General features: G+C 71.2%; 49 protein-coding genes and 1 pseudogene (2 of these 50 only partly in view). 25 read left to right on the top strand and 25 right to left on the bottom strand.

The window, feature by feature from the left end; genetic code table 11:
* The 3 genes in view from OG741_RS06035 to OG741_RS06025 are tightly spaced (each overlapping or abutting the next) and all read left to right on the top strand, a layout consistent with a single transcriptional unit that may run on beyond the window.
* Positions 1-471 carry the 3' portion of a LamB/YcsF family protein gene (locus tag OG741_RS06035; protein ID WP_405605418.1) on the top strand. Its footprint begins 282 nt before the window's first position, so only the last 471 of its 753 coding nucleotides appear in the window; its start codon lies off the left edge, out of view; the stop codon is at positions 469-471.
* On the top strand, positions 468-1,142 hold the full coding sequence (locus tag OG741_RS06030; RefSeq protein ID WP_405595785.1) for an allophanate hydrolase subunit 1: 675 nt from the start codon (positions 468-470) through the stop codon (positions 1,140-1,142). The genes OG741_RS06035 and OG741_RS06030 overlap by 4 nt, the downstream gene beginning before the upstream one ends.
* Positions 1,139-2,017 carry a biotin-dependent carboxyltransferase family protein gene (locus OG741_RS06025; RefSeq protein ID WP_405595784.1) on the top strand — a complete coding sequence of 293 codons (879 nt, stop codon included), beginning with the start codon at positions 1,139-1,141 and terminating at the stop codon, positions 2,015-2,017. Before OG741_RS06030 ends, OG741_RS06025 begins: the two co-directional genes overlap by 4 nt.
* Positions 2,018-2,106: 89 nt before the next feature.
* Here the strand turns inward: OG741_RS06025 and OG741_RS06020 are convergent, their stop codons facing one another.
* Positions 2,107-2,277 (bottom strand): hypothetical protein, encoded by a 171-nt coding sequence (locus OG741_RS06020; protein WP_405595783.1) that lies wholly within the window; start codon positions 2,275-2,277, stop codon positions 2,107-2,109.
* Positions 2,278-2,519: 242 nt separating this feature from the next.
* On the opposite strand from OG741_RS06020, the gene OG741_RS06015 reads away from it, so the two are divergent.
* On the top strand, positions 2,520-3,551 hold the full coding sequence (locus OG741_RS06015) for an NUDIX domain-containing protein (RefSeq protein ID WP_405595782.1): 1,032 nt from the start codon (positions 2,520-2,522) through the stop codon (positions 3,549-3,551).
* A gap of 23 nt (positions 3,552-3,574) precedes the next feature.
* Here the strand turns inward: OG741_RS06015 and OG741_RS06010 are convergent, their stop codons facing one another.
* Both OG741_RS06010 and OG741_RS06005 read right to left on the bottom strand, forming a co-directional pair.
* Positions 3,575-4,291, bottom strand: coding sequence for an MBL fold metallo-hydrolase (locus OG741_RS06010; protein WP_405595781.1), 717 nt, complete (start codon positions 4,289-4,291; stop codon positions 3,575-3,577).
* Positions 4,292-4,461: 170 nt separating this feature from the next.
* Positions 4,462-5,817: a dipeptidase gene (locus OG741_RS06005; protein WP_405595780.1), complete on the bottom strand. Its 1,356-nt coding sequence runs from the start codon at positions 5,815-5,817 to the stop codon at positions 4,462-4,464.
* Between the two features lie 142 nt (positions 5,818-5,959).
* Between OG741_RS06005 and OG741_RS06000 the strand changes: the two genes are divergently transcribed.
* The gene (locus tag OG741_RS06000; protein WP_405595779.1) at positions 5,960-7,213 is read left to right on the top strand and encodes a geranylgeranyl reductase family protein; all 1,254 of its coding nucleotides are present in this window, start codon (positions 5,960-5,962) and stop codon (positions 7,211-7,213) included.
* A gap of 205 nt (positions 7,214-7,418) precedes the next feature.
* Here the strand turns inward: OG741_RS06000 and OG741_RS05995 are convergent, their stop codons facing one another.
* Positions 7,419-7,868 (bottom strand): nitroreductase family deazaflavin-dependent oxidoreductase, encoded by a 450-nt coding sequence (locus OG741_RS05995; protein WP_405595778.1) that lies wholly within the window; start codon positions 7,866-7,868, stop codon positions 7,419-7,421.
* A 127-nt stretch (positions 7,869-7,995) separates the two neighbouring features.
* Between OG741_RS05995 and OG741_RS05990 the strand changes: the two genes are divergently transcribed.
* The 3 genes from OG741_RS05990 to OG741_RS05980 all read left to right on the top strand — a co-directional run bounded on the left by OG741_RS05990 (position 7,996) and on the right by OG741_RS05980 (position 10,681).
* Positions 7,996-8,697 (top strand): TetR/AcrR family transcriptional regulator, encoded by a 702-nt coding sequence (locus OG741_RS05990; protein WP_405595777.1) that lies wholly within the window; start codon positions 7,996-7,998, stop codon positions 8,695-8,697.
* 86 nt (positions 8,698-8,783) lie between these two features.
* Positions 8,784-10,019, top strand: a complete 1,236-nt coding sequence (locus OG741_RS05985) for a sensor histidine kinase (protein ID WP_405595776.1) — start codon at positions 8,784-8,786, stop codon at positions 10,017-10,019.
* The gene (locus OG741_RS05980; RefSeq protein WP_324989232.1) at positions 10,016-10,681 is read left to right on the top strand and encodes a response regulator transcription factor; all 666 of its coding nucleotides are present in this window, start codon (positions 10,016-10,018) and stop codon (positions 10,679-10,681) included. The genes OG741_RS05985 and OG741_RS05980 overlap by 4 nt, the downstream gene beginning before the upstream one ends.
* On the opposite strand, the gene OG741_RS05975 is transcribed toward OG741_RS05980, so the two are convergent.
* Entirely contained in the window at positions 10,642-10,926 is a 285-nt protein-coding gene (locus OG741_RS05975; protein ID WP_405595775.1) for a DUF6332 family protein, read from the bottom strand. The genes OG741_RS05980 and OG741_RS05975 overlap by 40 nt on opposite strands.
* Before the next feature lie 75 nt (positions 10,927-11,001).
* Positions 11,002-12,480: an MFS transporter gene (locus OG741_RS05970; RefSeq protein WP_405595774.1), complete on the bottom strand. Its 1,479-nt coding sequence runs from the start codon at positions 12,478-12,480 to the stop codon at positions 11,002-11,004.
* A gap of 87 nt (positions 12,481-12,567) precedes the next feature.
* Here OG741_RS05970 and OG741_RS05965 point away from each other — a divergent pair, with 87 nt between their 5' ends.
* On the top strand, positions 12,568-12,966 hold the full coding sequence (locus tag OG741_RS05965) for a MarR family winged helix-turn-helix transcriptional regulator (RefSeq protein WP_405595773.1): 399 nt from the start codon (positions 12,568-12,570) through the stop codon (positions 12,964-12,966).
* A 15-nt stretch (positions 12,967-12,981) separates the two neighbouring features.
* On the opposite strand, the gene OG741_RS05960 is transcribed toward OG741_RS05965, so the two are convergent.
* Entirely contained in the window at positions 12,982-13,725 is a 744-nt protein-coding gene (locus OG741_RS05960; RefSeq protein ID WP_405595772.1) for a maleylpyruvate isomerase family mycothiol-dependent enzyme, read from the bottom strand.
* Between the two features lie 167 nt (positions 13,726-13,892).
* The gene (locus OG741_RS05955) at positions 13,893-15,137 is read right to left on the bottom strand and encodes an MFS transporter (protein ID WP_405595771.1); all 1,245 of its coding nucleotides are present in this window, start codon (positions 15,135-15,137) and stop codon (positions 13,893-13,895) included.
* A gap of 76 nt (positions 15,138-15,213) precedes the next feature.
* Between OG741_RS05955 and OG741_RS05950 the strand changes: the two genes are divergently transcribed.
* A complete protein-coding gene (locus tag OG741_RS05950; protein WP_405595770.1) occupies positions 15,214-16,428 on the top strand; it encodes an ROK family protein in 1,215 nt (404 codons plus the stop codon).
* Between the two features lie 161 nt (positions 16,429-16,589).
* A complete protein-coding gene (locus OG741_RS05945) occupies positions 16,590-17,441 on the top strand; it encodes a YhjD/YihY/BrkB family envelope integrity protein (RefSeq protein WP_405595769.1) in 852 nt (283 codons plus the stop codon).
* A gap of 43 nt (positions 17,442-17,484) precedes the next feature.
* Here OG741_RS05945 and OG741_RS05940 read toward each other — a convergent pair whose 3' ends face one another.
* Positions 17,485-18,066, bottom strand: coding sequence for a DUF4865 family protein (locus tag OG741_RS05940; RefSeq protein WP_405595768.1), 582 nt, complete (start codon positions 18,064-18,066; stop codon positions 17,485-17,487).
* The gene (locus OG741_RS05935; protein ID WP_405595767.1) at positions 18,066-18,632 is read right to left on the bottom strand and encodes a TetR/AcrR family transcriptional regulator; all 567 of its coding nucleotides are present in this window, start codon (positions 18,630-18,632) and stop codon (positions 18,066-18,068) included. Before OG741_RS05935 ends, OG741_RS05940 begins: the two co-directional genes overlap by 1 nt.
* 190 nt (positions 18,633-18,822) lie before the next feature.
* Between OG741_RS05935 and OG741_RS05930 the strand changes: the two genes are divergently transcribed.
* The 3 genes from OG741_RS05930 to OG741_RS05920 are packed head-to-tail and all read left to right on the top strand — an operon-like array spanning position 18,823 to position 22,435.
* Positions 18,823-19,110 carry an SHOCT domain-containing protein gene (locus OG741_RS05930; RefSeq protein ID WP_405595766.1) on the top strand — a complete coding sequence of 96 codons (288 nt, stop codon included), beginning with the start codon at positions 18,823-18,825 and terminating at the stop codon, positions 19,108-19,110.
* Positions 19,107-19,868: an ABC transporter ATP-binding protein gene (locus OG741_RS05925; RefSeq protein ID WP_405595765.1), complete on the top strand. Its 762-nt coding sequence runs from the start codon at positions 19,107-19,109 to the stop codon at positions 19,866-19,868. Before OG741_RS05930 ends, OG741_RS05925 begins: the two co-directional genes overlap by 4 nt.
* Positions 19,865-22,435, top strand: a complete 2,571-nt coding sequence (locus OG741_RS05920; protein WP_405595764.1) for an ABC transporter permease — start codon at positions 19,865-19,867, stop codon at positions 22,433-22,435. The genes OG741_RS05925 and OG741_RS05920 overlap by 4 nt, the downstream gene beginning before the upstream one ends.
* Before the next feature lie 65 nt (positions 22,436-22,500).
* Here the strand turns inward: OG741_RS05920 and OG741_RS05915 are convergent, their stop codons facing one another.
* Complete coding sequence (locus OG741_RS05915; RefSeq protein ID WP_405595763.1) at positions 22,501-23,016, bottom strand: ATP-binding protein; 516 nt, start codon at positions 23,014-23,016, stop codon at positions 22,501-22,503.
* A gap of 178 nt (positions 23,017-23,194) precedes the next feature.
* On the bottom strand, positions 23,195-23,518 hold the full coding sequence (locus tag OG741_RS05910; protein ID WP_266488005.1) for a hypothetical protein: 324 nt from the start codon (positions 23,516-23,518) through the stop codon (positions 23,195-23,197).
* Between the two features lie 199 nt (positions 23,519-23,717).
* On the opposite strand from OG741_RS05910, the gene OG741_RS05905 reads away from it, so the two are divergent.
* Positions 23,718-24,851, top strand: a complete 1,134-nt coding sequence (locus OG741_RS05905; protein WP_405595762.1) for a PLP-dependent cysteine synthase family protein — start codon at positions 23,718-23,720, stop codon at positions 24,849-24,851.
* Between the two features lie 4 nt (positions 24,852-24,855).
* Here OG741_RS05905 and OG741_RS05900 read toward each other — a convergent pair whose 3' ends face one another.
* From OG741_RS05900 to OG741_RS05890, 3 genes are all read right to left on the bottom strand, one after another.
* Positions 24,856-25,335: an SRPBCC family protein gene (locus OG741_RS05900; protein WP_405595761.1), complete on the bottom strand. Its 480-nt coding sequence runs from the start codon at positions 25,333-25,335 to the stop codon at positions 24,856-24,858.
* Between the two features lie 74 nt (positions 25,336-25,409).
* Positions 25,410-25,859 carry an SRPBCC family protein gene (locus OG741_RS05895; RefSeq protein ID WP_405595760.1) on the bottom strand — a complete coding sequence of 150 codons (450 nt, stop codon included), beginning with the start codon at positions 25,857-25,859 and terminating at the stop codon, positions 25,410-25,412.
* 6 nt (positions 25,860-25,865) lie between these two features.
* Positions 25,866-26,759 carry a DeoR/GlpR family DNA-binding transcription regulator gene (locus OG741_RS05890; protein WP_405605416.1) on the bottom strand — a complete coding sequence of 298 codons (894 nt, stop codon included), beginning with the start codon at positions 26,757-26,759 and terminating at the stop codon, positions 25,866-25,868.
* 226 nt (positions 26,760-26,985) lie between these two features.
* Here OG741_RS05890 and OG741_RS05885 point away from each other — a divergent pair, with 226 nt between their 5' ends.
* Positions 26,986-29,349 (top strand): hypothetical protein, encoded by a 2,364-nt coding sequence (locus OG741_RS05885; protein WP_405595759.1) that lies wholly within the window; start codon positions 26,986-26,988, stop codon positions 29,347-29,349.
* Here the strand turns inward: OG741_RS05885 and OG741_RS05880 are convergent.
* From OG741_RS05880 to OG741_RS05870, 3 genes and pseudogenes are all read right to left on the bottom strand, one after another.
* Complete coding sequence (locus OG741_RS05880) at positions 29,319-31,712, bottom strand: right-handed parallel beta-helix repeat-containing protein (RefSeq protein WP_405595758.1); 2,394 nt, start codon at positions 31,710-31,712, stop codon at positions 29,319-29,321. The two genes, OG741_RS05885 and OG741_RS05880, sit on opposite strands and share 31 nt — an antisense overlap.
* Before the next feature lie 125 nt (positions 31,713-31,837).
* Positions 31,838-32,445: pseudogene (locus OG741_RS05875) on the bottom strand (hypothetical protein).
* A gap of 428 nt (positions 32,446-32,873) precedes the next feature.
* The gene (locus OG741_RS05870) at positions 32,874-33,323 is read right to left on the bottom strand and encodes a DUF6643 family protein (protein WP_266487988.1); all 450 of its coding nucleotides are present in this window, start codon (positions 33,321-33,323) and stop codon (positions 32,874-32,876) included.
* A 253-nt stretch (positions 33,324-33,576) separates the two neighbouring features.
* Between OG741_RS05870 and OG741_RS05865 the strand changes: the two genes are divergently transcribed.
* Entirely contained in the window at positions 33,577-34,875 is a 1,299-nt protein-coding gene (locus tag OG741_RS05865; RefSeq protein ID WP_405595757.1) for a TerD family protein, read from the top strand.
* Positions 34,876-34,879: 4 nt separating this feature from the next.
* On the opposite strand, the gene OG741_RS05860 is transcribed toward OG741_RS05865, so the two are convergent.
* Complete coding sequence (locus OG741_RS05860; RefSeq protein WP_405595756.1) at positions 34,880-36,055, bottom strand: glycosyltransferase; 1,176 nt, start codon at positions 36,053-36,055, stop codon at positions 34,880-34,882.
* A 58-nt stretch (positions 36,056-36,113) separates the two neighbouring features.
* On the opposite strand from OG741_RS05860, the gene OG741_RS05855 reads away from it, so the two are divergent.
* Together OG741_RS05855 and OG741_RS05850 are read left to right on the top strand one after the other, a co-directional pair.
* Positions 36,114-36,887, top strand: a complete 774-nt coding sequence (locus OG741_RS05855; protein WP_405595755.1) for a glutamate racemase — start codon at positions 36,114-36,116, stop codon at positions 36,885-36,887.
* A 113-nt stretch (positions 36,888-37,000) separates the two neighbouring features.
* Positions 37,001-37,567 (top strand): hypothetical protein, encoded by a 567-nt coding sequence (locus OG741_RS05850; protein ID WP_405595754.1) that lies wholly within the window; start codon positions 37,001-37,003, stop codon positions 37,565-37,567.
* A 33-nt stretch (positions 37,568-37,600) separates the two neighbouring features.
* Here the strand turns inward: OG741_RS05850 and OG741_RS05845 are convergent, their stop codons facing one another.
* On the bottom strand, positions 37,601-38,680 hold the full coding sequence (locus OG741_RS05845; RefSeq protein ID WP_405595753.1) for an O-antigen ligase family protein: 1,080 nt from the start codon (positions 38,678-38,680) through the stop codon (positions 37,601-37,603).
* A gap of 420 nt (positions 38,681-39,100) precedes the next feature.
* On the opposite strand from OG741_RS05845, the gene lnt reads away from it, so the two are divergent.
* The 4 genes from lnt to OG741_RS05825 all read left to right on the top strand — a co-directional run bounded on the left by lnt (position 39,101) and on the right by OG741_RS05825 (position 44,175).
* Positions 39,101-40,720, top strand: a complete 1,620-nt coding sequence (lnt, locus tag OG741_RS05840) for an apolipoprotein N-acyltransferase (protein ID WP_405595752.1) — start codon at positions 39,101-39,103, stop codon at positions 40,718-40,720.
* A gap of 101 nt (positions 40,721-40,821) precedes the next feature.
* Positions 40,822-41,304, top strand: a complete 483-nt coding sequence (locus OG741_RS05835; protein ID WP_405595751.1) for an NUDIX hydrolase — start codon at positions 40,822-40,824, stop codon at positions 41,302-41,304.
* A 55-nt stretch (positions 41,305-41,359) separates the two neighbouring features.
* Positions 41,360-42,175, top strand: a complete 816-nt coding sequence (locus OG741_RS05830) for a 3-hydroxybutyrate dehydrogenase (RefSeq protein ID WP_405595750.1) — start codon at positions 41,360-41,362, stop codon at positions 42,173-42,175.
* A gap of 80 nt (positions 42,176-42,255) precedes the next feature.
* Positions 42,256-44,175 (top strand): helix-turn-helix domain-containing protein, encoded by a 1,920-nt coding sequence (locus OG741_RS05825; protein ID WP_405595749.1) that lies wholly within the window; start codon positions 42,256-42,258, stop codon positions 44,173-44,175.
* 70 nt (positions 44,176-44,245) lie between these two features.
* Here OG741_RS05825 and OG741_RS05820 read toward each other — a convergent pair whose 3' ends face one another.
* From OG741_RS05820 to OG741_RS05805, 4 genes are all read right to left on the bottom strand, one after another.
* Entirely contained in the window at positions 44,246-45,631 is a 1,386-nt protein-coding gene (locus OG741_RS05820; RefSeq protein WP_405595748.1) for an MFS transporter, read from the bottom strand.
* 135 nt (positions 45,632-45,766) lie between these two features.
* Entirely contained in the window at positions 45,767-46,801 is a 1,035-nt protein-coding gene (locus tag OG741_RS05815; protein ID WP_405595747.1) for an ABC transporter ATP-binding protein, read from the bottom strand.
* Positions 46,798-48,387, bottom strand: a complete 1,590-nt coding sequence (locus OG741_RS05810) for an ABC transporter permease (protein WP_405595746.1) — start codon at positions 48,385-48,387, stop codon at positions 46,798-46,800. Before OG741_RS05810 ends, OG741_RS05815 begins: the two co-directional genes overlap by 4 nt.
* A 6-nt stretch (positions 48,388-48,393) precedes the next feature.
* Positions 48,394-49,413 (bottom strand): iron ABC transporter substrate-binding protein, encoded by a 1,020-nt coding sequence (locus tag OG741_RS05805; RefSeq protein ID WP_405595745.1) that lies wholly within the window; start codon positions 49,411-49,413, stop codon positions 48,394-48,396.
* A gap of 272 nt (positions 49,414-49,685) precedes the next feature.
* Here OG741_RS05805 and OG741_RS05800 point away from each other — a divergent pair, with 272 nt between their 5' ends.
* Positions 49,686-52,262, top strand: a complete 2,577-nt coding sequence (locus OG741_RS05800; protein WP_405595744.1) for an AMP-binding protein — start codon at positions 49,686-49,688, stop codon at positions 52,260-52,262.
* A gap of 4 nt (positions 52,263-52,266) precedes the next feature.
* On the opposite strand, the gene OG741_RS05795 is transcribed toward OG741_RS05800, so the two are convergent.
* Positions 52,267-54,714 carry a SpoIIE family protein phosphatase gene (locus OG741_RS05795; protein WP_405595743.1) on the bottom strand — a complete coding sequence of 816 codons (2,448 nt, stop codon included), beginning with the start codon at positions 54,712-54,714 and terminating at the stop codon, positions 52,267-52,269.
* Between the two features lie 218 nt (positions 54,715-54,932).
* On the opposite strand from OG741_RS05795, the gene OG741_RS05790 reads away from it, so the two are divergent.
* Positions 54,933-56,260, top strand: partial view of a LuxR C-terminal-related transcriptional regulator gene (locus tag OG741_RS05790; RefSeq protein ID WP_405595742.1) — the 5' portion only. 370 nt of this gene lie beyond the right edge of the window; only the first 1,328 of its 1,698 coding nucleotides appear in the window; the start codon lies at positions 54,933-54,935; its stop codon lies off the right edge, out of view.

The following is a 56,260-nucleotide window of genomic DNA, read 5'->3' as shown; positions in this document are numbered from 1 at the left end:
GTGTTCGCCCGGGCGGCCGGAACCAACGTGACCTACGTCAAGCCTCATGGAGCGCTGTACAACCGTGTGGTGTTCGACCAGGCACAGGCGTCCGCCGTGGCAGCAGGTGTCCGACTCGCCGATCCGGCCCTGCAGGTGCTGTGCCTGCCCGACTCGGCCATGCACAAGGAAGCCCAGCGTGTGGGTCTCCACGCGGTCGACGAGGCGTTCGTCGACCGTGCCTACACGGCAGACGGGGCGCTCGTCCCGCGATCCACACCGGGTGCGGTGATCACCGATCCCCAGCAGGTCGCGGCCAGAGCCGTTGCCATGGCGCTGGACGGCCGCGTCACAACGCTGGACGGCGCCTCCGTGTCCCTGCGCGCGCGCTCTCTGTGCCTGCATGGGGATACCCCTGGGGCAGTCGAGCTGGCCAAGCAGGTGCGTACGGCCCTGGAGGCGGCCGGAGTCACGGTGGAGGCGTTCGCATGAGGCTGAGGCCGGTCGGAGCCGATTCCCTCCTTGTTGATCTGGACACACCGGAAGAGGCCCAGGCCTGGCATGCCGAGCTCCTGAGTCGCCGTGGCGCCGGGACCCTGTCGCCGGTGCGCGAGATCGTGCCCGGTGAGAAGACCGTTCTGCTCTACGGGGTCCACGACGCCGACGCCTTGCAGGCGGAGCTGCGCCGGTGGTCCGTGCCCACTCTGGCAGCCGACAGCGGGCCCCTGTTGGAGATCCCGGTGCACTACAACGGAGCCGATCTGCGTGCGGTGGCCGGGTTGTGGGGTGTCACCGAAGACGAGGTGGCACGGATCCACAGCAGTGTCGAACACCGTGTGGCCTTCTGCGGGTTCTCCCCGGGATTCGCGTACATGATCGGACTCGGCGAAAGGTACGCCGTGCCCCGCCACGCCGCACCACGCACCTCCGTACCCGTCGGCTCCGTTGCGCTCGCGGGTCCCTACACCGGCATTTATCCGCGCGCCTCCCCCGGAGGCTGGCAACTGATCGGTACCACCCATGTGCGCCTGTGGGACATGGAGCGCGAACCTGAGGCGTTGCTGACCCCCGGCGCTCGGGTGCGGTTCGTTCCTCAAGAACCCGTTTCCGGGAGCACTGCCACACCTGCACAACCCACGAAGGCCGAAAGGCGCATCGCATGAGCGGCGGCAAGCTGGAAGTCGTACGGGCCGGTGCGCTCACCACCCTCCAGGACCTGGGCCGGTTCGGTCACGCCTACCTTGGAGTACCGCGCTCCGGGGCACTGGACCAGCCGGCACACCGGCTCGCGAACCGGCTGGTGGGCAACCACGCCGATGCGGCAACGCTGGAGACCACCTTGACCGGAGCGGCGGTGCGCATCACACAGCCCGTGATCGTCGCCGTGACCGGGGCGCCCGCTCCGGTGCGGGTCGACGGCCGGCCCGCGGCCTGGGCCGAGGCCATATACCTACCTGCCGGCGCCGTGCTCGACGTCGGCGTACCCACCACCGGCGTGCGCAGCTATGTCGCCATCAGCGGAGGCGTCGCGGTTCACCCTGTCCTCGGCAGCCGCTCCACCGACCTGCTCTCCGGCCTCGGCCCGGCCCCTCTCAGGGACGGGGACATCCTGCCCCTGGGCGAGAGACTCGGCCGACCGCTCCACGCCGACACAGTGGTATGGCAGGCGCCTCCTCAGGAGCTGGTCCTGCCCGTACTGCTCGGCCCACGGGATGACTGGTTCACCGCCACCGCCGTGAAGACCCTCGCATCAGCCCGCTTCTCGGTCTCTCCCCAGAGCAACCGCATCGCGCTGCGGATGGACGGGCCCACTCTCGAGCGTGCCGTGCACCGTGAAATGCCCAGCGAAGGCATGGTTTTGGGAGCAATCCAGGTACCGCCCGACGGGAAACCCGTGGTGTTCCTTGCCGACAGCCCCACCACCGGCGGCTATCCCGTGATCGGCGTTGTACCCGAGAACCGGCTGTCGGCCGCCGCCCAGGCCGGCCCCGGCCTCGGCGTCAGATTCGCGCCGGTCCGTCGTCGGCAACAGTCCTGACGGACGCCGAGGAACTCACGGTCGGCCAGGACCGGTTCGAGCCGTGGCCGCGAACACCACCCGCAAAGGTTCCGGCCCCGGCATGGGCCTCAGACGTCCGCGGTCTGCTGGTGCACGATCACCAGAAACGCATCCGTCTCCAGATCCATCACGACTTCCGCCGCCAGGCCCTCGTCCCGGCGGGCGCGTGCGAACTCCTCGGCCGGCCAGCTCCCGCGCGGGCTCCCGGCGGGAAACCTCTCCAACACCGTACGGCGCATCCCGCACCCCCTTGTCTCTCCCGCTCCAACGACGCTCCACACGCCCGTGTCACGGTCCGGCGAAGCCGTCTGTTCGTAGGGTGAGACGCACCAGGTTCCCGCACGGTGGTGGTGAACCGGCAACAGCACGGCCACAGTTGGATCCGCGACGCCGACCACGATCAACCGGCGGGTTCCCGACACGGGTTTTCGTGGCAGGGTGTTGCGGGCAATCCACTGTGGGCTACGGAAGAGGGGGAACCGTGATTGTCTGGATCAACGGTGCGTTCGGAGCGGGCAAGACCAGTACCGCGCGCGAACTGATCGATCTGATCCCGAACAGCACGCTGTACGACCCCGAACTCATCGGCGGCCAGCTGCGCCATCTGCTGCCGCAGAAGCGCCTGGCCGAGGTGAGCGACTACCAGGATCTGCCGATCTGGCGGCGCCTCGTGGTGGACACGGCGGCGGCGCTGCTCAGCGAGCTCGGCGGGGTGCTGGTCGTGCCGATGACTCTGCTGCGCCAGGAGTACCGCGACGAGATCTTCGGCGGTCTCGCCTCCCGCCGGATTCCGGTGCGGCATGTGCTGCTTCGACCGGATGAAACGATCCTGCGCGAACGGATCGCCACCCGCGAGGAGCCGGACATCCCGGATGCCGACCAGCGCGTGAGGCAATGGGCGTACGACCACATCGAGCCGTATCTCGCCGCCCTCGACTGGATCGGGGGCGACGCGCACGTCATCGACACCAGCCGGCTCGACCCCCTTCAGACGGCGCGGCGCATAGCCGCGGCGGTACGCAGCGGGGACGCCGCGGTCTGCGAGATCGTGCAGACCCCCGAGCCGACCGCCGAAACACTGGCCGCCGGAGTACTGCTCTTCGACGAGGAGGACCGGGTGCTCCTCGTCGACCCCACTTACAAGCCCGGCTGGGAGTTCCCGGGCGGAGTGGTGGAGCGCGGCGAGCCACCCGCGCGCGGCGGGATGCGCGAGGTGACCGAGGAGCTGGGCATCGAACTCGCCCAGGTGCCCCGGCTGTTGGTGGTCGACTGGGAGGCGCCGCGGCCACCGGGCTTCGGCGGGCTGCGGCTGCTCTACGACGGCGGCCGGCTGGACAGCGGCGAGGCAGGGCGGGTGCTGCTGCCCGGATCGGAGCTGCGCGGCTGGCGGTTCGTCGCCGAGGAGGAGGCTGCCGAGCTGCTGCCGCCGACGCGCTACGAGCGGCTGCGCTGGGCGCTGAGGGCGCGGGAGCGGGGCTCCGCGCTCTACCTGGAGGCGGGCGTCCCGGTCTGACGGCCCGCCCCGGGCGGCCCGGGTTACCCGTGGTCGCGCTCGAACGCCGCCCGCAGGCTCGCCGAGGCGTCGCGGGTCACCGGATCGCCGTGGCCGAAACAGGCGACGTCCGCGTCGAGTGCGGCCAGCTTCCGGAACGACTCCACGGTGCGCGTACGGTCCTGGTTGAACACGCCCATCAGAACGCCGCCGTGCTCCGGTGCCGCGGCGACCGCGTCCCCGGTGAACAGGACACCGTGCGCCGGGAGATGGAGACCAATGCTGCCCTCCGTGTGCCCGGGCACGGAGACCACGCGCGCCCCGCCCCCGAAGTCGAGGAGTTCCCCGTCCTCCAACTCCCGTACGGCGGAGGGCAATACGGGCTCGTCCGACGGCGGCGGCAGCAGCTTCGCCACCTCCGCGAAGATCGGCCGCTCCCAGTCCTCGAACAGGGGCGGCGGACCCGGCTCGTCGCCCCGTACGAACGGCGCGTCCAGCCGGTGCGCCAGCACCGGCGCACCGCTCAGCGCCGCGAACTCGCCCGCCCCGCCCGCATGATCCTCGTGGAAGTGGGTCAGCACGATCCGCCGCACGTCCCGGGGGTGCAGTCCGAGCCCCCTCACGGCGTCCGCGATGAGCGGACCGGCGCCGATCGTGCCCGCGTCGATCAGCGTCAACTCGTCCCCGTCGCGCCACAGATAGGCCTGGCCGACAGGGAATCGCAGCAGGTGCAGCTCGGGAAGAAGCTTGATGACATCCATGCGCCCGACCGTAGAAAGGCCCCCGACACAAGGCGAGGGCCCTTCACTGTGGGCGTACGGCTTCAGCTTCGCGCGTACGTTCTCAGCTCTGCGCGTACCGCTTCGGCTCTGCGCGTACTGCTTCGGCTCGACGCGTACACTTCGGCTCTACCCGGACGCGCGCTCGACGGTCAGCTCGCGGCGTAGTTCTGGAGGAACAGCGCCTCCGCCACGGACAGCCGCTCCAGTTCCTCGGGGGAGACCGACTCGTTCACCGCGTGGATCTGCGCCTCCGGCTCGCTCAGACCGATGAGCAGGATCTCCGCCTCGGGGTAGAGCGCGCCGAGCGTGTTGCACAGCGGGATCGAGCCGCCCATGCCGGAGGCCTGCATCTCCTCGCCCGGGTAGGCGACACGCATCGCGTCGGCCATCGAGGTGTACGCGGGGCTCGTGACGTCGGCCTGGAAGGCCTGGCCCTGGCCGACCTGCTCCAGCGAGACCCGGGCGTTCCACGGCGTGTGCTTCTCGATGTGGGCGAACAGCAGCTTGGTCGCCTCGGCCGCGTCCTGGCCGGGCGGCACGCGCAGGCTGATCTGGGCCCGGGCGCTCGCCGGAATGGAGGGGGTCGCGCCCGCCACGGGGTGGCAGTCGATGCCGATGACCGTGACGGCGGGGCGCGCCCAGATACGGTCGGCGACCGTGCCGTTGCCGGTCAGACCGACACCGGCGAGGACCCTGGCGTCCTTGCGGAACTCGTCCTCCGGGTACTGCAGTCCGTCCCACTGAGCCTGCGCGGGCAGCCCCTCGATGACCGTCGAACCGTCCGCGGCACGCAGCGAGTCCAGTACGCGGATGAGTGCGGCCAGCGCGTCGGGCGCGGCGCCGCCGAACTGGCCCGAGTGCAGATTGCCCTCAAGGGTGTCGATCTGGACGCGGATCATCGTCATCCCGCGCAGCGTCGCCGTCACCGTCGGCAGGCCCACCCGGAAGTTCCCGGTGTCGCCGATCACGATCGCGTCGGCCGTCAGCAGTTCGGGGTGCGCCTCGGCGTACTGCTCCAGGCCGCCCGTGCCCTGCTCCTCCGAGCCCTCGACGATCACCTTCACATTGACGGGGACGCCGCCGTTCGCCTTGAGGGCGCGCAGCGCGAGCAGATGCATGATGAAGCCGCCCTTGCAGTCGGCGGCACCGCGCCCGTACCAGCGGCCACCGCGCTCGGTCAGCTCGAAGGGCGGGCTCACCCAGGCGGCCTCGTCCAGCTTCGGCTGGACGTCGTAGTGCGCGTAGAGCAGCACGGTCCGCGCACCCTCCGGGCCGGGCAGCAGCCCGTACACCGACTGCGAGCCGTCAGGGGTGTCGAGCAGCGCGACGTCCTGGAAACCCTCTGTGCGCAGCGCGTCGGCGACCCAGTTCGCGGCGGCCTCGCACTCGCTCCTCGGTGCCACGGCCTCGTCCGCCACCGACTGGAAGGCCACCAGTTCCGTCAGCTCCGCCTTGGCACGGGGCATCAGGGACGTGATGGTCTCGGCGATCGGATTGGCGGTCATGGGCACGCTCCTTGTGGGTGCGACGTTGTGAGATATGTGTACGGCGAATGTGTGGTTGATCCTCCCACGGGCAGGAAGTGACCGCGCCGTAGGATGCCGTCGAGAGCATGATCACGCCTCGGATGGGGAGCAGAAGCACATCGTGAGCAGCGAGAACGCAGACGCCGTGGGTGAGCACGACGAGCCGGGGCACGACCAGCCGGTGTGGGACGTCGTCGTGGTCGGCGCCGGGCCCGCCGGGGCCTCGGCCGCCTACGCCGCGGCGGTGGCCGGCCGTCAGGTGCTCCTGCTGGAGAAGTCCGAACTGCCCCGCTACAAAACCTGCGGCGGAGGGATCATCGGCCCCTCGCGCGACAGTCTGCCGCCGGGCTTCGAGCTGCCCCTGCTCGACCGGGTGCACGCCGTCACCTTCTCGCTGAACGGCAAGTTGACGCGTACGCGCCGCTCCAAGCGGATGCTCTTCGGGCTCATCAACCGGCCGGAGTTCGACGCCGGTCTTGTCGAGCAGGCGCAGAAGGCGGGAGCCGTGCTGCGTACGGGCGCGACCGTCTCCCGGGTCGAGCAGCACGGACCCGCCGTGCCGGACCGGCGCACGGTCGCCGTGGTGCTGGCCGACGGCGAGACGGTGCTGGCCCGCGCGGTCGTCGGCGCCGACGGCAGCGCCAGCCGGATAGGCGCGCATGTCGGGGTGAAGCTCGACCAGGTCGACCTGGGCCTGGAGGCCGAGATCCCGGTACCGGCGACGGTGGCCGAGGACTGGGCGGGGCGCGTGCTCATCGACTGGGGGCCGATGCCGGGCAGTTACGGCTGGGTTTTCCCCAAGGGGCGGACCCTGACGGTCGGTGTGATCTCCGCCCGGGGCGAGGGCGCGGCGACCAAGCGCTATCTGGAGGACTTCATCGCACGGCTGGGGCTCGCCGGATTCGAGCCCGCCATCTCCTCCGGACATCTCACCCGGTGCCGCAGCGACGACTCGCCGCTGTCGCGCGGGCGGGTGCTGGTGTGCGGGGACGCGGCCGGTCTCCTCGAGCCGTGGACCCGGGAGGGGATCTCGTTCGCGCTGCGGTCGGGGCGGCTCGCGGGGGAGTGGGCGGTACGGATCTCGGAGGCCCATGACGCTGTGGACGCGAGGCGTCAGGCGCTGAACTACGCGTTCGCGATCAAGGCCGGTCTTGGCGTGGAGATGGGCGTCGGGCGGCGGATGCTCGCGATCTTCGAGCGCCGTCCGGGGCTTTTCCATGCGGCGATCACCGGTCTGCGGCCCGCCTGGCGGGCGTTCGCGGACATCGCGCGTGGATCGACGACGCTGGCGGGGCTGGTGCGTACGCACGGGGTGGCGCGGCGGGCACTGGAAGCGCTCGACCGCCGCGCGGAGCCGAGCGAACCGTCGGCTTGAGCGGCCGGGGCGCGGACTCGCTCCGGGAGGGCGCCTCGCCGGTCGCAGTGACTGGCGCACCGGGTGTCTCGCCCCTCGCCGTGGCTTGCGCGGGGCCGCGTGGGCGGTCGCGATGGCTTCGCACCGGGTGTCTCGCCGCTCGCCGTGACCTGCGCGTCGGGCGCCTGGTCAGTCGCTGTGACCTGCGCTTCGGCCGCCTCGGCGGTCACTTCGTCACGGTGATCCGGAAGACAGGGTGCTTGTGCGCCGCGGCGAGGAGTTCCTCGTCCGTGGACTTGGCGTTGACATCGCCGAAGAAGCGCCCGACCTCCCAGCCCCAGCGCTCCAGGTAGGTGCGCAGCAGCGCGGGCTTCTCCTCGTCGGGCAGCTCGACCGCGGTGAACTGCTGGGTCTTGCGGCCGACTTGGAGCTGCCCGCCGCCGGCCGCCCGCAGATTGCGGACCCACTGGGAGTGGCCACGGGCGGAGATCAGATACGGGCCGCCCTCGTAGGGGAGCGGGTTGACCGGGATGCGCCGCCATTCGCCGCTGGTGCGGCCGCGTACGGAAAGCTCGGCGGTGCCCATGACGCTGATGCCGTGGCGGGTGAGCCAGGCGACAGCGCCATTGAGCATGTTGTCGAAGCGGCCGGGCTTGATGTAGTGCACCTGCGACATCGTGGACTCCTGTGGTTGAGAGAGCGCTGCTCTCGCTTAAGAGCAGTGTGCACTGGATTGGTGATCCAAAGCAAGAGCAGTGCTCTCATTGTTGGGCACTGCTCCGAAACGTGAAAGACTGCGCGCCATGACCACCATCCGAGGGGCCAGGGAACGAGCCCGAGTCGAAGTCACCGCAGCGATCAAGGACGAGGCCCGCAGACAGCTGGCCGCCGAGGGCGCCTCCAAGCTCTCCCTGCGCGCCGTCGCCCGCGAACTGGGCATGGTCTCCTCCGCCCTCTACCGCTACTTCCCCAGCCGCGACGACCTGCTGACCGCCCTCATCGTCGACGCCTACGACGCCGTCGGCGCAGCGGCCGAGACCGCACTGGCCGACGCCCCCGACCCCCAGGATCACCCGGCCCGCTGGGTCGCGCTCTGCTCGGCCGTCCGTGCCTGGGCCCTCGCCCACCCCCATGAGTACGCGCTGATCTACGGCTCCCCGGTCCCCGGCTACTCCGCCCCCATGGACACCGTCGGACCCGCCTCCCGCGTCGGACTCGCGATGATCTCTATCGCCCGTGACGCCCACCGCGCGAACGGCATCGCGCTGCCCCCGCTCGCCGAGGAGCTGCGCCCCGAGGCCCACCGCCTCACCGCCACCGTCGCGCCCGATCTGCCGCCGGCCGTCGTGGTGGCCCTGGTGAGCGCCTGGCCGCAGCTGTTCGGGCTGATCTCCTTCGAGCTCTTCGGCCAGTTCAACCGTGTCGTCGAGGACCGGGACGACTTCTTCGTCCATGCCGTGGCCCGCCTCGCGCACGAGGTCGGTCTGATGGGTGTGAGGCCCTGAGGCAGGTCGCGTACTGCACAGGGAGTACGTGTGATCGCCACGCCGGGCTGACGCCCGGTCCGCCCGGCCCGGTCTAGCGTGGCCGTATGGATGAGCAGCGCACCCGCTTCTGCGGTGGTCCCCCCTGGGCGCGGGGCGGCGGACCACCGCCGCCGTTGCGTCGCTGGGAAGCCCGGCGCAGCACCGGCAAGGTGCCGTGGCTCTCGACGATCGCCCTGGCCGTGTTCGCCATGGTGGGGTCGAGCTTCGCCGCGCACGGCCAGCCGGACCGTGAACCGATCGACGCCTTCGCGGACGTGCTGCTGCTGGCAGGTCCGGCGATTCTGCTGCTGCGCAACCGCCGGCCCGTCGCCTCCGTATTCGGCGTCTGCGCGATCGCGCTCATCTACATCGGCGCCGGCTACCCCTACGGCCCCGTCTTCCTCAGCGTCGCCGTCGGCGCTTTCGCGGCCGTCATCTCAGGGCACCGCCGTGCTGCCTGGTGGGCCGTCGGCGGGCTCGGGGCAGGACATCTGCTGATCGCGCACTGGCTGTACGAGTATCTGCCACCGGGCAATGACGACGCGGCGCCCTGGGGGCAGGAACTGGTCGTCCTCGCCTGGGTGGTGGCGGTCCTCGCGGCCTCGGAGCTCGTCCGCGTACGGCGTGAGGTGTGGGCCCGTGAGGGCGCCGAGCGCGCCGCCGCCGAGAAGCGCCGCGCCGACGAGGAGCGGCTGCGGATCGCCCGTGAACTCCACGACGTCCTCGCCCACTCCATCTCGGTCATCAACGTGCAGGCGGGCGTGGGCCTCGCGCTGCTCGACACCAACCCGGAGCAGGCCCGCACCGCGCTCACCACCATCAAGGCGGCGAGCAAGGAGGCACTGGGCGAGGTGCGCCAGGTCCTCGACACACTCCGTACGCCGGGCGACGCGCCTCGGGCGCCCGCCCCCGGACTCGACCGGCTCCCCGAACTCGTCGAACAGGCCGCCGGCACCGGACTGAGCGTGGAGATCGAGACGGAGGGGGAGCACACCGCGCTTTCGCCCGGCACCGATCTCGCCGCCTTCCGCATCGTCCAGGAGGCCCTGACCAACGTCGTACGCCACTCGGGATCACGCACCGCGCGCGTGCGGATCGCCTACGCGCCGGGCCGGCTCGGTCTGCGGATCGACGACGACGGCCCGGCCACCCGGTCGGACGCGGGCGGCAGTGGCAACGGCCTCGTCGGAATGCGGGAGCGGGCCGCCGCACTGGGTGGCACGATCGATGCGGGACCACGGCCGGACGGTGGCTTCCGGGTGCTGGCCGACCTCCCTGTGCAGCCGAAGGAGACGATGTGATCCGCGTACTGCTCGCCGACGACCAGCTGCTCGTGAGGGCAGGCTTCCGCGCGCTGCTCGATGCCCAGCAGGACATCGAGGTGGCGGGCGAGGCGGCCGACGGCGAGGAGGCGGTGCGGCTGGTGCGCGAACTGCGCCCCGACGTCGTGCTGATGGACATCCGGATGCCGGAGCTCGACGGTCTCGCCGCCACTCGGAAAATCACCGAGGACGAGCAGCTCGGGGAGGTGAAGGTGGTGATGCTGACCACCTTCGAGCTCGACGAGTACGTCTTCGACGCGATCCGCTCCGGAGCCTCGGGCTTCCTGGTGAAGGACACGGAGCCCGAGGAACTGCTGCGTGCGGTACGGGCGGTGGTGCAGGGTGACGCGCTGCTCTCCCCGGGCGTGACGCGCCGTCTGATCGCGGAGTTCGCGGCCCGCTCCAAGGCACCCACGGACGCCGAGGGCCTTGGCGAACTCACCGAACGGGAGCGGGAGGTGATGGCCCTCGTCGGCATCGGCCTGTCGAACGAGGAGATCGCCCGCAGGCTCGTGGTCAGCCCGCTCACCGCCAAGACGCATGTGAGCCGCACGATGGTCAAGCTCGGCGCCCGCGACCGGGCGCAACTGGTCGTGCTGGCCTACGAGTCGGGGTTGGTGCGCCCGGGCTGGCTCGGCTGACGGGTGTTGCCCGGCCCGCCGGGAAAGCGCCACAGGACGTGCACGACGCGTAAGACGAAGACGGCCAGACCGGCCACGGCGCCCGCGAGGACCAGTCGGCGCTCGGCGCCGGACGACAAGGGGAACACCATCATCGGTCCGGCGATCGCCAGGAACGTCAGTCCGCCCACCAGGAACCCGGTGACGACAGCGAAGCCGATCTCGACCGTGATCGCGTCCCGCTCCGCCTGTGTCCGTCGCCCCATGCACGGAGTGTCACAGGGCGGCGGCCGACGGGCAAGAACTCCCGTCGGCCGCCGCCCCCTTGAGCCCGGTGCCGGTCAGTCGCCGACCGTCACCCGCTCCGGCTCCGTCTCCGGTACGGACTTCGCCACCAGGACGCTCGGCCCGCTGCGGCGCGTACGAAGACCGGTCAGCGTGATCAGCAGCCCGGCCGCCGCGATCGCGGTCACCACCACCAGGCCCGGCCGGAAGCTGTCGAGCACCGCCTGCTCGGAGCGGCCCGTGTCACCGCCCGCCGTGATCACCGCGGTGACGACGGCGAGGAAGATCGCCCCGCCGACCTGGATCGAGGTGTTCAGCAGGCCGGAGACCATGCCCTGCTCGTGGTCCTCCACACCGCTGGTGGCCTGGATGTTGAGCGAGGGGAAGACCAGGGCGCAGGCCGCGCCGAGCAGGAGCATCGAGGGCAGGATCACGGCCGCGTAGGTCGGTGTGAGGTCGATCTGGAGGAAGAGCGCGTACGCGACGACCAGCAGGCTGAAGCCGGCGGTGATCACCCGCGGCGTTCCGAACCGGTCCACGACCGAGCCGATCTTCGTCGAGGAGAGTGCCACCAGGGCGCCTGCCGGAAGGAAGGCGAGTGCCGTCTGGAGCGCCGACCAGCCCAGCAGGGACTGCATGTACTGCGTGACGAGGAACTGGAAACCGACGTACGAGCCGAAGAAGAAAGCCGCGCCGAGGTTGGCCCGGATCTGGCTGCCCGAGCGCAGTACGCCCAGCCGGATCAGCGGGTGCGGGCTGCGCCGTTCGATGATGACGAAGGTGGTGAGCAGCAGCGCCACGGCCAGGAAGGACAGCAGGGTGCGTGCCGATGCCCAGCCCGCTTCGGGAGCCTGGACGACGGTGAAGACGAGCAGCAGCATCGAGGCCGTACCGGTGACGGAGCCCGGCAGGTCGTATCCCTTCCCGGAGTCCTCTCGGCTGCTCTTCGGGATCAGCTTGATGCCGGCCAGCAGCGCGATCAGGGCGATGGGCGCGGGCAGCAGCATCGTCAGGCGCCAGCTCACCTCGGTGAGCAGCCCGGACAGCACCAGGCCCATGGAGAAGCCGGTGGCCGCGCAGGTGGTGTAGATGGCGAGCGCGCGGTTGCGCTGAGGGCCTTCCTTGAAGGTCGTCGTGATGATGGAGAGTCCGGCGGGCGCGGTGAACGCGGCGCTCAGGCCCTTGATGAAGCGGCTGGCGATGAGCAGCGGCCCGGAATCGACGAGCCCGCCGAGGAGCGAGGCCAGCGCGAAGACGGCGAGCGCGATCAGGAACACCCGGCGCCGGCCGAGCAGGTCGGCGGCGCGGCCGCCGAGGAGCAGCAGGCCGCCGTATCCGAGGATGTAGCCGCTGACGATCCACTGCAGGGTCGAGGTGGAGAGATCGAGATCGGTCCCGATCGAGGGCAGGGCGACGCCGACCATCGATACGTCGAGGGCGTCGAGGAACATCGCCGCGCAGAGCACGAGCAGAGTGCCCCAGAGTCGCGGGCTCCAGCGCTCCTGCGCTACGGGGACGGTGAGCGGAGAGGTCATGAGCAGGACAGTACATGCGCATGCATTGAATGCAAATGCATTTAATTCCGATGCAACAAAGTCTGTCTTTTCTGCTACCGTGCCGTCATGGCGGCGAAGAAGTCCGAGCGAGCGCTCGTGGACGAGTGGCGGGAGGTCCTCGCGCTGCATGCCCGTACGATCTGCGAGCTCGACCGCGAGCTGCACCGGCACGGGCTCGGCGCCAGTGACTTCGAGGTCCTCGACGTGCTCGCCGAAAAGAGCGGGGACGGCGACTGCTCCTTCCGGGTGCAGGAGCTCGCGTCCCGGGTCCATCTGAGCCAGAGCGCCCTGTCACGGCTGGTCGCGCGGCTGGAGAAGGACGGCCTCGTCAACCGCGGGATGTGCAGCGAGGACCGGCGCGGTGTGCGGGTCGCGCTCACGGAGGCGGGCCGGGCCCGGCACACCGAGGTGCAGCCGCTGCAGCGTGCCGTGCTCTCCCGGATGCTCGCGAACCCGACAGCCTGATCCGATCGACAGGCCCTAGGACCAGGTGACCGCGGACATCTCACGCCAGAGCTGGGCGAGGTCCGCCTCGCCCGTGACGGACACGGCGGACAGCGGCAGCCGGTTCCACAGCGTCAGATAGAGCTGCTCGGCGGTACCACTCAACTCGCAGTCCGCGGGCCCCTCTTCGCTGGGCTCCGTACGGGGCGCGTCGGTGGACACCCATACGGTCCACACATCATCCGTGTCGACCGGCTGTACGCGAAGTGAGCGCGGGGCCTCGGAGCGCACCGGGCTGCGGGAGCGGCCGTGAAAGCCGGCCAGCAGCTCGGCGATGCCGTCGGCGGCGAACTCGGCGGCCACGGGGCTCGGTGTGGCGCCCAGCGCCGACTCGGCGTCCGTGCGGTGGATCGCCGTCTCGTGCGCCTGCCGCCGGGCCCAGAAGGCGAGCGGCGACGGCGCGGGCAGGAAGGTCCAGCACCGCAGGTCCGCGGGCGCCTCGCTCAGCGCCGCCACCAGCAGCCCGTGTCCCTCCCGGAACCACTCCACCAGCGCCTCGCCGTCGAGGTCGGACCGTTCCTCGGCAGGGTGGTATTCGGTATGGCCCTCGGTGATGAAGGCGGTCGCCCAGCGGTGGACCATCCCGACGTGCCGCAGCAGGTCCCGCACTTGCCAGCCGGGACAGGTGGGCACCATCGCGTCGGGGCCCGCCTCGACGGCAGCCGCCGCCAGCAACTGGCCGTCGTGGACAAGGAACTTGATCAGCTGGGCGGTCTCCATGCTCCAGATTGTGCCACCGCACTCACGCTCCCTGGGGGTGCGCGGGGTGCGGGTGTCCCCGGAGCAGTCGTACGAACAGTGCGAGCGCGAGCGACTGGATCAGCACGGAGACCACCAGCGCGGTGCAGGGGTACGGTGCGGACCCGGAAACCGCGTCCCCGGCGTACTCAGCCGCCCTGGGGTACGGACATCTTTCGTGCCGAGTACCCGATCAGGGCCGCGCCACCGGCGAGAGCGGCCACGGTCGTCAGCGCCACGGGCAGCGAGAACCAGTCGGCGAGGAAGCCGATCGCGGGCGGGCCGAGCAGCATTCCGCCGTAGCCCAGCGTCGACGCGGCCGCGACGCCGCCGGGTCCCGCGAGTGCGCCTGCCCTGGCCACGGCCACCGGGAAGATGTTCGCGAGTCCCAGGCCGGTCACCGCGAAGCCGAGCAGGGCGAGCCACACGGTGGGTGCCAGCGCGCCGAGCAGCATGCCGGCAGCCGCCGTGGTGCCGCCCGCGACCAGCGTGCGGGTCTGGCCGAGCCGCTCCAGCAGGGCCGTCCCCGAGAGCCGGCCGGCGGTCATGGCGAGCGCGAAGAGCGAGTATCCGGCGGCGGCGATGCCCGCATGGGCGTGCAGGTCCTGTTCGAGGTGGAGCGCGCCCCAGTCGGCCATCGCGCCTTCTCCGTACGCCGTGCAGAGCGCGATCACGCCGAAGACGACGACAATCCGGCGCGTACGCCCCTTGAGCCTGCGCGGCGCCGCGTCCCTCGCCCGGTCCTTCCCCGAGCCCTTCGCCGTGTGCTCGGCGACCGGCGCCGGGTGGCGCAGGAGCACAGGTCCCGCGGCGGCGGTGACCAGCAGGCCGATCGCCGTGAGGGTGAGGAGATGCGCGGTGGGGGACAGCCCGCCCGCGACGAGTCCGCCGAGACCCGCGCCGATCATGCCGCCGAGGCTGAATGCCGCGTGGAAGCTGGGCATCACCGGCCGCCGCATGGCCGCGACCAGATCGACCGCCGCGCTGTTCATCGCGACATTGACTCCGCCGTACGCGGCCCCGAAGGCCAGCAGCACCAGGCCGAGCGCGAGCGACGAATGCGTCATCGGCGGAAGGGCGATGCTCAGCGACATCAGGGCGCCGCTGACGACGGTCACCGGATGGCTGCCGTAGCGGCGGCAGAGCCGACCGGTCAGCGTCATCGTCACCACCGCACCCGCCGAGACGCCGAGCAGGGCGAGCCCCAGATCGCTCGCCGACGACCCGGTCTGTTCCTTGATCGCGGGGATGCGGACCACCCAGCCGGCGAAGAGGAAGCCGTCGAGGGCGAAGAACACGGTCAGCGCGGTACGGAGGCGGGACAGGGAGGGCGAGGCGATGGGTGCGCCGGGCCCCCCGGGAACGGCCGTCCTTGGTTTGTTTAGTAGCGGCACAAAGTCAGGATAGAGGCCGGAGGCCGATCCGGACAAGGCGGCTGCTCAGCCTCCGGATCATGGGAGACTCGCATCCATGAACGGCAAGGCGACAACCATCAAAACGAGGCTGGAGAGGGGCCGCGGCGCGCTTGGCCCCGCGCTGGAACTGGTTCATACGGGCCGCGCCCCCACCCGCGCCGTCCTCACCGCCGAGCTCGGCGTCACCCGCGCCACCGCCGGCGCCGTCGCCGCGGAACTCGAAGCCCTCGGGCTGATCCGGGTCGACTCCCGGCCCGGCGCCGCCGCGGGATCCCAGGGTCGCCCCTCGCACCGGCTCGCCGTCAACGACGCGGGCCCGGTCGTCCTCGCCGCCCAGGTGCACGCCGACGGATTCCGCGCCGCGCTCGTCGCACTCGGCGGCCGCACCGTCGCCACCGCGCCCGGCTGCGTCACCGTCTCCGAGGACCCCGCCCAAGTGCTCGGCGAGGTCGTCGACGCGGGCGCGGCGCTGCTCCGCGCGAGCGGACGCAGATGCGTGGGCGCGGGCCTCGCCGTGCCCTCCGCGGTCGCCGAACCGGAAGGCACCGCGCTCAATCCCCTCCACCTCGCCTGGCCCGCCGGGGCCCCCGTCCGCGACATCTTCGCCGAGCGGGTCCGTGCGGCGGGCATCCAGGGACCCGCGTTCACCGGCAACGATGTCAACCTCGCGGCGCTCGCCGAACACCGCCACGGCGCGGGCCGCGGCGCCCAGCATCTGCTCTGCGTCGCCACCGGCCACCGCGGCGTCGGCGGGGCCCTGGTGCTCGACGGCCGCCTCCACACCGGCAGTTCGGGCCTCGCTCTCGAAGTCGGCCACCTCACCGTCAACCCGGAGGGACGCCCCTGCCACTGCGGCAGCCGCGGCTGCCTCGACGTCGAGGCCGACCCGCTCGCCTTCCTCATCGCCGCGGGACGCGACCCCGGCCCCGAGGTCTCACTGCTCCAGCAGTGCCGCCGGCTGCTGCGTACGGAGTACGACGACCCGGCCGTACGCAACGCGGCCGAGGAACTCATCGACCGCCTCGGCCTCGGGCTCGCCGGTCTGGTCAACATCCTCAACCCCGACCGCATCATCCTCGGCGGGCTGCACCGCGATCTGCTCGAGGCCGACCCCGAGCGGCTGCGCGCCGTGGTCGCCGACCGCAGTCTGTGGGGACGCAGCGGCGGGGTGCCGATTCTGGCCTGCACGCTGGATCACAACAGCCTGGTCGGAGCCGCCGAGTTGGCCTGGCAGCCGGTGCTCGACGACCCGCTGGCCGCGCTCGGCTGATCGCCGAAGGGGGTCCTGAGGGATGTGTACACGGCGCGGCGGACGCGCGGGTACACGACCCTGCCCGGCCGGATCGGCAGCCCGTCGGCGGCACGGGCGCGAACACCCGACCGGGGGCACGATGGAAGCGTGGCGACGCACTTCCGGGTAGTCGAGGACCTATGACCCACAAGCCCTCCGGCGCGGCTTCCCACGCGCACCGGCTCCACGACCTGGGCCGCAGGATTGCTGCGTCACCGGTAGGGCTGGCCTGGAACCGCGGCCGCGAGATGGAGCTGATGCACCGTGCCATGGGCTTCGCCGCACTGGGCTTTCTGACGCTGGTTCCGCTGCTCGTCGTCGTCGCGGCGGCCGATCCGGCGAGCGGACAGGGCTTCGCCCGCTGGCTGGGCCAGGCGCTGGGGGTGTCCGAAGCCTCCCAGGACGAGGTGCAGCGGCTGTTCGGCCTCCCGGGTGCGACGCTGCAGCGCACGACCGCCTTCGGTCTCGCCGCGCTCACCGTCTTCGGTCTGACCTTCGGCGCTGCCGTACAGACGGGCTACGAGAAGGTCTGGGACCTGCCGACCGCCCGCTGGCACACCATGTGGCGGCACGTCGTCTGGCTCGCCCTGCTGATCTTCGCCCTCCTGGCCTTCGTCAACACACCCCTGTCGGCCCAATCGGTCGCGGTCACGATATTCAACGCCGTGGGTGACCTCATCGGCACCATCCTGTTCTTCTGGGTCTCGCAGCGCGTGCTGCTCGGCGGCCGGGTCCGCTGGCGTGCCCTGCTGCCCGGGTCTGTGGCCACGGGCGTGGGCATGCTGGGTCTGCGGGTCTTCTCGCAGCTGGTCTTCTCGCCGCTGATCGCGTCCAACGCCGTCACCTACGGCCCGTTCGGAACCGTGCTCGTCATCCAGTCCTGGCTCGTCGGCGCCGGATTCGTCGTCTACGGCGGAGCGCTTGTGGGACGCCTCTTCCATGAGGAGCGCGTACGGCGGCGGCTGGAGCGCGAGTTCGCAGGTCCGGTCTAGAGCCTGTCGTTTGGATCAGGCTCTACGACCGTTCGGACGAGGCTCACCAGTGCCGTCCGCGAGGCAGCTCAGCACGCTGCGGGGCCGACAGATGCAGCACCTGGAAGGGATCGCCGACCTCCTTGGGCGCGTCCTCGGCCCAGAGTGCGAAGTACACCAGCTCCCAGTGCCGGGGATCGATGCCGACGGCGACCGCCACCGCGCCGTCCGCGCTCGCGAGACGCCGGTGCTCTTCCAGTGCCCGCTCCACGGCATCGGCGGGCGGGTCGTACTCCGGCAGGCGTACCCGACGGCGTGTCGCGGTCCGCGGCACGGCACCGGAGGCGGGCCCCTCTTCGTACGCCAGTCCCGTCCAGTGCTGGACGACCGGACGTCCGAAGTCGTCGACGATGCCCTGGAATCCCGGCCCCCACAGGAAGCCGTTCATGCCTTCGGGCGCGGCCCACAGATAGAACGGCGCGTACTGGTTCACCGGGGAGCCCTCGGCGCGCTCGCGCATCAGATATGCCTTGAGCCCCAGCCCGGGGAAGTCGTCCAGGAGATGCCCCCTGGTCGCGACCCGCTCACGGATGATCCCCGTGTCGTAGTCGGCGGGAAGGGTGATCTCGTACTGCATGGCATGCATCAATTGCTCCCGTTGGTCCGCAGCAGAGCCAGCAGGCCCCGCACACCCGCGTCGAACGCGGCCGTCGAGCCCGAGGCCCGGGCCAGCACATAGCCGCCCTGCACGGTCGCGACGATCGTCGCCGAGATCTCGGCGGGCACCAGCGCGGAGCTCAACTCGCCCCGCTCCCGCCCCTCCTGGACGATTGCCGCGAGCCGTGCGCGCAGCCAGTCGAGCGTCTCCTCCACCGGGGCGCGCAGCTCGTCGTCGGCGATGACGTCCGGGTCCATGGTCAGCCGTCCGACGGGGCAGCCGCGCAGCACGTCCCGCTCGCGCAGCAGGTAGGCGCTGATCCGCTCGTACGCCGTCCCCTCGACGCCCAGCGCCGCGTCGGCACTCGCGCGCAGTTCCTCGGCCGTGCGCCGTATCGCCGCCAGCGCCAGATCGGGCTTGCCCGCGAAGTGGTGGTACATGCTGCCCTGGCCTGCGCCCGCCTGCTGCTGGATCGCCTTGGGGCTGGTGCCCACATAGCCGCGCTCCCATAGCAGCTCTCGGGTGGCCTCGATCAGCCGTTCCGGGGTGCTCATACGCCCGACTGTACATACTAGTAGGTACAGAATCCAGGCTGCTCGGGAGCAGCCGTGAAAGCCCTGCGTACTCCCGGGGTGGTACGCGCAGTGCCGCTGGCCGTACGACGACTTCGACCCCCTCCCGGCGGGAGCCTCGAAGGCGACAACGAACCACGTACCACCATCGCCACCGAGGAGCTGAACCGAGATGAACACCCTGGCGTACGACGGGCCCGGCCCGTGGATTCTGTTCTTCCCGCTGATCTGGGCGGCCGTCGTCGTCTCCGTCGTCACCGTCCTGCGCCGCACCGGCATCTGGCGCGGCCGCCGCGGCCCGTGGCAGGGCCCCCGATCGACGTACGGCGAGAACTCGCCGATCGCGATCATCGGACGCCGTTTCGCCGCCGGTGAGATCGACGAGGACGAATACTGGCGCCGACTGTCGGTCCTGGACGAGCAGTTCGGCCGCACGGCGGGCAAGGACGGCGCGGCATGACCACCACCGCCACCCTGACCCGGATCGCCGCCCGCGTCGTCGACGCCGTCAAGGTCTACGGCAAGGGCGACACCGAAGTGAGGGCCCTGGACGGGGTGAGCGTCGACTTCCCGGTCGGCCGCTTCACCGCCATCATGGGGCCCTCGGGCTCGGGCAAGTCGACTCTGATGCACTGCGCCGCCGGGCTCGACACGCTCACCTCGGGCTCCGCCCTCATCGGCGACACCGATCTGAGCGCGCTCGACGACCGCAGGCTCACCCTGCTGCGGCGCGAGCGCATCGGCTTCGTCTTCCAGGCCTTCAATCTCATCCCCACACTCACCGTCGCCGAGAACATCACGCTCCCCATGGATCTGGCGGGGGAGCGGGCCGACGGTGAGTGGCTCGACGCCCTCATCGACGCCGTCGGACTGCGCGACCGGCTGCACCACCGGCCGAGCGAACTCTCCGGCGGACAGCAGCAGCGCGTTGCCGTGGCCCGCGCATTCGCCGGCCGGCCCGACGTGGTCTTCGCCGACGAGCCCACCGGCAATCTCGACTCCCGCTCGGGTGAAGAGGTGCTGCGGCTGCTGGGCCGGGCCGTGCGTCAGACGGACCGTACGGTCGTCATGGTCACCCATGACCCGGTCGCCGCGGCCCACGCCGACGAGGTCGTCTTCCTCGCCGACGGACGGCTCGTCGACCGGATGGAGGCCCCGACCGCCGAGCGCGTCCTGGACCGTCTCAAGGCCTTCGACGCCAAGGGGACGAAGACATGAGCGGCAGCCGCGCCTCGCTGCGCATCAGCCTCAACTCCCTGCGCGCCCACAAACGGCGCTTCGCCGGCACCTTCACCGCCGTACTGCTCGGCGTGGCCTTTCTCGCGGGCACGCTCATCATGGGCGACACGCTCCGCGGCAGCTTCGACACCATGTTCGCCAGCGCCAACGGCGGCACCGACGCCGTCGTCCGCAGCTCCAACGTCGTCACGGTCTCCGGCGAGGGCCAGGGCACCCGGCAGCCCGTAGGGACCGACCTCGTGTCGAGGATCGAGAAGACGCCGGGTGTCGCCGCCGCCGTGCCCAGCATCCAGGGCGCGGGACAGCTCGTCGGAGCGGGCGGCAAGCCCGTCGGCGGACAGGGCCCGCCGACGCTCGCAGGCAACTGGATCGCGGACCCGGAGCTCAACCCGTACCAGCTCGCCGAGGGACGGGTCCCCGCCAGGAGCGGCGAGGTCGTGGTCAACCGCGGCACCGCCGACAGGGGCGGGCTGGAGATCGGCGACCGTACCGTGCTGCGCACCCCCGACCCGGTGCAGGTCACCATCGTCGGACTGGTGACCTTCGGCGGCGAGGACGGCATGGCCCAGGTCACCTTCACCGCAATGACCCTCGCCGACGCCGAGAAGTACCTCACCCCCAAGCCCGGTCAGGCCGCGTCCATCCAGGTGCGGGCCGGACCCGGCACCAGTCAGCAGGAGCTCGTGGACGCGCTGACGCCCGTACTGCCCCAGGGAGTCGAGGCGGTCACCGGCCAGGAGGTGACGGAAGAGAACCAGGACATGATCTCGGGTCAGTTCCTGAGTCTGTTCACGACCCTGCTGCTGGTGTTCTCCGGCATCGTGCTGCTGGTCGCGACGTTCTCCATCTACAACACCTTCGCGATCGTCATCGCCCAGCGCACCCGCGAGAACGCGCTGCTGCGCGCGCTCGGCGCGTCGAGGCGACAGGTCGTCGGCTCGACGCTCGTCGAGGCGGCCGTCGTCGCGCTGGCCGCGTCCGCCGTGGGTCTGCTCGGTGGCATCGGGATCGCCGCGGGACTGCGGGCGCTGTTCCCCGTCATCGGTTTCCCCTTCCCGGAGGGCAGCCTGGTCATCAGCGGTCTCTCGCTGCTGCTGCCGCTCGCCGTCGGCGTGATCGTGGGTCTCGGCTCCGCGCTGATGCCCGCTCTGCGCGCCGGGCGGACCGCTCCGCTCGCCGCGCTGCGCGAGACGGCCGTGGACCAGTCGGCGGCTTCCCGGAAGCGTGCGTACATCGGAACGGGCGTCGCCCTGGCCGGTATCGGCATCATCCTGTTCGGCGTCCTGGCCTCACCGTCCATCTGGCTCGCGGCTGCGGGGGCTGTGCTGGCACTGGCGGCCTTCGTGGTGCTCGGCCCGGTCGCGTCCTCGTATGCGGTACGGATCCTCGGCGGGCCGCTCGACCGGCTGCGCGGCGTGTCCGGCAGCCTGGCAAAGCGCAACGCCCTGCGCAGCCCCAAACGGACCGCGGCCACCGCGACCGCGCTGATGATCGGTGTCGCCGTCGTCTCCCTGTTCACCGTCTTCGGCGCCTCGCTGAAGGCGACCATGGACCAGACGGTCTCCCGGTCCTTTGCCGGTGATGTGGCCGTCAGCGTGCCCGCCTTCGGCGCGGGCGGCAGCGGGCTCAGCCCGAAGCTGGCTCCCGCCATCGCCGCGCAGCCCGAGGTGGAGACCGCGGTCGGCCTGGGCAAGGGCGCCGCGGAGGTCGACGGCGCGGGACGCCTGCTGACTGTCACCGACCCGGTGGCGCTGGGCAGGTCCTTCGACCTCGGCACCGTGCAGGGCTCGCTCGACGGCCTCGGCACTGCCGGAATGGCCGTCGCGGACACCGAGGCCGACAAGAAGGGCTGGAAGCCCGGCTCCACCGCCGAACTCGCCTTCACCGACGGTCAGAAGCAGACCTTCACCGTCCGCGCCGTCTTCGAGCAGTCGGAGCTGGCGGGCGACTACGTCATCACCCGCGAGGCCTGGGCCCCGCACCGGGGCCAGGACTCCGACACGCTGATCGCCGTCACTTTCAAGGACGGCGTGTCCACCGCGGACGGCGCGGCGGCGGTCGAGAAGACAGCGGCCGCGTACGGCAACCCCGAGGTGCAGACCCGTGACGAGTACGCGCAGAGTGCGGCCGGAGCCATCGACATGATGCTCACCCTGGTCTACGCCCTGCTCGCGCTCGCCGTCGTGATCGCGCTGCTAGGCATCGCCAACACGCTCACCCTCGCGATTCACGAACGCACCAGGGAACTGGGACTGTTGCGGGCGGTCGGACAGACCAGGAGGCAGCTGCGCGCGATGGTGCGCTACGAGTCGGTGCTGGTCGCCGCCTTCGGCACGGCAGGCGGACTGGCGCTGGGCGGGCTGCTCGGCTGGGTGCTCGTCAAGGCGTCCGAGGGCGCTGGCGACACCGCCTTCGCGTTCGCCGTACCACCGCTTCAGCTCCTGGTGGTCGCGCTGGTCGGCCTGGTGGCCGGGGCGGTCGCGGGCTGGCGGCCGGCGCGGCGGGCGGCACGCCTGGACGTGCTGCGCGCCATCGCCACGGAGTAGACGGAGTAGTCCGAGTGGTGTTCCCGAACGCCGGACGGGCCCCGAGCCCGTCCGGCGCCTTCTGCTCACCCGGCGACGGTCGACCGCACTGTGGCGCGTTTGCGCGCACCGTCCTGCGTTTCGGCGAACGGGCCGTCAGGCGTCGCTCCGTACACCATCGGGTACGCCGGCAGAGCCACCGCGGGCGACGGCGCCGAGAGCGTGAACCACACGATCTTGCCCGTGTCGCCCTTGGGCCGTACGCCCCAGCTCTCGCTCACCGCCGCTATCAGCGCGAGCCCGCGGCCGGAGGTGTCCAGCGCATCGGAGTCGCGCACGGTCGGAAGGCGCGGATCGTGGTCATGGACCGAGACCGTGAGCCGGTCGAGCAGCAACTCGATCTCGACAGTGCACACTTTGTCGGGCTGGGCATGGCGGTGGACATTGGTCAGCAGTTCGGTGACGCCCAGCGCTGCCTGGTCGATCAAGGGATCGAGATGCCAGTAGCGCAGTTGCGCCGAGATGATTCTGCGGACCTGACCGATCCGCGACGGCAGGGCCTGGAGCTCCACCGTGCAGTGCCTGCTTGGCTGGCTGATCACGGCTGCGACTCCCCGAATGAGGTCCGGAAGACGAAGGATCGGATCCAGCAGTTGGCTGGCTGCTGATGTGTCCGGCGGGCTGGATCACAGCGTGACCGCCGGTAAACCCTGAGTGACGTGATACAAGCGTGAACCAGTGCAGACGGTTCCGCAACTCACCGCACTCGGGTGGTTACTCTCAGCTCCTGGTGCCGCCTGCGCCGCGCACGGCCTCCAGGAAGCGCCCGGCCAGCGCCCGGCCCTCCGGCCTGCGGCTGCGCTGCCCCATCGTGAGCCGGTACCTCTTGCCGTTGAGCGTCGCGACCGTGCTCGCGTCATCGGCGAACCAGGGCTTACCGGCCCTGACCGCGCGCACCGGCGCGCTCTCGATCACCCGGCCGTAGCTGGTGAGCAGCGCCAGCCTGCCGTCCTTTATCAGCACTTGTCCGGCCCTTGTCAATGATCGCGGCCACCGCTCGATCCGCACGCCCGTAGCACTGAATTCGGGCTCTGCCATCGCCATCGAGTCTCCGCCCCCTTCGCACGTTTCCTGCTGGCAAGTCTGCACAACTCGGGGCGAGTTCACCAGTACGTGCGGAAAGGCAGGGGCGGCTCCTGGCCTGCAAGTGACTCCTATGGATCCCCAAAGTGAACGTTTGTGCAGGTGAGGGGCTTACTGTGACGAGTGGGGACCGGAGTCGACAAGGCGAGGTACGGCACGCATGAGTACGAGTGGGAAGTCTGTGACGGACGGGGCGATGGTGACCGTCGATGTGGACCGCAGCGATCCGCATTACCGGGCATGGCTGAAGGAAGCGGTCCGCAAGGTCCAGGCCGACGCGAACCGCTCCGCTGACACGCATCTGCTGCGTTTCCCGCTGCCAGAGGAGTGGAGAATCGACCTCTACCTCAAGGACGAGTCCACCCATCCGACCGGCAGCCTCAAGCACCGCCTCGCGCGCTCGCTGTTCCTCTACGGCCTGTGCAATGGCTGGATCCGGCCGGGCAAACCGGTCATCGAGGCGTCCAGCGGCTCGACCGCGGTCTCCGAGGCCTATTTCGCCAAGCTGATCGGTGTCCCCTTCATCGCCGTGATGCCGCGCACGACCAGCCCCGAGAAAATCCGGCTGATCGAATTCCACGGCGGGCAGTGCCACTTCGTGGACGACTCGCGCAAGATGTACGAGGAGTCCGCGTCCCTCGCGGAGCGCACCGGCGGCCACTACATGGACCAGTTCACCTACGCGGAGCGGGCCACCGACTGGCGCGGCAACAACAACATCGCCGAATCGATCTACCAGCAGCTGCGCCTGGAGCGCTATCCCGAGCCGGCGTGGATCGTGGCGACGGCAGGCACCGGCGGTACCTCGGCGACCATCGCCCGCTATGTGCACTACATGCAGCACGACACCCGGGTCTGTGTCCCCGACCCGGAGAACTCCTGTTTCTTCGAGGGCTGGACCCATGGCGACCCGGGCGCCAGCAATGACTGCGGCTCCCGTATCGAGGGCATCGGGCGGCCGCGCATGGAGCCCAGCTTCGTGCCCGGCGCCATCGACCGGATGATGAAGGTGCCGGACGCGGCGAGTGTCGCCGCCGTACGGGCCCTGGAGAAGGCAATCGGCCGCAAGGCGGGCGGCTCCACCGGCACCGGACTGTGGAGCTCGCTGAAGATCATCGCCGAGATGGTGGCCGACGGGCGCCGAGGCAGTGTGGTCACGCTGCTCTGCGACCCGGGTGACCGCTACCTCGACAAGTACTACTCCGATGCCTGGCTGGACGAACAGGGCCTGGACATCGCCCCGTACACGGCGACGATCGAGCAGTTCCTTGCCACGGGGGAGTGGCCCCGCTGATCTCTCACCGCGCGGCGCGGGCGAGTTTCCGGTCGAGGTTGCGGACCGCGCCCCGGAAGGACGAGGCGAGTCCCGCCCGGCTCAGCTTCAGTACGCCGCGCATCGGCGCGGGGGCGTCCACCGCGAACGTCCACCGCACCAGGGTGCCGGACGTGCCGGGCGTGAGCCGCCACTCCTCCAACAGGGCACGCAGACCAGGGGCGTTGGTACGGTCCACGCGGTACGCATAGCGTTCGCCGGGGTCGGTGGCGAGGATCGTCTCGGCGAAGAAGATCCCGCCCCTGAGCCTGACCTCGCGGCCCGCGCCCCCGTGTGTCGGAGTGGCGGAGGCGACCGCGTCGAACCAGGTGGGCAGGCCCGCGACATCCTCGGCGAGCGCCTCGTACACCGCCTTCGGCGCGGCCGACACCTCGGCCGAGAAGACCAGGCGCAGGGGGGCGGACTTGACGAAGTCGAGTTCCACGGGGCTCAGTCGGCGTGCCATGGGACCGTACCTCCGGCGGGGAGAGGGGTGGGGTCGCACCATAGCTGACAGATCGTCAATTGTCGGCAGATGCTTCAGACATGAGACGAGGGTCTCCGCAGGAGTCCGTCCAGTGCGCGGCCGAACACCAGCCGCCCCGCCCGGGCGACCAGCGGATCAAGCAGCCGGGGCAGGAAGCGGATACGCAGCTCCTCCACCCAGACCACCACGGCGCCGGCACCCTCCGGAAGCACCTCGATCTCGGCCCAGCCCGTGATGACGGAGCCACGCTTCTCCAGACGGCAGCGCCCCGGCCTGCCGCCTGCGGGCGGCTCCCAGCGGACGACCTCCATCGGATCGTCGAAGCCGGCGCGGCCCACTCCGGAGCGTGCGACGAAGCGGGTGCCCACCCGGGTCGGCGGCGGCGTCACGACCCGGACGGCCGTCAGCGGCACCTGGGCCGCGTGCCCGCGCCAGTCGGTGACGCGCGACCAGACCTCGTCGGCCGGCAGCGCGACGGCCCGCGTGAGCCGGAAGGTGCCCACCCGGCGTCAGCCGTCCTGTCCGCCGGCGCTCTCAGGACCGGCTGAACTCTCAGGGCCGCCGGAACTCCCGCCGGACGTCTCGTGACCGCCCGCCACCACCAGACCCGGCAGATGCTCGGCGATCTCCTCGCGCGCCTCCTCGGACAGCCCCGAGTCCGTCACCAGCGTGTCGACCTCGGCCAGCGCGGCGAAGGAACTCAGGCCCACCGTCCCCCACTTGGTGTGGTCGGCGACCACGACGACCCGCCGAGCCGCCTGGACGAAACGGCGGTTCGTCTCCGCCTCCGCCAGATTCGGCGTGGACAGCCCGGCCTCGACCGAGATCCCGTGCACGCCGAGAAAGAGCACATCGAAGTGGAGGGAACGGATCGCCTGGTCGGCGACCGGGCCCACAAGTGAGTCGGATGGCGTACGCACGCCTCCGGTGAGGACCACCGTGGCCGCGCCGGGCCGCTGGCCGCCCGCGGCGCCCGCGCGCTGCGCCGCGTGGAACACGTCCGCGACCCGCACCGAGTTGGTGACCACCGTCAGATCGGGCACGTCGAGAAGGTGGTGCGCCAGGGCATAGGTCGTGGTGCCGCCGGACAGCGCGATCGCGCTGCCGGGCACCGCCATCCGGGCCGCCGCCCGCGCGATGTCCTCCTTGGCGCTCAGCTCCAGCGCCGACTTGGCCTCGAACCCGGGCTCGTGCGTACTCGCCTCGACCACCGGCACCGCGCCGCCGTGGACCTTCTCGATGACCCCCTGCCGGGCCAGAGCGTCCAGATCCCGGCGCACTGTCATGTCGGAGACATTGAGTTTGCGGGTGAGCTCGTTGACCCGCACCCCGCCGCGCCTGCGCACCTCGTCGAGGATCAGGGCGCGCCGCTGCTCCGCGAGCAGGTTCTGGTTGTCGGTCACTGCCGGGGCCGGTCCTTCCGTCTCGTCGTACACCGGGTGTCGTACACCGCCTGTGGCCAAGGCTGCTCATCCTCGCACGGCCGGTACCGCCGGGGCTCGGGGAGATTCCGTAAGTGCCGTGCGGTGAACTGCCATGATCCGGGATGGTGGTCATGACCCACCGCGCGGCCGCGCACTGATCGATCCTCCCATCGAGAGCCTTATATCGAGAGAGCGAGTCACAGAAGTGTCCTCTGCCACTCCGGTCCCGCCGAACGGAGGGCCCGCGCTGGAACTGCTGGTCCACGGCGTCGGCGGAGCCACCCCGCAGGACATGCTCGGCGACCCCCGGACGATCCGGATCTCCGGTGACGAGAAAGCCGCCGTGTTCCGGCGCACCGACGACGAGAAGGCGGAGAGCCACCCCGAACGGTACGAGGACCGGCCCGTCCCCGAGGCGTACTGCTGGTCCAACCTCACCTCCGGCAACAGCGCACGTGCCCTGTGGCTGCTGCTGCTCCCCTTCATGGTGGCCAACCTCGCGCACTGGATGCGCCCGCGCGCGAAGGGCCGCAGGACCACGACACGGCTGTACGGCGTGCTTGTGCGCCTCGTCGCCCTCAGCCTCACCGTGCTGCTGACGGCCGCCGCCTGCGAGGTCGCGCTCGATCTGCTGGCCTGGCAGTGCGCCGGCTCTGCAGCATGCACTCGGGAAAGGTCCTGGCTGGGATTCGTGTCCGCCGCTCAGGGCGGCTGGTGGTCACAGCCCGGCAGGCGCCTCGCGCTCGCCGCGGTCGTACCGGCCGCGCTGGTCGGACTGCTCTGGTATCTCTCCAACCGCACCTGGAGCGCGTACGAATCCCAGCGGCCGCCGACCGGCGAGGACATGGGCGAGGAGGAGGGCCTGCAGGAGATCGAGGAGGACGCCGCCGGGCCGAAGGACCCCGTCGTCCGGCCCGCGCTCGGCCGCCCGGGCTTCTGGTACGGCCGCCGGCTCGTCGCCAGGCTGCGCGCCGCGCACACCGCCGCGGGCTTCCTCACCGTCGCAGCCGCCGTCGGGGGAGCCGCCGCACGCCACGACCGGCGCGGCGACGACGCGCTGCTCAAGGCCTGCGGATGGCTGCTGGAAGCGGCCCTCGTCATCGGGCTGCTCGGCGTGCTGTGGGTCGTGGTGCGCAGGGGGCGCAGCGAGAAGAAGTTCGATGTCCGCATCGACCGCGCCGCAGTGCGCCGGCTGCCGGGTGCCGCACTCGCGGTGTTAGCCCTGTCGCTGCTGTACGCCTCCTGGTCGCGGCCCGGCTGGGCCTCCACCGCCACCCTCCCCGGCGATGTCACCTTCCGCGTCATCGCCCTCGCCCAGGGGGCGCTGGTCATCGTCCTGGGCGTCGTCGCCTGGATCCTGCACCGCCGCGCGCGTCATGCGCGCACCGCTCTGTACGGACTGGGCGGGCCGGCTGTCGCGATGCTTGCCTGCGCCCTCGGCGGGGTGATGACCGGAGGTGTCGCCCAGCGCGTCGCCGACTGGCTGGACGGCCCCGGGACGCCCGGCATGGACGGCGAAGGCTCCATTCCGGGGCCGCCCGTGCTGCTCAGCTGGCAGGCCTCGGTCATCCCCGTCCTGCTGATCGTCCTGTTCGTCCCGGGCGTCGTCCTGGCCGTACGCACCTGGCGGAGAGCCCGCGGTCTCGGGAGAGGAGTGGAGGCGGAGTACGAGGTCGGCCGTCCCGACGAGGGCCGCACCCGGCGCATCGCGGGCACCCGCGCGCGGGCCGCCCTCACCGACGCGGCACCCTGGATCGTCGGCATCGTCTCCGGCGCCACCCTGCTCCTCGGCGCGGGCGCGGTCGCCGGCGCGTGGGTGAGCGGCGACGTGCCCGGCGAGGCCTTCGGCGACGGCTTCGCCCAGTCCGTTGCCGAGGCCGCGCAGTCCGCCGGTTCCTGGCTGATCGGCTTCGGCTTCATACTGTTCGTCACCTGGGGCCGCCGCGCCTACCGTGACGCCTCCGCCCGGCGCACCATCGGCATCCTGTGGGACGTCGGCACCTTCTGGCCGCGCGCCGCCCACCCCTTCGCGCCGCCCTGTTACGCGGAGCGCGCCGTCCCCGACCTGACCTGGCGGATGTGCACCTGGACCGCACGTACCGGCGGGCGTCTCGTCATCTCCGGCCACTCCCAGGGCAGCGTGCTGGCGGCAGCCGCCGTCTGGCAGCTGCCCGCGGCCACCCGGCGCCGGGTGGCGCTGCTGACGTACGGATCACCGCTGGAGCGCCTGTACGGCCGGTGGTTCCCCGCCTATTTCGGGCCCGTCGCCCTCGCCGAGCTGAGCGGCCAGGTGAGCACCTGGCGCAATCTGTGGCGGCTCACCGACCCCATCGGCGGGCCCGTCCTGGTCCCCGCCGACGGCGCGCGCCCCGGAGTCGACTGCGAGGCGTTCAAGGACCCGCTGGTGTACGGGCGTTCGAACCTGCATCCCCTGCCCGAGCCGATCCTCGGGCACTCCGAGTACCAGGCCGACCCGGAGTTCGGAAAGGAACGGCGCGAGCTGCTCGACCGGCTCACGCCCGTCGTTCCCCGTCAGACTCAGGGCAGTTCGGGCAGATCGTCCGGGTAGAGCAGGGTCAGGTCGTCGGTGTTCACCTCGGTGAGCTCGGCGACCCGGCTCGCGTGCCGCTCCACCATCGACTCGAAGGTCTGGCGGGCGGTGCGGCCGTTGCCGAATGCGGGCCCCTTGGGCAGCGCGGTGAAGTACTTCAGCAGTGCTTCACCCGTGCCCGTGCCCAGCCGGTACTCATGGTCCTCGGCCTGCTGCTCCACGATCCGCAGCAGTTCTTCGGGCACGTAGTCGTGGAAGGTGATGGTCCGTGAGAACCGGGATGCCACACCGGGGTTGACGGACAGGAACCGCTCCATCTCTGCGGTGTACCCGGCGACGATCACCACCACCGCCTCGCGGTGGTCCTCCATCAGCTTCACCAGCGTGTCGATGGCCTCCTTGCCGAAGTCCCGCCCGGAGTCCTCCGGGGAGAGGGCATAGGCCTCGTCGATGAAGAGCACACCGCCGCGCGCCCGGTCGAACGCCTCCTGCGTACGGATCGCGGTCGAGCCGATGTGCTCGCCGACCAGGTCGACGCGGGAGACCTCGACGAGATGGCCGCGCTCGAGCACTCCGAGCGAGGCCAGGATCTCGCCGTACAACCGCGCCACGGTCGTCTTGCCGGTGCCGGGGGAGCCGGTGAAGACCAGATGGCGGCGGACGGACGCGGCCTTCAGGCCCGCCTCCTGACGGCGCCTGCCGACCTCGATCATGTTGGTGAGCGTGCGGACTTCGCGCTTGACGCTCTCCAGACCCACGAGCGCGTCCAGTTCGCCGAGCACGGCACCCGAGGCCCGTACGGGCTCGGCGGGCACGGCTTCGGGGGCGGGCTGCCCGGGGACCGCGGTGAGCAGCCCGGGGGACTGGGTCGCGGTCAGCACGGCCGTCGCCGGCTCGGCCGCGGTCCGTACGCCGCTCTCGTCGCTCGTGCAGTCCTCGGCGACCACACCGTCGGAATCGGCGAACTCGTAACCGCCGCGCGCACAGCGCTCGGTGCGGCAGCGGCTCAGCGTCGTACGGCAGCCGTCCATCACATGGAAGCCGTAGCCGCCGCTGCCGGTGACCCGGCAGCCGCGGAAGGTGCCGCGGCCCTCCGCCGAGACATAGAAACCGGCCTCGGCGGGCGAGGTGACCGTGCAGCGCTCGATCACCGGATCCGCGCCCTTGGTGACGATCACGCCGGTCTGCGCCGCGTCGATGGTGCAGCCGTTGAGGGTGCCGCCGCTGCCGTGGTCGCGGAACCAGGCGCCGGTGGAGGCCTCTCTGATCCGGCAGTCGTCGAGCTGCGCGGTCGCGCCGTCGCTCACCGACACGGCCGTGTTGCGGATCTGGGAGAGATCGCTGTCGACGACATCGACGCGCGAGCCGCGATCGAGGACGAACAGCGCGTCCGGGACGTCGTGGACACGGCACGAGTCGAGGACGGCACTCGCGCCGTCGCTGACCCAGACGGCCGGATAGTCGCCCGTACTGTCGTGGATCTCGCACTGGTTGGCATCCACCCGCGTGCCCGGATCCCACACCGACAGGCCGTTGCGCCCGAAGCGGCGCACCGTGGAGCGGGTGAGCGTGAGCACCGACCGGGAGCGCAGATCGATCGCGTTCTCCGGAATGTCGTGAATATCACAGTCGGAGAGCGTGAGCACGGAATCCGTGTCGAGGGTGATGCCGTCCGCCGACGTGCGGTGCACGGTGGAGTCCGTCAGATGGGCCGAGGCACGCGAGGCGATCTGGACGCCGGTGCCCTTGATCTCGTACACCTCGCAGCCGATCGCCTCCAGACCGCTGCCCTCGCCCGTCACGCTCAGGCCGGCGCCCGAAGCATGATGCACCCGGCAGCGCTCGAAACGCGGATGCGCGCCGCCCCGCACGGAGATGCCCGACTGGCCGGCCGCGACGACCTCGCACTCCTCGAACACCCCGCCCGCACCGTCCAGAACGCCGATGCCGACGCCCCCCGGATTGTCGACGGTGCAGCGGCGGACGGTGGGCCTGGCCGCGCCACGCACCTCGAGACCGGCCGCGGAACGGGTCACGATCCGCAGATCGATCAGCTCGGGTGTGCCGTCCTCGACGAGCAGCGCGGGGGCCGCCGAGTCCTGCCCCTCCACATGGAGGTCCTGGACGGTGGCCGAGGCACGCACGGTCAGCGCGACCCCGTCGGCGGGCGCGATGCGCACCGAACCGACCGCGCCCTCGGAGCCGCGCAGGGTCACCGCCCGCTGGACGACAAGGTTTTCGCGGTACGTCCCCGGCGCGACGGTGAGAATGTCGCCGTCACCCGCGGCCTCCAGGGCTGCGGCCAGTGAGGGGTACTCGCCCGTGCGGCGCCGCCACCGCGATGTGCCGGTGTGCGTCACCTGGACCGTGCCCTGTGCCATCGTGCTGCTCTGCCCCCACCTCGTGAAACTGCTCTGCCGCGCCTCCGAGGGGACGCCCCCTCACCCCCGAGGGGTCGCACCACCGTAGCGCGCGCGACGAGCGGGAGTTGACGAGATGTGACCGGTCAGCTGCCCGCGCCGGTGCGGCCCCAGTCGGGGCCCGCCGCGGCCCAGGCCCGGTCCAGGCACGCGTGTCTGCGTCGTATCAGCCGCCACATGACCAGCCGTCTGGCACCTTCGACGAGCCCCGCGGCGCTCAGGGCGGCTGCGATGCCCGCGAGAACGGCGTGCACCCGCGCGGTCGCCGCGTCCATCGGACGACTGACGATCCGGCCCGTACGGTCGGTCCAGATGGTGAAGGTGTCGCCGGCTCGCGCGCTGCGCAGCACGGTGGAGACCGTGCCGGTGTGCCGACTGCCGTCCACCGCCGTCCACTTCGCCACGACGCGCCGGCGCTGCTCACGGGCCGCCGCACCTTCGGGGTCGTACGCCGCGGGCCTGGGCTCCTCGGCCGGTCTCAGCACCGTCGCGGTGACCGGATGACGCTGCTGTCGCTGGATCCGCACCGATGTCGCAGCGAGTCGTCGGTCAGACTGCCGCAGAGCCAGCCGACGGCCGGAGCGGCGGTGACGAGAAGGACGGCGGCGACGAGCGCCAGCCATGCCTCGAAGATATCGGTCGCACGGCGCAGGGGATTGCGGCGCCAGCGCCAGACTCCTGCGGCTGTTCGCACGGTCCTGCACCCCCTTCCGCATCCGTCATAGCCCGGTACGGCACGGCACAGGCGCGGGTGGTGCGAACAGAGAGCAACGTCACCCCTGCCCCCCCGACACGCTCCGGCCCCCGCCAACCGTCCAACGCGCGCGGCACCACGGAGGGTTCCCATGGGCGCGCATCGGCGCGCATCGACCCCGGAATGGCGGGATCGGCGCTCATAGGTGGGGATCGGCGCGGAACGGCCGGAATCCGCCGCCCGGCCGGAGGGCTCGAGGGCCCGGACATGCGCCAACGCCGGCAGTCGCTGCCGGCGTTGGTCGGCCACCGTGGCCGAAGGGTCGATCAGTGTCCACCGACGGTCCCCCGGCGAATTCCCGCGGCTGTTCAGCCGTTTCGCCGGTGCGCACCCCGCGTCCGCATCGGACCGGGTGGACAGTCGGTCGGTCAGTACCCCCGGCCGCCCTGGTACGGCCGGTTGTACGGGTCGTCGTAGGGCGTGGGCGCCGGAGCGGGACGGGCGGCCGCGGGCCGCATCGCCTCGTAACCGGTGGCGACCGGACGGGGCTGCTGCTGGGAGTAGCCCTGGGGTCCGGGATACCCGCGCGGCACCTGGGGCTGCTGCGGGATGTACGGAGCAGGTGCGTGCTGCAGCGGCATGGGCTGCTGCATCTGCTGCGGATAGCCGTAGGAGGGAGAGGGAGCCGCCGGGAGGGCGGGCAGGGCCGCGGGGAGTGCCGGCAGGTAGCTGTTGCCGGTGTCGTACGCGGAAGGCACTCGGATCGGCGCGATCTGAGGTGTGCCCCGCTCCGCGACCAGGGAGTCGTAGATGGGGGTGTCGGGGAACGACGGAGCGGAGTAGTAACCGCCGCCGTAGGTGGCGCGGGGGGAGGTCATGGCACATAAGTTAAGCCCACGATGTGCTGGTTGGGGAGTCCGATAAGAGGGTTGTTTCGGGAGATGCGAGTGACCATGGATCCCCAATGTGAGCGAATCTGGGGAAATCGGTCGCAGGCAAGTGCTGAGATCGTGTAAAGGGCAAGCTGAGAGCGGGTTACCCACGGGTCGGCCGGGGTGCTCGAGCCGCTCGGATGGTTAGGTGGTCGCCAGATGAACTTTCCGGACACCCCGACTCGCGATGGGGGCGAGCATGTCCATGCTTAAAGGAGCCAATACTCCGGTTTCGGCGCCGCAGGTTCGCGTCGAGTTGGGCTGGCGTTCAGGGCCGGGTGTGCCGGACGTCGACGCCTCGGCGCTCCTCCTGGCGTCGGGAAAGGTCCGTTCCGACGCCGACTTCGTCTTCTACAACCAGCCTTCGCACGCCTCGGGGGCCGTACGCCACGAGGGCAAGCAGACCGCACCGGACGGTGTGAGGGACCAGATGTCCTTCGACCTCGCGCGCGTGGAGCCCGCGATCGAGAAGATCGTGCTGGCCGCCTCGGCCGACAGCGGCAGCTTCGGGCAGGTGCCCGGGCTCTACATCAAGGTGCTCGACGCGGGCTCCGGCGCCGAGATCGCGCGCTACGACAGCCAGGACGCGACCGTGGAGACGGCCTTTGTGCTGGGCGAGCTGTACCGGCGTCAGGGCGCGTGGAAGTTCCGTGCCGTGGGGCAGGGCTACAGCAGCGGACTACAGGGCCTGGCGACGGACTTCGGCATCACGGTCGACGAGCCGCAGCAGGCGGCACCCGCGCCGGCTGCCCCGATTCCGGCCGAGCCCGTCAGGCCTCCGGCACCGCCGGCACCGATGCCGCAGCCCGTGGCGCCTACGGCTCCGGCGCCGCCTCCGCCCGCTGCCGCGCCCTCCGCTCCCGTACGCCTCACCAAGGTGACGCTCACGAAGGACACCCCGTCCGTCTCCCTCACCAAACAGGGCGGCACGTCGGGCGCGATGCGCGTGAACCTCAGCTGGCAGGTGCGCAAGCAGTTCCAGGGCTGGGGCGCCAAACTCGGCAGAGCAGTCGCCATGCACGGCGACCTCGACCTCGATCTGTGCGCGCTCTTCGAACTCACCGACGGCCGCAAGGGCGTGGTCCAGGCCCTCGGCAACGCCTTCGGCGCGCTGAACCAGCCTCCGTACATCCATCTCGACGGGGACGACCGCACCGGCGGCACCTCCGGCGAGAACCTCACCATCAACCTCGATCACAAGGACCAGCTGCGCCGCGTCGTCATCTTCGTCACCATCTACCAAGGCGCGCGCAGCTTCGCCGATCTGGACGCGACGGTCACACTCCAGCCGCAGCACGGCGCCGCGATCGACTTCTCGCTCGGCGAGTGCACTGTGCCGTCGACGGTCTGCGCGCTCGCGCTGATCACCAACACCGGCTCGGATCTCGTCGTCCAGCGCGAGGCCCGCTTCCTGGTCCCGGAGCGTGGCGTGAGCCCGCAGCGCACCATCGACTACGCGTACGGCTGGGGCATGAACTGGACGCCCGGCAGGAAGTAGATCCTCAGCGGTCGGGAGCCGTCTCGGGACGTGAGTACGTACGTCCCTTCCAGGCGGCTCCCCGGCCGCGGTAGTGCTGTACCGCCGAATCGACCGTCATCAGCAGATACAACAGCGCGGTGAAGGGCAGCAGGGGCGCGAGCAGCAGAGGTTGGCGGTAGTAGCGCAGCATCGGGAGATACGTGCCCGTCATCACCGCCCACGCCAGGCCCCCGGCCCAGCCCGCGGCCGCGTCGTTCCCGAACACTCCGAAGCACAGCGCGACGGGTGGCACGAGATAGACGAGCGCGAGCCCCACCACCGTTCCGGCCAGCAGCAGGGGACTGTGGAGCAGTTGCGCGTACGCGCTGCGCGACACCATCCGCCACAGGTTCGCCAGCCGCGGATACGGCCGCACGCTGTCCACACGTTCCGCAAGGCCCAGCCAGATCCGCCCGCCCGCCTGCTGCACCGCCCGAGCCAGCGACACATCGTCGATCACCGCCTGCCGGATCGACTCCGGTACGCCCGCCCGTTCGGCTGCCTCGGTGCGCAGCAGCACGCAGCCACCCGCCGCGGCCGCCGTGCGGGCACCCGGGCGGTTGACCCACCGGAAGGGGTAGAGCTGCGAGAAGAAGTAGACGAAGGCGGGCACCACAAGTCGCTCCCAGCCGCTCGCGACCCGCAGCCGGGCCATCTGGGAAACCAGGTCGAGACCCTGCGTGCGGGCGGCGGCCACCAATTCGCGCAGACTGTCCGGATCATGGGCGATGTCCGCGTCGGTCAGCAGCAGATACTCGGGCTCGCGCGCGGCCCGGGCCACGGCGATGCCGTGCCGCAACGCCCAGAGCTTGCCGGTCCAGCCCGGCTCCGGCTCACCGGGGGAGACCACCCGAAGGGGCAGTCCGCCGTGCTGCCCGGACAGCGCGCGGGCCACCTCCCCAGTTCCGTCCGTACTGCCGTCGTCGACCAGAACGATCTCCGCGCGGCCGGGATAGTCCTGGGCGAGGAGCGAGGGCAGGCTGACCGGCAGCACCTCCGCCTCGTCGCGCGCGGGCACGACAACGGCCACATCCGGCCAGTCGGCGGGGGCCTCGCGCCGGGGGAGCCGTTGATCGGTACGCCAGAAGAAGCCCTGCCCGAGCAGCAGCCATCCCCAGGTGGCGAGCGATCCGACGGCGATCCAGGCAATGGCGCTCATTTGCCGCAGTCTGCCCCACCACGCCGTTACCGCAAGGGCAGTCGACTAAGGTGACCGGGTGAAGATCGCGCTTATGGACTCCGGAATCGGCCTGCTCGCGGCGGCCACTGCGGTGCGCCGGCTGCGGCCGGACACGGATCTGGTCCTGTCGTGCGACCCCGACGGCATGCCCTGGGGGCCCCGTACACCCGACGATCTCACCGAGCGTGCGCTCGCCGTGGCCCGTGCGGCCGCCGCGCAACGCCCCGACGCGCTGATCGTCGCCTGCAACACGGCCTCCGTGCACGCCCTGCCCACGCTGCGCGCGGAACTGGAGCCCGCGATCCCGGTCATCGGGACGGTGCCCGCGATCAAGCCGGCGTCGGCGGGCGGCGGCCCCGTCGCGATCTGGGCGACGCCCGCGACGACCGGCAGCCCCTACCAGCGCGGCCTCATTCGGGACTTCGCCGACTCGGTCACTGTGACCGAGGTGCCCTGCCCGGGACTTGCGGACGCTGTGGAGCACGCGGACGAGACAGCCATCGACGCGGCGGTTGCGGCGGCGGCTGCCCTCACTCCCGGCGATGTAAGGGCCGTCGTCCTGGGCTGCACCCATTACGAGCTGGTCGCCGACCGCATCAGGGCAGCCGTCGGCGGGCAGGTCGTCCTGCACGGTTCGGCCGAGGCCGTCGCGGCACAGGCGCTGCGCCGTATCGGCGAACTGCCCGCCCCTGACGCCACTCCGGGAAACAGGCTCACCGTGCTGCTCAGCGGCCGTGAGTCCGCTCTTCCCGGGCAGTCGATGAGCTATGCCGAAGGCCGCCTGCTCCAGGCAGTGACCCCCGCACACTGACGAGGACCGCCCGTCCGGCCCGCCGCCGCTCGCGCGCGGGTTGCCCCCGTCCTTGGCCCGATCTCGATTCCCGAGTCACTGCCGAGCCACCGGAAGCTCGGTACTCTGCGTCCATGACGGACCACCCCCACGACTCGTCGCCCACCGTGGAGCCGCGGCCAGCGGTCTGGACCGGGCGTGCCACCAACCGCATTCAGTGGCTGCTCGCCGCGGCGGGCGCGGCCTGCATGGCGCTGGGTGTCGAGCTCGCCGTCGACTCCACATGGACCTCGGGCATCGTCGCCCTGCTGATGTCCGTGATCGGCTGTGTCGCGGCGGGGCTGTTCATCCTGTACGGGACCCTCGCCTTCGTCCATGTGGCGGTACGGGTGGACCGCGATGCCGTCGAGGTGCGCTGCGGCTACATGGGCCTGCCGCGGCGAAGGATCCCGCTCTCCCATGTCGTGTGCGCGGAGTTCGACCCGAAGGTCAATCCCCGGCATTGGGGCGGCTGGGGCTATCGCTGGCGCCCCGAGAAGGGCACGGCCGTGGTCGTACGCCGGGGTGAGGGCATCGTCGTCACGCTGGGCGACGGCAGGACCTTCACCGTGACCGTCGACGACGCGGAAGAGGCCGTCAGGGTGATCCGCCACTGCCTCGGCCTGGCGGGCGCCGCAGCGGGCCGGCCCGCGGAGGCCTGAGCCTCCTCCGGCTGCCGCGAGGGCCCATGCGGCCTACAGCACCGGACTGTCCGCGTGCCTCTGCCGTGCCGCGAGCCGCTGCGCTCCCGCGCTGCCCTCGCCCGGCATGCGGGCAGTCGCCAGACCGGCGAGCAGCCCCGCACCCGCCGTCACCGGGGTGAAGCTCAGAGCGTTGCCGACACTCGCCAGGAATGCCAGTGCCGTCAACGTGGCGCCCGCGCTCAGCACCACGGGCGTGGACCGGGGCGAGCGCCACAGGCCGTAGAGCAACCAGCCGAAGACCGCCCCCAGCAGGGCCACCCCCACCACACCCTGCTCGGCCGCCTGCTGGAGCGAGGCGGAGTGCGGTTTGCCGTCGGAGCCCAGCGACTGCTGCGCGGTGCTGCTCAGCGTGCCGAAGCGGTCGGGGCCCACGCCCCGTAAGGGATCCTCCTTGGCGAGGGCGACCGCGTCCTGCCACAGCGCCACCCGGTTCTGGGTCAGCTGGCCTTCCAGCGAGACCGTGAGTCCCTCCGGCAGGGCGTCCTCGGCCACGCCCCATGTGGTGGCGACGACCAGGGCGGTGGCGACGGCGAGTCCGCCGAGTGCCAGGGTCCGCCAGCGCATCCGGGCCGCCGCGAGCGAGCAGAGCAGCACGCCGATCGCGGCGGCGAACGCGGTCACGGAACCGAGCGCCAGCGCGGTGGAGGCGACGGCGAGAGCGAGCAGACGCATTGCGAGACGCAGCACCGGCGGGCGGGCGGCGGAGGCGGCGCAGCAGCCGGCGCCCGCGGCGAGTACCAGCAGGGCGGCGGCCGCCCCGGTGTGACCCGGCTGGATGGGGGCGCCCGCGTTGGCACCGGGTACGCCCTCCCGCGATGCGAGCGCCAGACCGAGCGCGGCGAGCGCCGCCGCGGACGGGGCGGCGACCGGCAGGAGTGTGCCGCTGATACGGCCGCAGGCGTAGCCCGCGGCGACGGCGAACACGGCGAGCAGTACGCCCTCAGGCCGTGCCTCGCGCCCGGCCGCGCTGACGAGCGACCACACGACGCATCCGCTGAGGACGGCGACGCCGACGACATCGGCCGCGCTGCCGCGCTCGCGCGCCGCGGACCGGCTGTCCGGTGCAGCCATCCCGTCGACCCCCCGACCTGTGACGGGCCCTGCCGCAGCAGCCGAACCGGATCGGGTGGCAGGACTGGCGCACACGGTAACGGCAGATGCGGGTGTTTGTGGATGGGTTGCGCAGGAACGTTGCGGCAGCGGGGGCGGAAGGCGGTCCCGGAGTTGCGGCAGGGGTGGGGGCAGGCGGTCCCGGAGTTGCGGCAGGGGTGGGGGCAGGCGGTCCCGGAGTTGCGGCAGGGGTGGGGGCAGGCGGTCCCGGAGTTGCGGCAGGGGTGGGGGCAGGCGGTCCCGGAGTTGCGGCAGCGGTAGGGCCAGGCCGTCCCGGATTGCGGCAGCGGCGGCGGGCGGCCCGACCCGCAGATGCGTCAGCCGGCCGGTGATCCGGACCGGACTGCCGAGAGCACGGCCACCCGCCGTAGACTCCGCTGGGTGAGCGCCACCGTCACCTCCGTCGACACCCCCCAGCCCGCCACCGCCGCAGGCCACCCGCTGCTGCGCCGGTCCGTTCGGCCGGGTGCCGCCGCGCTGTCCGGGGTGATGCTGTTCCTGAGCTTCCCGCCGCGGCCCCTGTGGTGGCTGGCCCTGCCCGCGTTCGCCCTGCTCGGCTGGACCTTGTACGGGCGCAGGCTGCGGCCCGCCTTCGGCCTCGGCTACCTCACCGGCCTCGGCTTTCTGCTGCCCCTGCTCGTCTGGACGGGCGAGGAGGTCGGCGCCCTGCCGTGGGTGGCCCTGACGGCGGCGGAGGCCGTGTTCGTCGCCCTCGCCTGCATGGGCATCGCCGCGGTGTCCCGGCTGCCCGTGTGGCCGGTGTGGGCCGCCGGGGTGTGGATCGTGGGCGAGGCGGCCCGCGCGCGGATGCCGTTCGGCGGCTTCCCCTGGGGCAAGATCGCCTTCGGCCAGGCGGACAGCGTCTTTCTGCCGCTGGCCGCGGTGGGTGGGACGCCGCTGCTCAGTTTCGCGGTCGTCCTGTGCGGCTTCGGTCTGTACGAGACCGCCCGCCGCGTTCACGCGTACCGGCGTACCGGCGAACTGCCGCGCGGTGCGGCTCTCGCAGCGGTCCTCACCGTGCTCGTCCCGGTCGCCGGGAGCCTCGCCGCCCTGCCGCTCGTCGACGACAGCGCCGAGGACGGCACCGCGACCGTCGCTGCGATCCAGGGCAACGTGCCGCGCCTGGGGCTCGACTTCAACTCCCAGCGCCGCGCCGTCCTCGACAACCACGCCCGCCGCACCCAGCAGCTCGCCGCCGATGTGACGGCGGGCAAGGTGGCGAAGCCGGACTTCGTGCTGTGGCCCGAGAACTCCTCGGACCTCGACCCGTACCGCAATCCCGACGCCAAGCTCGTGATCGACCGGGCGGTGAAGGCGATCGGCGTACCGACCGTCGTGGGCGCCGTCGTCACTCCCGACACCGGCAAGCTCCGCAACACCCTGATCGAATGGGACCCGGTGGGCGGGCCCGTCAACACCTACGACAAGCGTCATGTCCAGCCGTTCGGCGAGTACATCCCGATGCGCTCCTTCGTACGGCTCTTCAGCGCCGACGTCGACCGGGTCCGGCGTGACTTCGGCCCCGGCCACAAGGTGGGTGTCTTCGATCTGGCGGGTACCAGGGTCGGACTTGTCACCTGCTTCGAGGCGGCGTTCGACGACGCCGCGCGGGACACGGTCACCCACGGCGCGCAGCTGATCTCCGTACCCAGCAACAACGCCACCTTCGGCCGCAGTGAGATGACCTATCAGCAGCTGGCCATGTCGCAGGTGCGGGCCGTCGAGCACGGGCGCTCCGTCGTCGTTCCCGTGACCAGCGGCGTCAGCGCGGTGATCATGCCGGACGGGAAGATCGTCCAGAGGACGGAGATGTTCACGCCGGACGCCCTGGTCGCCGAGGTGCCGCTGCGTTCCTCGCTCACTCCCGCGACCCGGCTGGGTACCTGGCCCGAGCGGATTCTGGTGCTGGTCGCGGCCGGCGGCGTGGGCTGGGCCGTCGCCCGTGCGGCGCAGGCCCGCAGGCTGCGGAAGGCGGGGCAGGGCACGGTCGACGCCGGCTAGGACACGGTGCGGGGACGCGGTGACGCCGGCCGGGACACGGTGCCCCCCCGGGAGGACGCCTCCGCCGGTGAGTTCAGCCGGCGCCGGTTAGGGTCGAGTACATGGCAACCCCTGACTTCATCCGCCAGATCCGGGCCGATGCGGGCCATCAGCTGCTCCTCCTGCCCGGCGTCAGCGCGGTCGTCTTCGACGACAAGGGCCGTGTGCTGCTCGGCAGGCGTGTCGACACCGGCAAGTGGTCGGTCATCGGCGGGATTCCCGAGCCGGGGGAGCAGCCGGCCGTGACGGCAGTGCGCGAGGTGTACGAGGAGACCGCGGTGCGCTGTGTCGCCGAACGGGTCGTGCTCGTCCAGGGGCTGCCCAAGCCCGTCATCTACCCGAACGGCGACCGGTGCCAGTTCATGGACATCACCTTCCGCTGCCGGGCGGTGGGCGGTCAGGCGCGTGTCAACGACGACGAGTCGCTGGAGGTGGGGTGGTTCTCCGCGGACTCCCTGCCGGAGCTCAAGGACTTCGCCCTCTTCCGGATCAAGCAGGCCCTGACCGAGGGTCCTGCATGGTTCCAACCCACCACCCAGCGGTGAAGTATGGGCGCTGACCACATCGGTCGGCGGATCATCACTGCCTAGGGTGCGAAGCATGACCGCCCCCACCACACCAGGTCCCGCACCCCACCTCGCTGCCCCTTCGGTCGCTCTCGACCTCGGCGGCCGTACGGCACTCGTCACCGGCGCGGCCGGCGGTATCGGCCGGGCGTGTGCGTTGCGACTGGCGGCCGCCGGAGCCAAGGTCAGGGCCGTCGACCGGGACGCCGACGGCCTCCATGCCCTCGCCGCGCACGCCGACGGGCTGGCGGGCGCCGTCGAACCGGACGTCCTGGATCTCACCGATCTCGACGCGGCCGAGGCGGCCGCGGCCGGCGCGGACATCCTGGTCAACAACGCGGGGCTGCAACTGGTCCGGCCCATCGAGGAGTTCCCGCCGGACGTCTTCCACACCGTGCTCACCGTGATGCTGGAAGCGCCGTTCCGCCTGATCAGGGGCGCGCTGCCGCACATGTACGCGCAGGGGTGGGGCCGCATCGTCAATATCTCCTCCGTCCATGGGCTGCGCGCCTCTGCTTTCAAGTCCGCGTATGTGGCCGCCAAACACGGTCTTGAGGGGCTCTCCAAGACCGCGGCACTCGAGGGCGCCCCGCACGGGGTGACATCGGTCTGCGTCAATCCCGGCTATGTCCGCACGCCCCTGGTCGAGCGGCAGATCGCCGACCAGGCCGCTGCCCACTCCGTGGCAGCGGAGCGGGTGCTCGCCGACGTACTGCTCAAGGACTCCGCGATCAAGCGGCTGATCGAGCCGGAGGAGGTCGCCGAAGCGGTGCTGTATCTGTGCACCCCGCAGGCGTCCTTCATCACCGGCACCTCGCTCACCCTCGACGGCGGCTGGACCGCTCACTAGTGGGTGACGAGGTTGTCCACAACGGCTTCGTCGTCCACAGGTCTGGTGCGCCCACCCGTACGGCAGGTAATCCTGTGTCCATGTCCCACGATCAAGCCTCCTACCTGGAGCTCCTCGCCCGCGGTGCCGCCGCCGAAGCGTACGACCGGCCGCTGCTGCTCGCCCGCGCGAGCGGCGCCGGACCGGACGAACTCGCCGCGCTCGACCAGGCCAAGCAGCTCGCGCTGCGGGTCCGGGCCGAGCTGGAGGGACGGCGACGGCGTGAGGCCGAGCTGTCCGCGCTCTTCGAGACCGCGCACGATCTGGCGGGCCTGCGCGATCTCGACGCCGTGCTGCGCGCGATCGTGCAGCGCGCGCGCTCACTGCTCGGCACCGAGGTCGCCTACCTGAGCCTGAACGACCCGTCGGCGGGCGACACCTATATGCGTGTCACCGAAGGCTCGGTCTCGGCACGCTTCCAGCAGCTGCGGCTCGGCATGGGGGAGGGGCTCGGCGGGCTCGTCGCCCAGACCGCACGGCCGTATGTCACCGACAGCTATTTCGACGACGCCCGCTTCGAGCACACCAGAACGATCGACACTGCCGTCAGTGACGAGGGCCTGGTCGCGATCCTCGGAGTGCCGCTGATGCTCGGCAGCCAGGTCATCGGCGTGCTCTTCGCGGCGGACCGCCGCGCGAGAGTCTTCGAACGGGAACAGGTCGCGCTGCTCGCCTCGTTCGCCGCCCATGCCGCCGTCGCCATCGACACCGCGAACCTGCTGGCCGAGACCCGCTCCGCCCTCGCCGAGCTGGAGCGGGCCAACGAGATCATCCGGGACCACAGTGGCGTCATCGAGCGTGCGTCGGAGGTCCACGACCGGCTGACCGAGGTCGTCCTGCGCGGTGGCGGCGTCCATGATGTGGCTGCCGCGCTGTCCGAAGTCCTCGACGGCACGGTCGAGTTCACGGACGACGACCTCGAAGCGGCCGGAGCCGACGGGCGCGCCATACGGCATGGGGACGACTGGGTGGCCGCGGTGTCGGCGGGCGGTGAGCTGCTGGGGGCCCTGGTGCTCCGAGGGCACCGCGACCTCGACCCCGTCGACCGCCGCACCCTGGAGCGCGCCGCCATGGTCACCTCACTTCTACTGCTCGCCCGGCGCTCCGCCCACGAGGCCGAACAGCGGGTACGCGGCGAGCTGCTCGACGACCTTCTCGACGCGGCGGACCGGGACCCGCGGCTGCTGCGCGAACGGGCGGCCCGGCTGCATGCCGATCTCGACGTGCCGCATGTGGTGCTGGCCGCGCGGATCGACGCAGCCGGGGCGGACGGCTCGGGCCCGAACGCCGGGGGGCGCGGCGGCGATGCGGCGGCCACCGGGGAACGGGAGACCGCGGACCGGCAGCGGCTGTGGTCGGCCGCCTCGCATCTGGCCGCGACCCGCTCGGGTCTGGCGGCCGCCCGCGACGGCGGCACCGTCCTGCTGCTGCCGCTCGGCCCCCGCGACAGCGCTTCCGATCTCGCTCGCCAGACAGCCAGACAACTGGGCGGCACGCTCAGGGAGTTGGTCACGGTCGGCGCCTCCTCGCCGGTCGCAGCGCCCGCCGGCGATCCCGGCCCGATAGCGGGGGCGTACGAACAGGCGCGCCGCTGCCTCGACGCTCTGCGTCTGCTCGGCCGCTCCGGGCAGGGAGCCGCGGCGCAGGACCTGGGTTTCCTCGGTCTGCTGCTCGCCGACCCCGGTGACATCGACGGTTTCGTCCGGCGGACGATGGGCGAGGTCGTCGAGTACGACCGCAAGCGCGGCACGGACCTGGTGCGCACGCTCGACGCGTACTTCGCGAGCGGCATGAGCCCTGCCCGTACGAAGGACGATCTGCACGTTCATGTGAACACCGTGGCCCAGCGCCTGGAGCGAATAGGCCGGCTGCTCGGCCCTGACTGGCAGTCCCCGGGCCGTGCGCTCGAGATCCAGCTGGCGCTGCGGCTGCACGCCATGTCCGTCTCGGTCGCCCGCTGAGCCGGACGCGCCCCCGCGCGGACCCCCTCGGGAGTCCGCGCGGCAGACGGGAGTGCGCGTCCTGCGTCCGTCAGGCGGTGCGCACATCCGCCGGGCGGGCAGGGGGCGCTTCCTCCGCCGGCTCCGCATCGACAGCGTTCAGATCCCGTTGCCGGGTCTCGCGCGCACACCCGATGGCCACCACCGTGATCAGCGCCGCGGCGATCACATACAGGGCGATCGGTGTCGACGAGTCGTAGTCGGCGAGCAGCGCGGTGGCGATCAGCGGTGCCGGGGCACCGGCCGCGACCGAGGAGAACTGCGCGCCGATGGACGCACCTGAGTACCGCATGCGGGTCGCGAACATCTCGGAGAAGAAGGCGGCCTGCGGTGCGTACATCGCTCCGTGGAACACCAGCCCGACCGTGACGGCGAGCAGCAGATTGCCGAAGCTGCCGGTGTCGATGAGCGAGAAGAACGGGAACATCCATGCGCCGACGCCGACCGCGCCGATGAGATACACCGGCCTGCGCCCGATCCGGTCCGAGAGCGCGCCCCACGCCGGGATGACCGCGAAGTGCACGGCAGAGGCGATGAGTACGGCATTGAGAGCGGTCTGCTTGCTCATCTCCACGGCGGTCGTCGCGTACACGAGGATGAAGGCGGTGATGACGTAGTAGCTGATGTTCTCCGCCATGCGGGCGCCCATCGCGACCAGCACATCGCGCCAGTGGTGCCGAAGCACGGCGACGAGCGGCATCTTCTCGGCCTGCCCGGCCACGGCCTTGCGCTCCTCGGCCTGTGCCAGCGCGGCCTTGAAGACCGGTGATTCATCGACAGAGAGACGAATCCACAGGCCGACGATCACCAGCACACCGGAGAGGAGGAAGGGTATGCGCCAGCCCCATGAGGTGAACGCGGCGTCCGAGAGCAGCGCGGTGAGCGCCGACAGTACGCCGGTGGCGAGCAACTGCCCGGCCGGAGCGCCGGTCTGCGGCCAGGACGCCCAGAACCCGCGCCGTTTGGCGTCCCCGTGCTCCGACACGAGCAGCACGGCGCCGCCCCACTCACCGCCGAGCGCGAATCCCTGCACCAGCCGCAGCGCGGTGAGCAGGACGGGCGCGGCGCTCCCGACGGTGGCATGCGTCGGCAGCAGCCCGATCGCGAAGGTCGCCCCACCCATCAGCAGCAGGCTCAGCACCAGCAGCTTCTTGCGGCCGAGCCGGTCGCCGTAGTGCCCGAAGACCAGCGCACCGAGGGGGCGGGCGGCGAACCCGACGGCGTAGGTGAGGAAGGAGAGCAGGGTTCCGACGAGCGGGTCGGAGCCGGGGAAGAACAGCTTGTTGAAGACCAGCGCAGCGGCCGATCCGTAGAGGAAGAAGTCGTACCACTCGATGGTGGTGCCGATGAGGCTCGCGGCGACGATGCGCTTGAGGGAGCTGGGGGCGGTGGCTGGTGGGGCGGATGCCGAGGCCATGGTCATCACTTCCGGGCGGGGACGGGGATGTCGCTGTGTCGCCACACCGTAGAAACGCGCAGGTCACGGGCACATGTGGTGGGACAACATACTTCCGCCCCCCGGTGTGGTGCAGCGCCCATGAGAGCCGTGCACTCAGGCGTGCAGGGTCGCCTCGCCCGTGACGTGGATGCCGGTGCGCTGGCCGGGGTGTACGGCAACGGGTCCGGTGACCCGGATATCCACCGGGCTCGCCAGTCCGTCGACGTCGACGGTGACCATGGCGTCGTGGCCGTAGAAGCTCACCTCGGTCACGGTGCCCTGGACTGCCGTGGTGGGTTCGGCCAGTTGCAGTTGCTCCGGTCGCAGGAGAACGGTCCCACTGCGGCTGTCCCCGGCGGGCGGGGCGAGGGGCAGCCGGCCCAGCGCGGTGGTGGCTGTGCCGTTGGCGGCGGTTGCGGGCAGGAGTACGGCGTCGCCGACGAAGCGCGCCACCCAGGGGTCGACGGGGTGCTGGTAGACCTCCTGGGGCGTGTCGCACTGGGCGACCTTCCCGTTCCGTACGACGGCGACGAGGTCGGCCGTCGAGAGGGCTTCCTGTTGGTCGTGGGTGACCAGCACGGCTGTGGCTCCCGTGGCGCGCAGGGCGGCGCGGACATCTGCACGGACTCCCGCGCGCAGTGCGCTGTCGAGGGCGTTGAACGGCTCGTCGAGCAGGACCAGCGCGGGTTGTGGTGCCAGCGCCCGGGCCAGGGCTACGCGTTGCTGCTGACCGCCGGAGAGTTCGTGTGGCATCCGCTTGCCGTAGCCGCCCAGGCCGACGAGTTCGAGCATCTCCTCGGTCCGGCTGCGGCGCGTGCCGCGATCGGTGGTGGACAGGCCGAAGGCGACGTTGCGCTCGACGCTCAAGTGCGGGAAGAGCGCGCCCTCCTGCGGGACGATGCCGATGCTGCGGCTCTCTGGTGGCAGGTTCAGACCGGGGGCGGTCAGGGTGCGTCCGGCGACCGTGATGGTGCCCGAGTCGGCGCGCAGGAAGCCGGCGATGATGCGGAGCAGGGTGGTTTTGCCGCAGCCGGACGGGCCGAGCACGGCCGCGAGCGCGCCGCCGGGCACGGTGAGGTCGAGGCCGTCGAGGACGGCCGCTTCCGGGCAGTAGGCCTTGGACACTCCGGTGATCTGCAGAGCGGTCATGTGCGGTGCCTCCCGAGGAGGTAGGAGGGGACGGCGGCCAGCAGGATCAGGCTTGCGGCGTACGGGGCGGCTGCGGCGAACGATCCGCTTCCCGTCTCCGTCCACAGGCGGGTGGCGAGGGTGTCCATGCCGGTGGGGCGCAGCAGCAGGGTGGCGGGCAGTTCCTTCATGCAGACCACGAAGGTCAGGGCTGCCCCTGCGGCGACGCCGGGTGCGGCCAGCGGCACGGTGACCTCACGCAGCACGCGCAGCGGGCTGCGGCCGAGGGAGCGTGCGACGTCCTCCAGGACAGGTGGTGCCTGGAGCACGGCGGCGCGGGTGGCGGCCACCGCCACGGGCAGGAAGAGCACGGCGTACGCGCAGATCAGCAACGGGAGTTCTTGGTAGAGCGGTTCGGCGTAGCGCACGGCGAAGAAGACCAGGGACAGCGCGACGGTGATGCCCGGCAGGGCGTGGCCCGCGTAGGCGGACTGCTCCAGCAGATGCGCGGTCCGGCCCCGGTGGCGGGCGGCGATCACCCCGATGGGCAGGGCGAGCAGCGTCGTGAGCGCGGCGCCCGCGGCGGCGATGCCGAGCGTCGTTGCTGCAATGTTGAGAAGTCCGGCCGGGTCCCAGGTCGCGGAGTTGCCGACGGCCAGCCAGTATCCGAGCGTGGCCAGCGGAATGACCACGGCGACGGCCGTGACCGTCGCGCACCAGGCCAGCGCGGGCAACAGCCATCGCCCCAGCGGCGTGCGGACGGCGCGGCGTGCCGTGCCGGTACCCGTCCTGGCGTGCCCGGCGCGTCCCCGCGTACGTGCCTCGAGGGCGACCAGTGCCACGGTCATCACCACCAGCACGACGCTCAGTGCGGCTGCCGGGGTGCGGTCGAAACTCGCCCGGTAGGACGTGTAGATGCCGCGGGTGAAGGTGTCGTAGCGCATCAGGGAGACCGCGCCGAAGTCGGACAGCACATACAGCGCGACCAGCACCGCGCCTCCCGCCGCCGCAGGGCGGATCTGGGGCAGCGTGACACGCAGGAAGGTCCGCAGCGGCCCGAGGCCGAGCGAGCGGGACACTTCTTCCTGCGCCGGATCGGTGCCGCGCAGCGCCGCGGTGACCGGCAGGTACACGTACGGGAAGCTGACCAGTGTCAGTGCCAGCGCGGCTCCTGAGAAGCCCGCCAGTTCCGGGAAGGCGGAGAGCCAGGCGAAGGCCGCGACGTAACTGGGCACGGCCAGCGGCAGGGTCACCAGCACCGACCAGGCGCGGGCACCGGGCAGCGAGGTCCGCACGGTCAGCCAGGCCAGCGAGACGCCCAGAAACAGACAGGCCGTCACAACGACGGCGGCGAGTCCGAGGCTGCGGCCGAGCAGCTGGGCGGTGCGCTCATGGGCGACGACATCCCAGGCGAAGCCGGGGCCGCGCTCCAGGGAGCGCACCGCGAGATAGCCGAGCGGCAGCAGCGCGAACACCGCGGCGACAGCGGCCGGAACCAGCAGGACGGCCGGCGGACGGCGACCGCCCCCCGGCCGCCCGGTCGGCGCGGGAGTGCCGGGCGGCCGGGCTGCGGGATCCGTCCGTACGACGGGATCCTTGGTGTGCATGACGGCTCAGACCATCCCGACGTCCTGAAGCATCTTCAGCGTCTCCTGAAGCGAATCGAGCTTGCCGAGGTCGATCTTGGGGGCGTCGAGGGATTTCAGCGGCGGCAGGTCCTTGACCGTGCTGGTGACGCCTGCGGCCAGCGGGTACTCCTTGGTCTCCTCGGCGAAGTAGGTCTGGGCCTTCTTCGAGAGGAGGAAGTCGACGGCCTTCTGGGCCACCGGGGCCTGGTCGCTGCCCTTGAGGATGCCGACTCCGGCCGTGTTCACCAGGGCGCCCGGGTCGCCGCCGGGGAGGAAGTGGATCTTTGCGCCGACCTTGTCCTCGCCCTTCTCGGCGACCTGCTCGTACCAGTAGTAGTGGTTGACCAGGCCGAGGGAGACTTCGCCCTCACCGACGGCTTCCAGCACCTTGAGGTTGTTCTCGTACACCTTCGGGTCGTTGGCCTTCAGGCCTTTGAGCCAGGTGCGGGTGGCTTCGTCGCCCTCCAGGACGCGCATGCCGGTGACGAAGGCCTGGAACGAGGCGTTGGTCGGAACGTATCCGATCTTGCCCTTCCAATCCGGCTTGGTCAGCTCATGGACGCTGTCCGGCACCTTGGCGACCTTGCCGGGGTTGTACGCGAGGACACGCACGCGCCCGGAGGTGCCCACCCAGTCGCCGGCGCCGCCGCGGAACGCCGCGTCGACCTGGTCCAGCGACGCCTGCGGCAGCTTCTGGAGAAGGCCCTTCGTGGAGAGGGCTCCGAGCGCTCCGGCGTCCTGGGAGAAGAACAGCCCGGCCTTGGTCTTGTCGCCCTCCTCCAGGATCTGGGCAGCAAGCTCGGCGCTGTCGCCGTAGCGGACGGCGACCTTGGTGCCGACAGCCTTCTCCAGCTCGTCCAGCAGGGGTTTGACCAGCTTCTCGTTGCGGCCGGAGTAGATGACGAGCCCAGCGTCGTCCTCGTCGTTGCCGCAGCCCGCGAGCGCGGGCACAAGCAGAGCTGCCGCGACGAGCGCGGTCAGACGTCGGACCAAGGGGCGTCGCATGAGGGAAGCCTTCCTGCATGGCTCACTTCCGTCGCCGCGCGTCGCGTCGTCAGGGAGCGAGCGGCGTGACGGTGCCGCGGAGGAACCTTTGAACGCCCTATGAATAAGGTAAAGCTAACCTAAACGTCAAGAGTGACGTACACAACAGCCCCGGTGCCGGTGACCTCTCGGCGCAGCCGACCCTACCGGCCGCTGACATGTGGATCTTCGGTGGATCGGCTGTGACATCTCTGTGACTATCAAATAAAGTAAGGCTTTCCTAAGATGCGCTCGTGATAGCGCCTTCCGGCCTGCTCCCAGGCACCAAGACCGTCCCCTTCGCCCGCAGTCTCGCGGCCCACGGTGACCGCACGGCGGTCATCACCGCCGATGGCTCGGTGTCCTACGGTGAGCTCGCCGAACGGGTGGCCGAGACCGCACACCGCCTCGGCCCGGAACGGCGCCTGGTCCTCCTCGTCGGCGCCAACACGGTCGACGCCCTCGTCATCCACCTCGCGGCGCTGGCGGCGGGGCACCCCGTCCTGCTGGTGCCCGGCGACCATGCCGAAGCCGTCCAGTCGCTGACCGACGCGTACAACCCGGATGTCGTGGCGCGCCCCGACGGCGGCGCATGGGTGCTCGACGAGCGACGCGCGGTCTCCGCGCACACCCTGCACCCGGACCTCGCGCTGCTGCTCAGCACCTCAGGCTCCACCGGCTCACCCAAACTCGTCCGCCTGTCGCACGAGAACCTGCAGGCCAACGCGGAATCCATTGCGGAATACCTGGGCATCCGCGACAGCGACCGCGCGGTCACGACCCTGCCCATGCACTACTGCTACGGCCTCTCCGTCATCCACAGCCATCTGCTGCGCGGCGCCGGCGTGATCCTCACCGACCTCTCGGTCGCCGACACCTGCTTCTGGGAGCTGTTCAAGGCAGGCCGGGGTTCGACTTTCGCGGGGGTCCCGTACACCTTCGACCTGCTCGACCGGGTCGGCTTCGCCACGATGGAGCTGCCGCATCTGCGCTACGTCACCCAGGCAGGCGGGCGGCTGGCACCCGACCGGGTGGCGCACTACGCGGCCCTGGGCCGGGCCGCCGGCTGGGACCTGTTCGTCATGTACGGCCAGACCGAGGCGACGGCCCGTATGGCGTACCTGCCACCCGACCTCGCTCACGCGCATCCCGAGGCGGCCGGTGTCGCGATCCCCGGCGGCTCCTTCCGGTTGGAGCCGCTGCCGGACTGGCCCGGCCAGGACACCGGCGAGCTGGTGTACGCGGGCCCCAACGTCATGCTCGGCTACGCCGAAAGCCCCGACGACCTCGGGCTCGGCCGGTCCATCGACGAGCTGCACACCGGCGACATAGCCCGGCGCACCCCCGAGGGGCTGTACGAACTGCTCGGGCGGCGAAGCCGGTTCGCGAAGATCCTCGGCCTGCGGATCGATCCGCAACAAGTCGAGGCGATGCTCGAGAAGCACGGCGTCACCGCCTGCTGCACCGGTGACGACGACGAGTTGGTGGTGGCCGTCGCGGGAGATCCGGACGCTGTCGACCCGGTGCGCGTGCGGCGGATGGTGACCGGCGAATGCGGCCTGCCGGCTCGCGCCGTACGCGTCCATGTCCTGTCCGAACTGCCCCGGCTCGCCACGGGAAAGGCCGACTACCGGGCCATACGCGAACTGTCCCGGCCCGAGTCCCTTGCAACCGCGGCGACATCCGGGCCGGCCGGGCGTACGACGCCCACCGGACCCGTCGACCTGTGCCGGCTGTACGCGGAGATTCTCGACCGGGACCAGGTCAACGAGGACAGCAGCTTCGTCGGCCTGGGCGGCGACTCGCTGAGTTACGTAGAGATATCGCTGAACCTCGAGGAGGCACTCGGCCATCTGCCGGACAACTGGCACACGCTCCCGATCCGTGAGCTCAGCAAGTCGTCGGGGCAGCCGGCCGAGGACCGGCCGAAAACCCGCCGCCGCACCCTGGAGACCGGGGTCGCCCTGCGCGCCGTCGCCATCGTGCTGATCGTCGGCTCGCACATCCATCTCTTCATGGTCAAGGGCGGCGCCCATGTGCTGCTCGGAGTCGCCGGGTACAACTTCGCCCGCTTCCACCTCACTTCGGCCGACCGCCCAGAGCGCCTGCGCAACCTCGGGCGGAGCATCACACGGATCGCCGCACCGAGCATTGCCTGGCTGGCACTGATGCTGCTGATCACCGACGACTATCGGCTCACCGACGTCCTGCTGCTCACCAGCCTCCTCGGACCGCACACCGGCTTCTGGTTCATCGAGGCCCTGCTCTACATCCTCGCGGCAGCCACCGCCGTGCTTGCCGTACCGCTCGTGGACCGCACCGAGAGACGCTTCCCCTTCGCCTTTCCCGTGGCCCTGATGACGCTCGGTCTGATCGGGCGCTACGACCTCCTCGGCCTCGACGCCCGCGGCCACATTCCCCTGGCGGTCACCGTCTTCTGGCTCTTCGCCATGGGGTGGGCCGCCGCGAAGGCCACCACGGTGCGGCAGCGGCTGCTGGTAACGGCCGCAGCCGTGGCGACAGTTCCGGGCCTCTTCGGACAGCCGGCCCGCGAGGCGGTCATCATCGGCGGCCTCGCCCTGCTGGTGTGGGTGCGGAATCTGCCGAGTCTGGCCTCTGTCAACCGCGTGGCAGGCGTGCTGGCCGGCAGCTCGCTCTACATCTACGTGACGCACTGGCAGGTTTTCCCGCGCCTGGAGGACCAGTTCGCGGTGGTGTCCATGATCGTCTCACTCGTCGTCGGCATCGCATACGCCGCCGTGGCAACCCGGGTGATGCGGTGGCGGCCCTCTCTCCGGTTCGGCCGTACGGAGGCCGCCGGCAAGCACTGAGCCTTCACCGCGGGGGCTCGGGCAATGGCTGCTCGGTCCAGATGCACTTGCCGTCGGAGGTGTAACGAGTGCCCCAGCGATGACTGAGCGCGGCCACCAGTTGGAGTCCGCGGCCGCCTTCGTCGGTGTCCAGGGCACGGCGGATACGGGGCGTGGTGAGACTGCCGTCCGAGACCTCGCAGATGAGCGTCCGGCTCCGGAGCAGGCGCAGCCGGACGGGGCCTTTCGCGTGGCGCACCACATTGCCCACCAGCTCGCTGGCGATCAGCTCGGTGGTCATGACCAGATCGTCGAGCTGCCATGCGGCCAGCTGATGCCGGACATGGTCGCGGGCCAGGCCCGCCGCGAGGGGGTCCTCGGGCAGGGGCCAGGTGGCCATGTCCTCGGCGGCGAGCGTGTGGGTGCGGGCAACGAGCAGAGCGGCGTCGTCGTTGGTCTCCTCCTGGGCGGGCAGGAGAGCCGAGACGAGCGAATCGCAGAGCCGGTCGAGATGCCCGGCTTCGGTGTGGCGGTGGGGCGCCGGCCACTCGGGACCCGGTGAGGCCTCCGCGACCTCGGGCGGTCCCGTGTCCCGCGCGCCGTCGAGGCCGACGGTGAGTGCCTTGGCCAACTGCTCGATGCCGCTGTCGATGTCGCGCCGGGCGGATTCCACGAAACCGTCGGTGTAGAGCACCAGGAGGCTTCCCTCGGGGAGCCTCAGCTCTGTGGTCTCGAAGGGCGGCGTGGCCGCGCCGAGCGGAGGGTTGGCGGCGACATCGGGAAAGTGCACCGAGCCGTCGGGGTGAACGACAGCCGGTGGAGGGTGTCCGGCACCGGCGAACGTGCAGAGGCCGGAGGCGGGATCGTAGAGGGCGTAGAGGCACGTGGCGTAGAAATCGTCGCCGAGCTCGCTGACCAGGTCGTTGAGGTGGGAGAACAACTCGTCGGGAGGCAGTTCGAGACCGGCCAGGGTGTGTACGGCGGTGCGCAGTCGGCCCATGGTGGCGGCCTCGGGGAGGCCGTGGCCCATCACGTCGCCGATGACCAGCGCGACGCGGTCGGCGGAGAGCGGAATGACGTCGTACCAGTCGCCGCCGAGGGTGCCCTCGCTGGCCGGCAGATAGCGGGCGGCAGCGGCGACGGCCGGCAGGGACGGCAGCGCCCGGGGGAGCAGGCCGCGTTGCAACGCCTGCGCACGGCCGTGCTCGGCGTCGTACTGCCTGGCCCGTTCCAGGGCCTGGGCGACCAGTCCGCTGAGCGCGACCAGCAGGGTGCGCTCCTCCCCGGTGAGACGGCGGGGCCGGTCGAAGGAGACCACGCAGCCGCCGACCGCGCGGCCGGAGACCATCAGCGGCAGGAATGCCCAGGCCTGCTTCCCGCTCATGCTCGGGAGGCCGCTCATCCCCGGGTAGTCGGCTTCCATCTCCTCCAGCGAGGCGATGAACCTCGGGATACCGTCCTTCAGCGCGAGTTCGCTGAGGGAACCGGCGGGGATGCCGCCCCTGGCCAGTTGGTCGAGAAATGCGAGCGGGTATCCGACCGACCCGACGGGCTGTACCCGGCCGCCTTCACGGGCCTGCACGATCAGCCCGGTCGCGCCGAACAGCGGCAGCACCCGCTCGGCGGCCGCGGCCACCACGTCCTCCGCGGTGAGTGCCTCGGCGAGCGCCGCGGTCAGCTCCCCAATGCGTGCGGCTCGTTCGGCGGCCGCGTGTTCCGCTGCCAGCCGCTCCTCCTCCACCTGGCGTCTCTCGGTGACATCGGTCAGATAGACCGTCAGTCCGTCGGGCACCGGGATCAGCCGCAGGTGGTACCAGCGGCCGTCGGCGGGCAACCGCAGATCCAGCCCCGCCGGCCTGCCGTCGGCGACGGCTTGGCGGCACCCCGATTCGAGGCCGGGCGCACTGACTTGCTGGATGTCCCACAGGGTCCGGCCGACGAGTTCCCGCGAAGGGCCGAGGAGTCGCTCGGCCAGGCCGTTGACGTAGAGGACCCTCCAGTCGGCGTCGACGGCGAGGAATCCGTCGCTCATGTGCCGCAGGGCGCGGCCGACCGAGTCCAGGGCGGCCAGGCTCTCGGTGGTCTCCCAGAGCCGCCCCACCATGTGGGCGGGTGCGCCGTCCTCGCCGAGGACGATCCGGCCGCGGACCGCGACCCAGCCGACGGTGCCATCCGGCCGGCGCACCCGGTGTTTGGTGTTGTACTCGGCGCCTTCCCGCAGGGCCTGCTCGGCCTGCGCCAGCACAACGGGCAGGTCATCGGGGTGGATCAGGCTCCGCCAGGTTTCGATCCGCCCGTCGAAGACGTCCGGGCCGATGCCGAGGACCAGTGGCATCTCTTTGTCCCAGGTCAGGTCGCCGGTGCGGATGTCCCAGTTCCAGGCCCCGACCCTGACCGCGTCGAGCGCCTGCTGAAGGAGGTGGGCATCGTCCGGCTGCGTGGCGGACGACGGGCCGGGCTCTTGTGTCGCCATGGAGAGCACCAAAAGAGTGATCTGAGACCAAAACGGTCAGCGTCAAGTCTATAGATGCGCACCGGAGGGCGGCTGTGAGCCGTGGTGGGCCCCGGCGGGCCGGGCGCGCGGTCTGCCCGGAGCGCGCCGCCCGGTCCCTGCCTCGCGCGCCTCGGAGCTGCGCGCTCCTATGCTGGTGAGGGGTGGTCCGGCTCGCGGAGAGCGAGAAGGGAGCCGCCGTGGCTGAGCAGATAACCGGCAGGGATCAAGCCGTCGATCAGGCAATCGAGCAGGCGAGGGATGCTGTGGCGCGGGAGGCCTGGGCCGAGGCGTACGCCGCTCTGCGTGAACTCGACCACGACCGCATGAGCCCGGATGACTTCGCCGTACTTGCCGACGCCGCCTGGTGGACCAGCCGCGTCGAGGAATCGATCACCGCGCGGACCAAGGCATACTCCGGCTACGTGGCCGCCGGTGCCGCCCGCCGGGCCGGATTCAGCGCCTGGATGCTCTTCTACGAGTTTCAGCTGGCAGGACGCATGGCCGCGGCCGCCGGCTGGCTGCGCCGGGCGCGGCAGCACCTCAGCAACGAGCCCGAATGCGTCGAGCAGTGCTATCTCGCCTGGGTTGAGGCAGAAGAGGCGCAGCGGCGTGGCGCCTTCGAGGAGGCCATGAGCTGTGCCCGCCGCATGGCCGGTATCGCGCGGCGCTGCGGCAGCCCGGATCTCCTCACCATGAGCACCCAGGCGCAGGCGAGCGTGCTGCTGGCCGAGGGGCGGATCGCAGGCGGGCTCGCACTGCTCGACGACGCCATGTGCTCGGCCATGGCGGGCGAGCTCAGCTCCTTCTTCACCGGGTGGATCTACTGCCTGGGCCTCCAGCAGTGCATGGCCTCCGCCGACCTGGAACGCGCCGCCGAGTGGACCGACGCCGCCATGGCATGGTGTGCGTCGATGCCCGAGGAGAACAACTTCCGGGGTCTGTGCCGGGTACACCGGGTCGAGGTGCTCGAGCTGTCCGGCGAATGGTCCCGGGCTGCGACCGAGGCCGCCCTGACCTGCAAGGAACTGCTGCCCTACGAGGCGAGGGCCGCCGCGGAGGCGTTCTATCTGACCGGCGGTATCCAGCGGCGGCGCGGCGAGCTTGCCGCGGCCGAGGCGTCGTACGACCGCGCGCACGAGCTGGGCCGCGACCCGCAGCCGGGCCTCGCGCTGCTGCGCCTGGCCCAGGGCAAGGCCGACTCCTCCGCCGCAGCCCTGCGACTCGCACTCGCGGCCGATGACGGTGGTGACGCCGGCGGTGGCCCCGGCCGCCTCGAACGCTGTCGGTTGCTCGCGGCCCAGGCCGAGGTCTCGCTCGCCCTCGGCCGGCTCGACCAGGCCCGTACGGCAGTGGACGAACTGGAGTCGGCCGCGCGCGAGTGGCAGCAGCTGCGCGAGTCCGAGACCACGGTGCTGCATGCGATCGCCGCTGCGGCGGGCGGCGCGGTGGCATTCGCCGAGCGTGACCTGGAGGGTGCCCTGCCACTCCTGCACCGGGCGCTGTCGCTGTGGCTGGACCTGGGGGT

The organism is Streptomyces sp. NBC_01410 (assembly GCF_045040195.1).
Taxonomy (GTDB): domain Bacteria; phylum Actinomycetota; class Actinomycetes; order Streptomycetales; family Streptomycetaceae; genus Streptomyces.
This window is presented reverse-complemented; position numbering and strand designations above follow the sequence as displayed.

What these genes read in the sequence shown, in the direction of transcription:
- OG741_RS06005 (WP_405595780.1), bottom strand. Translation starts at nt 5,817, where the DNA reads ATGACCGCCAATCCGATCGCCGAGACCATCACGTCCCTGATGCCCCGT.
- OG741_RS05925 (WP_405595765.1), top strand. Translation starts at nt 19,107, where the DNA reads ATGACCACCACCGCCACCCTGACCCGGATCGCCGCCCGCGTCGTCGAC.
- OG741_RS05960 (WP_405595772.1), bottom strand. Translation starts at nt 13,725, where the DNA reads ATGGAGACCGCCCAGCTGATCAAGTTCCTTGTCCACGACGGCCAGTTG.
- OG741_RS05975 (WP_405595775.1), bottom strand. Translation starts at nt 10,926, where the DNA reads ATGGGGCGACGGACACAGGCGGAGCGGGACGCGATCACGGTCGAGATC.
- OG741_RS05795 (WP_405595743.1), bottom strand. Translation starts at nt 54,714, where the DNA reads ATGGCGACACAAGAGCCCGGCCCGTCGTCCGCCACGCAGCCGGACGAT.
- OG741_RS05850 (WP_405595754.1), top strand. Translation starts at nt 37,001, where the DNA reads ATGACGGACCACCCCCACGACTCGTCGCCCACCGTGGAGCCGCGGCCA.
- OG741_RS05900 (WP_405595761.1), bottom strand. Translation starts at nt 25,335, where the DNA reads ATGGCACGCCGACTGAGCCCCGTGGAACTCGACTTCGTCAAGTCCGCC.
- OG741_RS05815 (WP_405595747.1), bottom strand. Translation starts at nt 46,801, where the DNA reads ATGACCGCTCTGCAGATCACCGGAGTGTCCAAGGCCTACTGCCCGGAA.
- OG741_RS05865 (WP_405595757.1), top strand. Translation starts at nt 33,577, where the DNA reads ATGTCCATGCTTAAAGGAGCCAATACTCCGGTTTCGGCGCCGCAGGTT.
- OG741_RS05965 (WP_405595773.1), top strand. Translation starts at nt 12,568, where the DNA reads ATGGCGGCGAAGAAGTCCGAGCGAGCGCTCGTGGACGAGTGGCGGGAG.
- OG741_RS05860 (WP_405595756.1), bottom strand. Translation starts at nt 36,055, where the DNA reads ATGAGCGCCATTGCCTGGATCGCCGTCGGATCGCTCGCCACCTGGGGA.
- OG741_RS05820 (WP_405595748.1), bottom strand. Translation starts at nt 45,631, where the DNA reads ATGGCCTCGGCATCCGCCCCACCAGCCACCGCCCCCAGCTCCCTCAAG.
- OG741_RS05870 (WP_266487988.1), bottom strand. Translation starts at nt 33,323, where the DNA reads ATGACCTCCCCCCGCGCCACCTACGGCGGCGGTTACTACTCCGCTCCG.
- OG741_RS05930 (WP_405595766.1), top strand. Translation starts at nt 18,823, where the DNA reads ATGAACACCCTGGCGTACGACGGGCCCGGCCCGTGGATTCTGTTCTTC.
- OG741_RS05985 (WP_405595776.1), top strand. Translation starts at nt 8,784, where the DNA reads ATGGATGAGCAGCGCACCCGCTTCTGCGGTGGTCCCCCCTGGGCGCGG.
- OG741_RS05810 (WP_405595746.1), bottom strand. Translation starts at nt 48,387, where the DNA reads ATGCACACCAAGGATCCCGTCGTACGGACGGATCCCGCAGCCCGGCCG.
- OG741_RS05950 (WP_405595770.1), top strand. Translation starts at nt 15,214, where the DNA reads ATGAACGGCAAGGCGACAACCATCAAAACGAGGCTGGAGAGGGGCCGC.
- OG741_RS05995 (WP_405595778.1), bottom strand. Translation starts at nt 7,868, where the DNA reads ATGTCGCAGGTGCACTACATCAAGCCCGGCCGCTTCGACAACATGCTC.
- OG741_RS06010 (WP_405595781.1), bottom strand. Translation starts at nt 4,291, where the DNA reads ATGGATGTCATCAAGCTTCTTCCCGAGCTGCACCTGCTGCGATTCCCT.
- OG741_RS05880 (WP_405595758.1), bottom strand. Translation starts at nt 31,712, where the DNA reads ATGGCACAGGGCACGGTCCAGGTGACGCACACCGGCACATCGCGGTGG.
- OG741_RS06020 (WP_405595783.1), bottom strand. Translation starts at nt 2,277, where the DNA reads ATGCGCCGTACGGTGTTGGAGAGGTTTCCCGCCGGGAGCCCGCGCGGG.
- OG741_RS05825 (WP_405595749.1), top strand. Translation starts at nt 42,256, where the DNA reads ATGTCCCACGATCAAGCCTCCTACCTGGAGCTCCTCGCCCGCGGTGCC.
- OG741_RS06030 (WP_405595785.1), top strand. Translation starts at nt 468, where the DNA reads ATGAGGCTGAGGCCGGTCGGAGCCGATTCCCTCCTTGTTGATCTGGAC.
- OG741_RS05830 (WP_405595750.1), top strand. Translation starts at nt 41,360, where the DNA reads ATGACCGCCCCCACCACACCAGGTCCCGCACCCCACCTCGCTGCCCCT.
- OG741_RS05805 (WP_405595745.1), bottom strand. Translation starts at nt 49,413, where the DNA reads ATGCGACGCCCCTTGGTCCGACGTCTGACCGCGCTCGTCGCGGCAGCT.
- OG741_RS05970 (WP_405595774.1), bottom strand. Translation starts at nt 12,480, where the DNA reads ATGACCTCTCCGCTCACCGTCCCCGTAGCGCAGGAGCGCTGGAGCCCG.
- OG741_RS05910 (WP_266488005.1), bottom strand. Translation starts at nt 23,518, where the DNA reads ATGGCGATGGCAGAGCCCGAATTCAGTGCTACGGGCGTGCGGATCGAG.
- OG741_RS05845 (WP_405595753.1), bottom strand. Translation starts at nt 38,680, where the DNA reads ATGGCTGCACCGGACAGCCGGTCCGCGGCGCGCGAGCGCGGCAGCGCG.
- OG741_RS05940 (WP_405595768.1), bottom strand. Translation starts at nt 18,066, where the DNA reads ATGCATGCCATGCAGTACGAGATCACCCTTCCCGCCGACTACGACACG.
- OG741_RS05905 (WP_405595762.1), top strand. Translation starts at nt 23,718, where the DNA reads ATGAGTACGAGTGGGAAGTCTGTGACGGACGGGGCGATGGTGACCGTC.
- OG741_RS05945 (WP_405595769.1), top strand. Translation starts at nt 16,590, where the DNA reads ATGACCCACAAGCCCTCCGGCGCGGCTTCCCACGCGCACCGGCTCCAC.
- OG741_RS05920 (WP_405595764.1), top strand. Translation starts at nt 19,865, where the DNA reads ATGAGCGGCAGCCGCGCCTCGCTGCGCATCAGCCTCAACTCCCTGCGC.
- OG741_RS05990 (WP_405595777.1), top strand. Translation starts at nt 7,996, where the DNA reads ATGACCACCATCCGAGGGGCCAGGGAACGAGCCCGAGTCGAAGTCACC.
- OG741_RS05935 (WP_405595767.1), bottom strand. Translation starts at nt 18,632, where the DNA reads ATGAGCACCCCGGAACGGCTGATCGAGGCCACCCGAGAGCTGCTATGG.
- OG741_RS05835 (WP_405595751.1), top strand. Translation starts at nt 40,822, where the DNA reads ATGGCAACCCCTGACTTCATCCGCCAGATCCGGGCCGATGCGGGCCAT.
- OG741_RS06025 (WP_405595784.1), top strand. Translation starts at nt 1,139, where the DNA reads ATGAGCGGCGGCAAGCTGGAAGTCGTACGGGCCGGTGCGCTCACCACC.